This window comes from Virgibacillus proomii, from assembly GCF_900162615.1.
GTDB classification, from domain to species: domain Bacteria; phylum Bacillota; class Bacilli; order Bacillales; family Amphibacillaceae; genus Virgibacillus; species Virgibacillus proomii.
Window position 1 is genome coordinate 230687 of the sequence record NZ_FUFN01000008.1, and the last position, 57671, is coordinate 288357.

Below are 57671 nucleotides of genomic sequence, written 5' to 3' on the forward strand. Positions count from 1 at the left end.
AATATCGTTTTGCAGAATTTCTTGTAACTTGGTTATTTCTTTTTTCACTGCTCTTGAAGCACTATCTGCAGAAATATATCCTTTTAAATTCCGTTGACTATCAACAACAAAAATACTTGACAATCCTTCTTCACGCATTCGTTCTAAAGCAACCCTTGGCCCATGCTTTTCTATGTTGACCGTCTCTGGACGTTTCATAATATGTTGTGCAGTTAATACTTTAGAACGATCTACATCCTCAACAAACTTTTGAACATAGTCATTCTCTGGATTGACTAAAATTTCTTCAGGTGTACCAATTTGTACAATATTTCCATCCTTCATCAGTGCAATCCGATCACCAATTCGTAGAGCTTCATCAAGATCATGGGTAATAAAAATAATTGTTTTCTGCATTTTTCCTTGTAAATCCAACAACTCATCTTGCATTTCTTTACGAATTAATGGATCCAATGCAGAAAAAGCCTCATCCATTAAAAGAATCTCTGGATCATTTGCTAATGCACGAGCAAGCCCTACTCGTTGCTGCATTCCCCCAGACAACTGATTTGGCTTTTGATGTAAATAATCGCCTAATCCAACTAACTTTAGTGCTTTTTCAGCTTTTTTCCGTCGTTCCTCTTTATCTACTTTTTGAATTTCTAATCCATACTCTGCATTTTGCAGAATAGTTCTATGTGGAAACAGACCAAAATTTTGAAACACCATACTCATTTTTTTTCTACGCACATTACGCAATGCACGTTTATCCATTTTCATTATGTCTTCTCCGTCAATTAATACGGTGCCTTCTGTTGGCTCAATTAAACGATTAAGCAGTCGCACAAGGGTAGATTTACCACTTCCTGATAATCCCATAATAACAAAAACCTCTCCTTGTTCGACAGAAAAAGAAGCACGATTAACTCCAACAGTGTTTCCTGTTTCTTTTAGTATTTCTTCTTTTGTCAAACCCTTATCCAGTAACTTTGTAACTTGCTTTGGATTTTTACCAAATATTTTTGATAAATTTTTTGCTTCTATGATCGGCACATCTTTCACCTCATTTTTCAGTTTCATCTACGAGTACTTCGACCTAATACTTTTTAATCATAGCTAATCCATACAAAGCCTTTAAAAAATTTGAATCATGGATTCATAGATTTTCAAAAGCTCCGAACAAAATCATTTACTTTATTACTATAACGATTTTATTTATTCAACACAAACTTTAAATACTTTAAGTTTTGTACATATTTTTTATACAGTTAATACTGAACAAAAAATATGTACTATATACTCTGTATAACTCCCAAATACTCCAGTATGCTGCTAGATAAGTAAGTTTTATTGATTGTAAATTTAGTGTAACCTTGATATATCAAGGCTTTAGGGGGATTTCATGATTAAACCTCAAATCGAATATATTAACAATAAAATTTTATTAGAGCTTACCAAAACAGTGGAAATGTTCGGTTTAACATCAACGGAATCAAGACTTTTTGCATATTTATATTTAGCGGAGCATCCTATGACACTTGATGAGATGGCTGAGGCTTTAGGAAAGAGTAAAACATCTATGAGTACAAGCATTCGTTCCCTGGCTGATCAGAATTTAGTAACACGAGTGTGGAAAAAAGGTGTAAGAAAAAGCTTATATAGAGCTCAAACACAACTGTTCAAATCGCTTATGATCTCTCATCTAAATAAATGGATTGATGATGCTAATCAACAAAAACAATCTTTTGAAGAGCTAGAAAAATTATTAAAAGAAATAGCCAACGAACATAATGAAAAGCACCTATCAGAAATAAAGCGGATGCAAGAGCATGTTCAATATCTGATACATTTTCATCAAGAAATAGAAAACATTTTTAGCAAAATAAAACAGGATTAGCAAGGCATTTATACTGACAATGACATCCTTGCTAATCCTTTATATGGTCAATAATTTTTAGAAATTCATCCATTAAAGAAGGATAGTATCCTTCTTTTTTTAATGCAATAATTGTCTTATTTGGCTCTAATTTTTCCGTTAACATTCCAACAAAATGAAGCAATAAGGAAGTAAAATCGAGCAACCCCTCTTCTGATTGCTTTAGATATTGACAGTTAAGATAACTAATTCTGTTCATCAACTTATTATATTCCTGTTCTGTTAAACCTTTGTCAATGATTAATTTCGTAAATGGATACTTATCAGTATTAATCACTTTAGAAAGTAACTGTAAATGAAAAGCAGCCGTTTCAGCCTTATTACTCATGTTAATCTTCTCGCTCTCCTTCCTCCCTAGGTCTTATCATTATAACATGCATACAGACAATATATTCCATTTAAATTTGATAGCGACATTTCTCTCTACAGAAGAAGTAGAACAAAAGCTAGAAGCATTCGAGTAGTGGCGTATAAACAGCAGATCTTCTGACGAGATAAAGTGAAACTTCATTCCGTGAAACGCTTTCTACACGAAATGTTAGTTGAACGAATCGGGCATTTAGATGCCTTTTTCTACCACTTTGGCTTCTTCGTATTGCCTACACTCTTGAAGTGGGAGATTACGGCACCTTACATGCGGGATATAGGGAAACTTCATTCGTGGAACGTTCCTTACACGAATGTTAGTACCGCAAGGGTATGACCTAAAGGCCCCTTGAACGAATCGGGCATTTAGGTGCCTTTTTCTACCACTTTGGCTTCTTCGTATTGCCTACACTCTTGAAGTGGGAGATTACGGTACCTTACATGCGGGATAAAGGGAAACTTCATTCGTGGAACGTTCCTTACACGAATGTTAGTACCGCAAAGGTATGACCTAAAGGCCCCTTGAACGAATCGGGCATTTAGGTGCCTTTTTCTCTCTCTTCTACTTCTCCCTGCTCCTTTAATTCTTAGAAGGGAGAGACTTACGATACCTTACATCTGGGATATAGGGAAATGCATTCAAGGACTGCTTCTTTCCTTGAAGACAGTAGTTGAAAACTTAAGTTCTCAACTACCTGGAATAACAAAACCATCATCTCTTATTGTCGACCATCCACTAATTGAAAATTTACAGGCATTGTTAACATCACATAAAGCTTTACGTTTCATTAACTTTTAAGGGATAGCAGTCAACATTTTCATACGAATAAATAATACAACTTCTGGTTATTTTTAAATATTTGTTAACATGGAAAAAAACTTCTCAAAACCTATTGCTTTTTCCAGTTAATTTTACTATGATTCTTGAAGGAAAACAAAAGCTGGAAACGCCTTGATTAGCCCCCACAAACGCTGGAACTCTGACGAGGGTGCTGCCCGGGAGTGAAGCGACCTCCATGGGCTAGGTCTAAAGCTGGATAATGAACAAAATTAGTTTCCTAGACGATAAAAATCGTCTAATGATTAAGCCTTAAAAGCAAGTATGCTTTAGCTACACTTAAAACGTTAAATTTTTTGCGTCATCGAGTAATTTCTATACTGAAATTATGCTTTACTAGAGTATAATTACGTATTTCAATAAAGGAAAAAAGCCTAGGTCAGTTAAGATCGGAAATGTTCTTGAAAATAACGAAGTATCGTTACCTACCTGTTCTGGTGCAGTCCGATACTAGCAACGTCGTACTGTGCATCGAAATTCGAAACGACATAGATTCACACTATATGCCAAAGTGAATCTTTAATCAGTGGAGATTTTCTTTTATCCCCACTGATGGTTGATGAACAGAATCGGACATCTGACTTGCAGTTGAGTCCTCCACTTATCCTGGGTTCACCTTGTAGCAAGGAAGTAGAGATCTTACTGCTAGTTACATGCGGGATAAAAAATGAGACACTAGAAAGAAATTTGCTGCATCTCTTTTACCGGGCTTCTGAACATCCTATAAATAAACTTTAAAAAGGTCTGGAGGAATCAACATGAATTGCTGGAAATCCATTAACCTCACAAAGGAATTCGGCCGTAATCGGTTATTTATTGTGTCGAGCCTAATCGCTTTATCTGCTTTTATCTTTTTATATGTACTAATCTCCATGCTGCAAGGAGCATCAACAAAAGTTAGTGAGGCAGGTATGGTTCCCTTTCTTCTTCTACTTGTGCTTTTGCCAACTATTCATTCGTGCATGCACATTTTACCTTTAATTATGATGAACAAACGAATAAAAATTATTTTCAAACTTAAAAATAAGTGTTTTCCCGTTTTCTACTATTATACGAAATATCATTTAACAAAAAAAGCATATACCTTAGTTGCTATAGCTCCAACCATCTTGTTAATTATCCCTGGAGTCGTAGCAAGTTATTATTTTAACCATTACACAGTCTATATTTTATTACTGACTTCCATTCATATTGGCCTTGCCTTTATGGATCTTTTAAATATCTGTTATTTATGGAGGGCGCCAAAACAATCCTTAATTGAAAATAAAGGCGAGGAAAACGGCTTCGATATTCTTATTCGTGATCATTAAGGATAACATAATTATCCCCGAAGTTCGCTAGTTTTTCTAGTTAGAGCTAGAAAAACTACTATTAAAACGATATCCAGCATGTATAGGCGGACATTCGTTACCTCCCCAGCAAAACAGGTCTGATGTTTCTATCAGACCTGTTTTCGTATCTAAAAAAATCCATCTTAAATCATAAAATAGTGAACTACTAGTTTTCAATCTTTCTTGTTTGTTTTTGTTGCAACTTAATCAGAGTTTGAGTAATATACAAATATTCTCTGTTCAGATGATTAAACTTTTGCTACAGTATAGAGTATGATATTTTTATAAGGTAAGGAGATAAAGTGAATCTCCAATCAGTCGGGGTTTTCTTTTATCCCCCGATTGCTAGTACCGCAAGGGTATGACCTATAGGTCTCTGAATAGAATCGGACATTTGGCAGTTGGATCTCCTAAGGTTTACCTCGTAGCATAGAAGTAAAGCTAATGCCAGTTACATGCGGGATAAAGAAAACCCTTGTCATTGGTCATTTTTAAATAAATTAGGGGGGAGTTTAATGAATATCATTTTCCTTATTTATGGATTTATTGTATTCCTTATTTTTAATTCATTAACCCATCAATTTTGTGTCAAAATGGAAATGGAAGCACTAAAGCAAGGGAAAATGTTTCGTGTTATTAATGTAATGATTACTATTTTACTCGTCTGTTCTTATTTAAGAGTAACAAATCTGATGGTGTAATAATCTAAGCTAGCTGTTACTTAAACATAAAGATAAATGGACAACCATCAAATCTTACCTTTTTAGTTAAGGAGATGTTAGTTGCACTTATGCTGAATATTTGTCGAGTCATCCACAACGTAAGACCAGTATACTTTATGTAGAAAATTGATTCCACAATCTTAGCATACATAGAATATGTTACATGTTTTCAAATAAAAGCAATTTTACTTTACTTTTTAAAGCTAGATGAAATAAAGGGACTTATTATCCATGCTGAAAAGATAATCAATTGAAACCCTGATCAGCTAACAGCTAAGACAATATCCTTTAAAAGTCACATTGCTTTAGCTGGAGCTTTCCTTACCCTTGGAAAAGGCCATTACTGTCAAAGCTTTTCTTGTCTTATTACATCGCCGATACTAGCACAACCTATGGATCAAAATTTGGGACAGCGAAATGGATATGTTTAGATCAAAGCTAAAAACAAAACAACTTAAGAAAGGAACCATTTTCTGCAACTACCAATTACAAAATGAAAATTTTTGTATTTTAATTTATAATGAACTATATTTTTTACTTCATAATATGTTATATTTAATGCTAGGGGAGAATTATTGTACAAGCAGATTAGGAGTGTTTATGTATGAAGAAAACAGCAATTGCTGTCACATTAGCTGCAAGTGTACTTGCATTAGGAGCTTGTAGTTCGGATGATGAAGCTGTAGTTAAAACAGATTCAGGAGATGTGACGAAGGAAGAATTTTACGAGGCCTTAAAGGATCGCCATGGAGAAAGTGTCCTACAAGAATTGGTGACCATGGAAGTACTCGGAGATAAGTATGACGTTTCGGATGATGATGTAGATAAAGAAATTAAAAAGATGAAGGATCAGCTTGGTGACCAATACGATGCTGTTATTCAACAACAGTTTGGCAGTGAAGATGCCATGCGAAATATCATCAAAATAAGTCTTCTTCAAGAAGAAGCTATATCTGAAGACGTTAAAATTAAGGAAGATGAAATTAAAGAATTATACGACCGTAAAAATACAGAAATAAAAGCACAGCATATCTTAGTAGAAGATGAAAAAAAAGCCAAAGAAGTTAAGAAAAAGCTGGATGACGGTGGAGACTTTAACAAATTAGCTAAAGAATATTCTACGGATGGTTCTGCAGAAAAAGGCGGGGATCTTGGTTTCTTCTCAGCTGGACAAATGGTTCCAGAATTTGAAGATGCTGCTTATAGTATGAAAAAAGGCGAAGTAAGTGATCCAGTAAAATCCCAACACGGGTACCATATTATTAAAGTAAATGACAAGCGAGAGAAAAAAGAAAAACTTGGAAAATATGAAGATGTAAAAGAAGATTTACGTCGTGAATTATTGACACAAAAAATGGATCCGGTAAAAGCACAGGAAAAAATCGATAAAATTCTTCAAGATGCAAATATCGATGTAAAAATTAAAAAATATAAAGATATGTTTAAACAAACAGATGGAAAAGATCAAAAAGATGAGGAAGCTAAAGGTTAAACGTGAAACATAATAATAAAGGCTAGCCACGAAATGTGGACTAGTCTTTATTATTAAGGATATTTAGTTTAGTACGGCACCTCATTCACAACGACGTAAAATTTTCACCGTGCATCAGGTGTTGTATCTCTTAGAGCTAATAATGTCTTTTTATGTTACATCACTTGTTTGTTCTTGCTTTTCAATTCCCTTTCTTTGCGTAAGCGTTCCATATATATTTCTCCTTCTTGCTCAATGAAATGCTCCTCCATTTTCCTTTCGGCACGCATTCCACGAAATGCCATATAGCCGCTAAAAAAGATGAGAATGATCATCATAAATACCCACCATGGCACTCCTAGTATCATTATTTCCGCCTCCTTGTCCTTCCCTTATAAACTATATGAAGACAAGCGAAAAAAAATAACCGTTAAGATAAATCTAGTTGGAGTTGTTTACTTTTACCCGGAATAAAATGGAATTTACTGAAACTAAAGACAACGTTCTTTCGGTTATCTTCTTGTTTTTAAGCAAAGCTATTCTGTGTTCTGTTGGCACTATTTTTCAAATAACGGCTTATAAAAAGCACGATTATCCATTGCAAATAACCGTTCTGTGAAATCGCCAGGCTTTACTTTTTCAAGGGAACGATTTAGCATATTCAATTTGGCATCGAGCATATCAATCAGATGTAAAATCTCTGCTTCACGAACAAGTGGCGGCTTCGGACTACCCCATTCCGCTTTTCCATGGTGACTTAACACTAAATGCTGTAATACAATAACCTCTTCTTCCTCTTCCAGTTGCATTTCATTTGCCATTATCCCGATTTCTTCTACCATCATTGGAATATGACCAAGTAATTTACCTTTTGTCGTATAAGATGTAGAGACAACACCAGATAGTTCCTTTATTTTTCCAATATCATGAAGAATAATACCAGCGTATAACAGGTCCTTATTTAGTTCAGGATAAAGCTTATGAATTTCCCTTGCAATGGCAAGCATGCTAACGATGTGATGTGCTAATCCCGAGACGTATTCATGATGATTTTTAGTTGCAGCCGGATATGTTAATAATGATTCTTGATATTTTTTTACAAATGCACGTACAATTCTTTGCAATGTTGGGTTTTTCATTTCAAAAATAGCTTCTGTTAACCGTTCTATTAATCTTTCTCTTTCTACGGGAGCCTTTTCCACAAAATCCGAGACTTTAACCTGATCCGTTGGCTGAGCTGGACAAATGGAGAATATTTTTAATTGTGCTTTACCTCGAAACTGATTTACTTCACCTGCAACCCAAACAATTTGTTCAGCGATAAATAAAGTTTCATCCTCTTTACTAGCATCCCATAGCTTTGCCTCAATTTCTCCAGTTGCATCACGAAGCATTAACGTAAGAAATGGTTTTCCATTACTTGTTAAACCTTTCGTTGCTTCTCTAATTAATAAAAAGCCTTCATATGAATCACCTATCGAAACATGACCTATCCCTTTTTTAACATCTTGCTTCATCTTCAGTCCATCCCTTCTACTAACTATGTTCCAGCTGTTTCCAAAAAGCAAACCATCTCTCATGTTATGTATTTTATTACGATATACTAGTTTTTTAAATAGCAATTCGTTTCTAAACGAATTAACTTACCGAACGTGCAAAAAGAGACTGACATATCTTAGCGAAATATCAGTCCGTCTCTGTTGTTATTTATTTTTAGGAATATAGTCAAAAATCTTGCCTGACTCAACTACTTGGATAAATTTCATTAACCATTCATAATAATTTTTAGCATAACGCAAACGTTCAATATCTCTTGTGATTTTCTCTTTTAACTCTTCATCATTTGTACCTTCATATAATTTTTGTAATTCTTCGATTGCTTCTTCCGACTCTTCAATATTTGTTTCGGTATGATGGCGCCACCGATTTCCAAATAAGGATGTAAATGATTTGTACCAATCTTCTTCCGATTGATATAAGTCTTTTCGGATTCCTTTTTTAAAGGTGGATTCTACCATCTTCATTTCCGATAATGCTCGAACACCTGTTGACATACTTGTTTTACTCATTTCCAAAGCGTCACGCATATCATCTAGAGTCATCGGTTTATCTGAAAAAAACAGCACTCCATATAGTCTCCCTACGGAAGGAGTGAGTCCATATAAATTCATATTTTTAGCAATGGCCTGTATAAATTTTTCAATTGTTTCATCATACTTTTCCCAGTCTTTTGATTCATTTTTTTCTGGCAATGGAAGTCCCTCCACGTGCATTATAATCATAATCTGAACATAGTTTATCATTATTTTTCAATGAATGCGAATAGAATTTAATATTTGTACATAATTTCTATTTTTCACTGCTTCGATAACGTCTTTTTTACAAGTAAAAACAATGATTTGATGGTCCTTAGCAATTTCATAAAGAAGACTTGTTATACGTTCTGTACGAACCGAATCAAAATGAACAAATGCATCATCGATAATAAATGGTAAAGCATGCTTTTCACTTATACACACACTTACTGCAAGACGTAAAGCTACATATAATTGATCTATCGTTCCTTGAGAAAGCTCTTTTACATGATAGTGTGTACCATCAGCTGCTTCTACAATAAATGGTCTATCTTCTAACGGTGAAAACACTTTTCTATAAGCCCCGATTGTTATTTTTTGAAAGAAATCGGATGTGCATTCTATTACTTTCGTTAAATACTTTTGTTGGTATGTACGTTTAGCCTGTTGAAGTATCTCCTTAGCAGTTTTAATAGTTGCCCAACGCTTTGCCAATCGATTGAAGACTTCCTTCTGCATTTCCATTTGATGTGCTGTCTCTGAAAGATCTTCTCTTTCTTCCATTGTAGCAAGCTCAGCTTGAACTGCTGCTAACGCTTGCCGCTTCTTTTCCAAACAATCCTCTAATTTAACTATCTCTGCTCGTAAATCCTCAAGTTTCTGATTTAATATAAAGGGTGTCGGTACTTGCTCCATATTCATTAACAAACTTCCATCAGGGAATAAAGAAGCAAGCTGCTCCGTTAATGTGTGAGCTTTTTCTTTTAGAAATAGCTGATGTTGCTTTTTCTTACCTTGTTCATAAAAAGCTTCTTCTCCATCAACTTTAGCAATTTGTAATAGCTGCTTCATTTCTTCTTCCAGTGGCTGCATTTTGAGCTTAGCTTGCTGTAATACCCGGTTATTTTCGTCTATATTTGCTTGATAATGGACAAGTTTATTCTTAGCTGCTTCATGTTTTTTAATCATGTCTTGAAGCCAGCTAATTTGTTCCGAAACGGATGTACTTGTCATTTCCCTATCTACTTTATGAAAAAACATCACTACATTAGCATGCATTTTTTCTAGTGTTTTCCTTATTTTATCATATATGAATTCATCTTCCAGAATTTTTTTATTCATATGCTGAAACGTTTTTAACCGATGAAACAAATCCGGCCAATATGCTGGTGCTACATGTGTTAAAAAAGGATAGCGCTCTTGTTCACTCATTATGCGTTCATCCATCTGCCTCATCTTTTCTAACAGATGAACCTGTTTTTCTTCCCATTTCAATGCATCAATATCAAGGGTTTTTAACCGCTCTTTCAAGGCCGCTATTTGCGTTCGATATTGCTCCTGTTGTTGTATATTATGGTCAATTCGAACGCGGTCTGCTTCTGACAGTTGCAGACCCGACCGTGTTTCTACTGCTTGACGAAAATATAAATCCATATCAGTAATGGTCTGCTTTTGCCATCTCCATTGTGCTATTCCCAAGAATGTGATCAACAGTGCAACGACTAAAAACAATTTTTCATTGGCAGCTAAACCGATCCCAACCATTAAGATCCCTATTAGGAAGGTCACCAAAGCGAATAAAAAAGCATTTTTTTGCTTTTTACGTTTGTTCATTTGCCACTCTGTTTCTCGTTTATCATACTTATGTTTAGCATCTCGTAAAAGAAATGTATGGTTCGCCTCATGCAATTGGTTACGCCATTCAGTCAATTGCTCATCAGTAACGAGCTTATCTTGCATTGCTTTACTTTCTTCAATTATCTTATTCCGTTCTCTACGATGCTGATTTTTTTCAATTTGTACTTGTTCCTGTTCAAAATCAAGGCTATCCATGTCCTCCTTCATTTGCTTCCAGGTTTTTTCTGTAAAAAGAGAAAGATTCATGGTAGTTAGCTCTTGCTGACTAATCGGCAGCTGTAACTCATGCAAGGACTTTTTTAGTTCGTCTCTCTGTTTTTCGATAGAAGTAGACAGCTTTGATGCTTCATCAGTATGTCGATCATATTCATCACTTTTACCAACTAATTCCTTTCCCTCCTGATAAATCGTATCTGCAACTAAGTCTTTTTCTATCTCTTTAAGCTCTCCCTGGTAACGCTCGTTATTATTTTGTAGAACTGCTATTTCACTTTTTAAAGGAAGCAGTTTTTCTTTCAATTTCTCCCAGCGATAAATACCATCTTCCGGAAAAAGTATACTATTCGGAAGCAAGTTTAGCTGTTTTGTTACTCCTTGATATTCCTGTAGGAGCGGCAATGCATGTTGTTGTTTTTCTAGCATCATTCGCTCATTACTGGCTGCTTTTAGTTCGTCTCGCGTTCGGTTCATTTCTTCTTCCAGCTTCTTTACCTGTACTTGCTTTTCTTCATAAGACCTTTCCAAGCGCTTCCATTTCTCCAAACGATCATTTATCTCAAGTAACTGATTTAACTGTTGATTAATCAACGGTTTCTTTCCAGTAGGTTTATATAATTCGGCTAATTTTTGATCCAACTGTTTTTCTACAGCATAAAGATTCGTCGCACCAGTTAATCCTATACCCAAAATCACCTCACCTAAATCATCTTCCTTCATTTCAGTAATGAGCTCTAAATCCTTTGCTGAAAATGAAAAAACAGATTGATATGTAGAAAGGGTCATTCCTTTTAGCCGTTCCTTTAACCAACTTTCCCCTTTTTGCCTTCCATCTGATATATAGCATAAAGCTTGACCATTACGCACCTCATGCAGTCGCTCAACAATAAATGTCTCTCCATCTATCGAAACTGTCAATCTTCCCCCCATTTTACCACTTGTTTTTGGACGGTAAAATTCACGCTGTTTCGGTGGAAGTCCAAATAACATAAACATGATAAATGTATACAAGGTTGACTTTCCAGATTCATTTTCTCCATATATATACATCGGATGTTTTGTGGAAAAATCAATCGTATAATCTACCCACTTACCAAAGCCAAAAATAGTAGCACGTTTAATAATCACGTTCTTCCCTCATTCCTTTAACAGCTCATGAACGATTAATTCCTTCGCAGCTTCCTTGATTTCATCTTCATTTTCGATTCGTTCTAAAAATTTTCTAGCCCGCTTATGTTGATATAGATCTGTGATGAATGGCTGAATTGATTGCTGTTCAGCTTCTCGAAGCAACTCACCAATAAAATGCTCACCTTCGTATAAAGTTGGATCAAATGTTGCTGCTTTCAATTGAATCGTATGCCGAAATAGATACTGCCAATTACTTGATTGGATTAAGGTCTCATTTACAATATCAACTACTTCTTCTATCCGCCCTTCGCTATCCCAATCGAGTAAACGCTTATCTGCACTCACCAAAAGTACTTCGATTAGTTGCGGGATGGAACCATTAATCTGTTGTAATTGCTGAAGTAAATGACCTTCGATATCGAAAACCGATTGACAAAGAGAAACATCAACAACAATTGAAGTGATTTGTATTGCTTGCAAAGGAAGAAATGTTAATCGGGATTTATCCTTGGTTAAGCGAACCAAATAACACCCCTTTTCTCCCACCTCTTTTCGATTACGCCCTTGCGTGTTTCCCGAATATACAATTGGTGGATATTCTTTTAAAATTTGTCGCTGATGAATGTGACCTAGTGCCCAATAGTCAAAATCTTTATTAGCCAGTTCAGTTATTTTGAATGGTGCATATGTATCATGATCTGTATTGCTTTGGACACTCCCATGCAGCATTGCAATATGGTATGGTACAGACGGATCGGTGATTTGATATTCAGCCGTTTTATTTTTAATGACAGCTCGGTTTTCATAGCTGAATCCGTAGATTCTTGCAAGCACTTCACCATTTTTTTCATATGTAACAGAGGATACCGTTTCGTTTTGAAAGATCACAACATTATTAGGATATGTCACAGGATGCGGATTAGCTTTGATATAGTCATGATTTCCATACGATAAAAAAACAGTTATATGATGCTGTTGAAGGCGTTCAAATGCACGCTTCAAGCGAATCTGCGCTTTTAAACTTTGTTGTTCATTATCAAATAAATCACCGACTAAAAGTACGAAATCAACCTGTTTATCAATCGCCATCCGTACTAGCTCATCAAGTGCTGTAAACGTACTTTCCCGAATCTCACGAAATATACTCTCAGGAGCGGTCGCTAATCCTTTAAAAGGGCTGTCCAAATGTAAATCTGCAGCATGAATAAACGTGATTTCCTTTGTCATGTTTACACCTCCAACTCTACATCATTTTAGCAAATCTGGTATTAGAATGCACGTTCGTATTACTGGATATGAAAAACAAAACATGAACGATTCCTTGCTTTTGGCAAGGTGACCGCCTGGCCTAGTTGCACTTATACCTCATACCTAATAATTTTCATTACGGAGATACATCTTCTACGATAAAATTTTTTTATCTGCTTTAACGTGAGAAATAATTTAGCTCTCGTCAACTCGCTGACAAAGATAAATCTCCCTGATAGTAAGAAAAAAGTTCGTTCACTATAGATAGCGGAAATTTTATTGAGTACAAGGCTTATAAATATAGGAATAGTTGGAAAATCATTTTGTTACTTTTCACGAATGCAACTACAGATCGTATTCACAAACGATTTACAACCCATTGAATCAATCTTTGCTTTTTAATATATCTTAAAAAGCCCTGCAAGTTAGCAGAGCTTTGAAAGGTAAATGAAACTCGTGAACTTCATTTATTTTTCTTTTTTCGATAAGGTAAGTGCTTTTTTGAAGTCTTTTAGAGAACTGGAACGTCCATACATTAAAACCCCGCCTCGATATACCTTTGATCCCAGAATAGCTAAGATGACAATCGTACCAATTAATAGACCAAGGGATAACGCAATCTCCCACATAGGAATATCCAACATGCCTACACGTAGAAACATAATGATCGGCGCAAAAAAAGGGATAAAGGATGTAATTTTAATAAAATCGGCTTCCGGTGTACTAAGTCCAAAAATAGCGATAAAAAACGCAATCATGAGCAAAAATGTCATTGGCATGATTAATTGTTGTGCATCTTCAATTCGACTTACTAAGGAACCTAACATCGCTGCAAGGGTTGCATACAGTAAATAGCCTAAGATAAAAAATACAATAGCGTATATATACACGGAAACAGAAGTTGTTCCAATACCAAATTCAGCGAATAATTCTTTCGTTTTGTCGTCCTTAGCAGAAATAAGTGCATAGCCGCCCCCTAAAAACAGCGCTATTTGAGTTATTCCTACAAGAGCAACACCAGTAATTTTGGCAAACATATGCGTTACAGGAGAAACGCTAGAAATAAGAATTTCCATGACACGAGATGATTTTTCCGTTGCTACATCGGTTGCAATCATATTACCATAAATAAGTACAGTCATATATAACAGAATCATCATAATGTTTACAATCCCACGCGCCTGATTTAGTTCCTCTTCTGTTTTAGCTGATTTATCTAATACTATCGTATCAAAAGCTACCGGAGCATTAATTTCCGCTAAAACACCAGCGTCAATATTTGCTTGCTTTGTTGCATAGACAACCTTTAATTGCTGTAGTTGTTGCTTCAGTGTCGTTTGCAATTCTGATTGAGTAATACTATTCGCATAATATGTAGCTTCAGGCAACTGCTTTTCATTCATCGATAAGACAATAAGAGCTTTGTATTCTTCTTCCTCGACTGCTTGTTTCGCTTCTTCTTCCGTTCCATCAAAACGAATGAGCTTGGTATCATCACTGGTTTGTTCCGCATTTTTCGATAATGGGGTATACAGTTCATTGGACTGGTCAATAACAGCAACTTGATCTACCTCACCATCAGAAAAAACATCAATAATTGTTTTTATATTTGTTAAAGCAAATATGAATGCTAGTGTGATAAGTGTAGTTATAATAAATGATTTTGACTTGATTCTTGTCATATATGTGTGACCTAAGATGATCCAAAACTTATTCATAGGAAGCACCTACTTTCGCTATAAAAATATCATTTAGAGACGGTTCTTCCAGTGCAAATTGTCGTACAAACCCTTTACCTTGGATTGCTGTAAAGATATCTTGTGAGACTGCTTCATTTTCGATTTGCAGATGGCAGCCTTCCATCACTGACTTATAAGCGGTAACGCCAGGAAAATCACGGAGAAAGTCAACTGGAAAATCTGCATAAACGACTAGGTTTTTCTTACCAAACGAACGCTTTATCTCCCGTAATGAACCTTGGACGACTTGCTTTCCTTTATGTAAAATACACAAATGTTCACATAATTCTTCTACATGTTCCATTCGATGGGAGGAAAATACAATCGATGTTCCTTTTTCCTTTAAGTCAATAACTGCTTCTTTCAACATTTCCACATTAACCGGATCCAGTCCGGAAAATGGTTCATCTAAGATTAATAGTTTTGGCTTATGAATGACTGCAGAAATAAATTGAATCTTTTGCTGATTTCCTTTGGATAACTCTTCTACCTTCTTATTCAAATACTCTGGAACTTGAAAGCGATCAAGCCATGCTTTTAATTCACTTACAGCCTCGCTTTTTCCCATCCCCCGCAATCTTCCTAAATAAGTAAGCTGTTCCTTTACTGTCAGTTTTGGATAAAGCCCCCTCTCTTCCGGAAGATAACCAATTAAATGACTTTTCTCATAATCAATCGCTTCACCTTCCCAAGTAATCTCACCAGATGTCTTATCTAATAAACCTAAAATCATGCGAAACGTCGTCGTCTTTCCCGCACCATTTCCACCAAGAAAGCCGAACATTTCCTTTTCTGGAATTTCTAAAGAAAGCCCGTTTACAGCTGTATGCGTACCAAACTGTTTTGTAACATCTTTCAGTCTTAGCATCTTTTCTCTCCTCTCTTAAATATTATTACGTAAAACAATCGAAGAAGTTTCATCATTCTTCTCTCATATGGGAAATAAAAATTGGTGATCGTGTATGCCAAATTATAACAAAACAAAAAGAGTTCTTAATAAAAAGAGACTGAAAGAGATACCGTCAAACAAGCTGACTACAAACCATGCTAATTTATACATAACCAGCATAGCATCCGAACCCTTGCTTTTGCTTGATTGTTTATCATATGATAACACTCATCGAATAAACGTTTTTTCATTCCAGTATAATGATTATTTAAAACCTATAATGTGAACAATGATTGCTGCGATTAATTCCATATTCCAGAAGAGTTTTCCAGAAAATCCTCACTTAACATTCTCATCTCCCTCAAAAATAAAAATATCTTCAATCTTGCAGTGAAAGGTTTGGGCTAATTTATGTGCGAGTACAAGTGACGGTTTATACCTCCCTTTTTCCAAGGAAATAATTGTCTGTCTCGATACGTTCACTTTTTGTGATAATTCTTCCTGTGTCATGCCAAATTCGATTCGTTTCTTACGGATAAGTGTTCTCATAGTCTCCCTGCTTTATAAAGTAAACTTTACGTAAAGTTTACTTTACTTCTAACGTATCTGTCAACAAGTAATTTAATTCAGCAAAGCACAGAGAAGGAATCTGAAAATAATTGTCGAATATATTAAGGTAAGTAAAGGAGGGACCAATGTGAGAAATTATACATTGACTGTATTTGATCGTTCAGGTGAAAAACTACTCGATGAAACATTTACCGCTGCTAATGACGAGGAAGCGAAGGAACTGGGGACTGCTAAGCTAGAAAAAGAAGGATATCTTGAGTATACTCATCGTTGTACAACACCAGATGCTAAGCTAATCTTATTTCATCGCTAATTATGAAATAATTGTTAATTACAACCCGCAACAGTGAAAATTTTTTCTTTTTTTCCTTGACTTATCAAAGCAGGTAGTGTGTTTTCTTAAAAAAAGAGCGATTTCCTCTCTTATAAGGTGGGGGAAACGCTAAGCTTATAAAGTAAACCCTTCATTCAGCGCTGATAAAAAGTAGAACAAAGGCTATCATCTCGACCGTCCTTGAAAAACCGTGATGAGTTGCTGTCGAAGCTTCCCTTGTCTTTGAAAAGGAACAGCATTTTTTCTGCATGCGATACTTATTTAAATCCTATCGATCCGAACAAATCGGAAATTTAGGAGCTGTTATTTCAACTTAGATTCCTGTATATTATCATCTATAATTCCTAAAGTGAGAGTCTTATTATATCCTTAGATACAGGATAAATTATATAGTTACGTTACCTATAATTCGCTTGATACAGCGCTTATACTCTGAGCATAAATTTCACTATCTATCTTAGCAATTTTATGGTTTTTACGTAAAACCGACTTTTCATTTGAAAAAGTCGGTTACTTTTTTTATTTCCCTTGAAACGCCGGCTGTCTTTTCTCTAAAAATGCTTGAACACCCTCTTTATGATCTTCTGTGTTTCGCAGCTTCCATTGTGCTTGTTTCTCTGCTTCCAAGTAATATTTTAATTCTCTTTCCTGATTCTTGTGGTACATGATTTTAGTTTCCAGCATCGATACAAGCGGTGCCGTCAACAGCTTATTTGCTAATTTAACGGCCTGTGGGACCACCCGTTCCTCCGTAAGCTGATCAACTAACCCGATTTTCTTTGCCCTTACTGCATCGACTTGCTCTAGACTCCAAATAAATTGTTTCGCCTGGTGAGTTCCTAGCCGCTCCTTTAATAGAAAATGCCCGCCGCCATCCGGAGCAAGACCGATACTGATAAATAACATTCCTAGCTTTGCATTTTCCTGAGCAACAACATAATCAGCCGTTAAAGCATAACTTAATCCCAATCCTGCCACAGATCCATGGATAGCAGAAATAACGATTTTGGGCATCATATAAAGTTTGCATGTAATCGCCCCAATTAAGTCCATAATGTCAGCAAAAAAATCATAATCTGATAAATCGGACATTATCGAGATATCTCCACCAGCGCAAAAAGCATTCCCTTCTCCGGAAATAATAACAACTTGATCTTCATTTTTTTCTATTTTTTCAACCGTATCCAACAAGTCCTTTAGCATTTCTATATGAAGTGCATTATAACGTTCAGGTCGATTAAAATGAATATAAGAAATGCCATCCTTACGTTGATAAATTACAGTCTCTCCCATAGTTGCCCCCCTCATTTTGTATTTTCTTGAAAATAAAATTTACAGTTTTACAACAGTCACTATATATAATTAATTCGATATTCATCCATAATATCCTGCTAAAGAAGTGTTCAAAAAGTCCGTAGAAAATGGCGGGACACCTTTTACGTTAGAATGGATAAAGAGTAATTTTATGTACAACGTATAAGTAAAACTAGAAAGACGCCTCGCCTCCTTAGGGTTTATCGCTGGCTAAATTTTCGTTTTTTATGTTAACTGATGCTTCAAATTATAAGCCTTCGTCACCAAAACCATGCGCTTTCGAACTTCTCTCCCCTTTCACACACTATCATAAAACCATTTTGTTCATTTGAAGCAGATAACCGTCTTAATACATATGTGAAACTCTAAACGACGTGCTTAACGCAAAAGAAAAACTGCAGTTAATAATTTACTGCAGTTGAATGAAAGCTATTAATTAATTCTGAGCTCCATAAAGCTCTTCCAAAGGCTTCGTTATAATACGGCTTATATCATTAATAACCATGTTTAATCGTTGTTCTTCTTCCATTAATTTAGCAATTCCTTGGTGTTGTTGGACTAATTCAACGACTTTTTTAGCTCTTTCTACCTCTTCTTCTGTAATCTCCTGTCCTTGCATTTGCTTTTCTTGTAAGGACATTTGAGTGTCTCGGAAATTATCAAACATCTGTTTCGCAGATGGCTCATTCATTACTGCATCATATGCATTTTTTAGACTTTTAAATTCTTCGCTTTCACGAATCGCTTTTTCTAAATCGTACGCACTATCATAAATATTAGGCACAACATATCCTCCTTCAAATTCTGACTCTTATTTACTATAACAAACGAAATCTTTTGTGTATACCGTTTCCTCCCTTAAAAAAGCAACTGATATTTTATTTTTTAAACTGATTTTTACTGGTATAATAAAGAAAACTACTTCGTTAAAAAGGAGTTTCCACCATGATTAATCAGCTTAAAAAAATTTTCCCCTCACTCGTAGTCGGAACAACAGAAATGATCCAATCCTCTTCTTTTTGCTGGTATATAATGGATAACGGTGAAAAAATCGGTATTCAAAAAGATGAATTAACTTCTAAGGATAAGAAACTTTTACAAACATTTTTAACCCCATATAAAGTACAATTACCACTTCCTTCAGAACAAGAGAGAAATTGGCAGCGTATTATTAATCAAACAGCTACAAATATAGATATTATAACTAAAACACCTTATCGTTTTGTCTATTTTACGATGAATGATGAGCAAATTGAACCAACTGTGTTTAAAGAATCAATCCAAGCGATGTTCGATTACCCGATACCAATGTTGTGGGAAAATGAACGGGAAGGAATGATCATTGAGGAACAACCGACAATCGTTGAAGAAAGCTTACCCTACCATCAAATGATTGATGTAATCATGAGTGATTTATACGTAAATGTCCATTTTTTTGTTGGTCCTTACTTAAACAACTATTACGATGCAAAAGATCAATACAATCGTATACTCACATATGCTAAAATTGCTCTATCCTACTCGAATAAACCAGTAATTAATTACCAGGATGCAATGCCATTTGTATTATTGGAACAAACGGATAATTCATTTCGTCATCACTTGATTCAAGTTACCCTTCAAGAGTTCGCAACCAAACAGGACTTTTTAAAGACGATACATACATTTTTAACATGCAACTTAAATATATCGGAAACTGCAAAAAAATTATTTATGCATCGAAACAGTTTACAATACCGAATTGATAAATTTATTGAAAAGACTGGTATTGACATCCGACAATTTCATCAAGCTGTTACTGTTTATTTTGCCCTTTTAGCCAACATGCACAAAGAATAACGCATTCTTTGTGCATGTTGGCTGTTTCCAATTTGCTAAGCTTTTCTTATACTAAAAGTAATCAAAACGCTTACAAATTGGAGGGTTTACTAATGGCTGAATTACGTTTAGAACATATCCAGAAAGTATATGATAAAAAGAATATTGCTGTAGATGATTTTAATCTACATATTAAAGATAAGGAATTTATTGTTTTTGTTGGTCCATCAGGTTGTGGTAAATCGACTACTTTACGTATGATCGCTGGTTTAGAAGAAATTACAAGTGGGGAATTATATATTAATGACAAAAAAATGAATGATGTTGCACCTAAAGATCGTGATATTGCCATGGTATTCCAGAACTATGCACTATATCCACATATGAATGTTTACGATAATATGGCATTTGGTCTTAAATTACGTAAATTTAAAAAGGATGAAATCGATAAACGGGTTAAAAATGCTGCCAAGATATTAGGGTTAGAAGCTTATTTAGATCGTAAACCAAAAGCGCTTTCAGGTGGTCAGCGTCAACGTGTTGCTCTAGGTCGTGCCATCGTCCGAGATGCTAAAGTGTTCTTAATGGATGAACCGCTATCCAATTTAGATGCCAAGCTACGTGTTCAAATGCGAGCTGAAATTCAAAAGCTGCACCAACGCTTACAAACTACTACTATCTATGTAACCCATGACCAAACCGAAGCAATGACAATGGCAACCCGCCTTGTCGTTATGAAGGATGGCATTATCCAACAAATTGGTGCTCCAAAAGAGGTATATGATAATCCTGATAATGTTTTTGTCGGCGGATTTATCGGATCACCATCCATGAACTTCTTTACTGGTACATTAAAAGAAAATTATTTTGAGATAGGAAATGTGAAAATTGCTGTACCAGAAGGCAAATTAAAACCATTGCGTGAACAAGGATATATGAACAAACAAGTTATCTTGGGTATTCGCCCTGAGGATATTCATGATGAACCTGTATTTATCGAATCCACCCCAGATACAAAAATTTCAATTACGATTGATGTTGCAGATTTAATGGGCGCCGAAACATTTCTTTATGGAAAAATCGCAGAACAGGATTTCATCGCACGGATTGACTCACGTACGGATAGTAATGTCGGACAAACTATTGATTTAGCCTTTGATATGAACAAAGCTCACTTTTTTAATTACGAAACAGAGGTACGTATTCATTAACAAAGCAAAAAAATAACTACAAATATAAGGTAAAGAATAACCACACAATAAATGAAATCGAAAACGAACGACTTTCATATGTGGTAAATCTTCTTACAAAAGAAAAGTAATAGGGAAAAGCGCAGGTGACTGTGCTTTTCCCGTATATCCAACTTTATTAAGCTTTTGGTCCAAGCTGCTGTTGAGCAGTTTGTACAAGACGCTTTGTAATCTCTCCTCCTACAGATCCGTTTGCACGAGAAGTAGATTCTGGTCCTAAGTTAACGCCAAATTCTTGAGCAATTTCATACTTCATTTGGTCAAGTGCTTGTTGTACTCCAGGAACTAGTAATTGATTTGAGTTATTGTTTCTTGCCATCTTTATCACCTCCTGTGCTTATAGTTTGAGCAGATTTAGCAAACTTATAATGAATTTTCATTGGTAAATAATAGAGATGGAAGGATATTCAACCTTAATATACATATAAAACTTTACGCTGAAAATTAGCAGGAAAGCGATCTTTGCTTTCCGAGGAAGCTAAGGAGACCTGCGGAAAGCGAAATATGTTAACGTAGCGAGGATAGGAATTTTTTTACACTATAAGAAAGTATTTTTATGGTTTATCCCGCATGTAAGGTGCCGTAAGACTCCCACTTCAAAATCTTGGAGTTGATTCAAAAGGGTCTAAGTGGGAGAAGACGGCATCTAAATGCCCGATTCGTTCAACTAACATTCAGTAGGAGATGGAAGAAAACTCCTACTGAATGAAGTTTCACTTTATCGTATAAGAAAAACTATGACTTTCGCTAAAGACTTGGCGACAAGCCAAGTTTTTCTTAGTACATACAAACAAACCGAACAATTCATTGTTCGGTTTGTTTGTGCTATTAGTATTTGCTTTTGTCCCAGCCTCTTTGATAAATTTAATTATTTGGGATACGTCATTTCCTTAGGATTCACATATTTATCAAATTGTTCTTCAGTTAGTAAGTCCAATTTAACTGCCGTTTCTTTTAAGGTTGTGTTTTCTTCATATGCTGTTTTCGCTATTTTAGCTGCATTTTCATAACCAATATGAGGGTTCAGTGCTGTTACTAACATAAGAGAGTCTTTTAAATTCTTCTCAATTTGCTCGAGATTTGGTTCAATTCCTTGTGCACAGCGCTCATCAAACGAAACAATACTATCTGCAAGAAGATCACAAGACTGTAAAAAGTTATATGCAATAACCGGTTTAAACACGTTTAGTTCAAAATTACCTTGACTAGCTGCAAAGCCAATCGTTGCATCATTTCCCATTACTTGAGCAGCAACCATTGTTACCGCTTCGCTTTGCGTTGGGTTTACTTTTCCAGGCATAATGGAACTTCCAGGTTCATTTGCTGGGATTGTTATCTCCCCAATACCACAACGAGGACCGCTTGCAAGCCAACGTACATCATTGGCAATTTTCATTATATCTGCTGCCAACGCTTTCAATGCCCCATGAGCATAAACAGATTCATCATGACTAGTTAATGCGTGGAATTTATTTGGTGCTGAAATGAATTCTTTATCTGTAGCTTGTCGTATCTTCGCACAAACTTTCTCAGCAAATTCAGGATGCGCATTTAAGCCTGTTCCAACGGCTGTTCCGCCAATAGCTAGTTCTTTTAAGTATTGGACACTTTGTTCAATCATGGATTCTGACTTTTCCAACATGCGATGCCAACCGCTTATCTCTTGGCCGAGCGTTAATGGAGTCGCATCTTGCAAATGGGTACGACCGATTTTTACAATATCATTAAATTTATCCATTTTAGCTTTTAATGTAGCTTTTAACGTGCTTACAGATGGTAAAACTTTATCTTCTAATTTTAGTACAAAGGCAATATGCATTGCAGTAGGATACGTATCATTTGAACTTTGTGATTTATTAACATCATCATTAGGGTGTAGAATTAAATCACTGCCTTGTTGCTTTAACCAGTTATTCCCAACATGTGCAATAACTTCATTAATATTCATATTCGATTGCGTGCCACTTCCAGTTTGCCAAACAACTAAAGGAAAATGCTCTGTTAGATCGCCGTTTACAATCTGATCCGCAGCAACTCCGATAGCCGCCGCTTTCTTTTCTTCCAACAGTCCAAGCTCCTTATTAGCAAGAGCAGCACTTTTTTTCAATATCGCAAACGCTTTAATTATTTCCAAAGGCATTTTTTCATTACCTATAGGAAAATTTTGTTTACTTCTCTGTGTTTGCGCCCCCCAATACTTATCCGTTGGTACATGAATTTCTCCTATCGTATCTTTTTCTACACGATAATCCATTATACTTTCCTCCCTATGTCGATTACTCGCTATCTATTGTACCAGAAATTCCTTATTAGAAAAACTTTGCTTGTCGCGAAGTCTTTAGCGAAAGTTTGTAGTTTTTCTTATACGATAAAGTGAAACTTCATTCAGTAGGAGTTTTCTTCCATTTCCTACTGAATGTTAGTACCGCAAGGGCATGACCTAAAGACCTCTGAACGAATCGGGCATTTAGGTGCCGTTTTTTTATATTTAACTTCTTTAAATATCTAAGGCATGAATTAACTTTTAAAATTTGATACATTCTAGTCTATGACAAAATTCAAAGTAATATATTTTAAAGCTTTTTCAAACATCTTCCATTAATGACACAAAATTGTACGGGATTTTTTAACACTTTTATGCCTATCTTCTTTTATAATATGAACAGGATGACTTTCCCCATAAAAAATACAACACCATTTTTAAGCAGTTCATCTTCTTTGTTGATAATTATGTTGACTGAGACTAGAAAAGAAGGAGGTTTCTGCTCTTTTTTATTGAAAACTAATTGTATTCAAGTTAATTTATTATTACAATGCTTTTTAATTATGTAAGATAGGCTTTATCCACATGTGGGGGCAATGTACGGGTTTGGTACAATAATGGATTAAAAACATGGAAAAAGTTTATCATTCACGGTAAGCGCTTATTTCTCGGGAGGGAGGATTTCGCCATGCCCAATATATGGACACATATCTTATTTTGTGAAGAAATAGCTGATGCAGTAACTCAGACTCATTTATTCTCCAGTCATGAATCTTTAATGAAATTGGGTGCCCAAGGACCGGACCCTTTCTTTTATTATAATTTTTGGCCATGGAAAAAAAATGATACAGTTGAGGAAATCGGCTTAGCGTTACATGAAAAACACTGCGGTGTATTTTTATTAGATTTGATCAAAGCTGCAAAAACAATGGATGACCAAGTAAGAGCATTTATATTTGGCTTCGTTACTCATCATATATTGGATCGAAATACTCATCCTTATATTAATTATCGAGCAGGGTACGAAGGAAATAAACATCAGCAGTTAGAAATAATTATCGATACATTAATCATGGAAAAATTTAATAACCTAAAAACCTGGAAAACCCCTGTTTACAAAGAAATCGATGTTGGAAGATTATTAAATAGCCAAGTTATCCACTTATTGCACAAGATGATTAACAAGCACTTTCCTGAATTAAACATAAAGAAGTCAGGATATATTCAAAAGTCATACCGTGATATGAAATTAGCTTTAAAAATACTCTATGATCCATATGGGTGGAAAAATGCACTTCTTGGCTCACTCGTTTCGTCTTATTCTCATCGACCAGTTCGAGCAAATATTGATTATTTGAATGAAAACCGTATTACATGGTATCATCCTGCAACAAATGAGCCGAGCAAAAAAAGTTTTATTGATCTTTACTTGCAAGCTAAAACAGAGGGAATAAGTATTTTAACTACAGTAAAAGACTACTGGCAACAACAGGATGAAATATTGTTCAATAAGCTAAAAGAACAACTGGGGGATATTTCCTATGATACAGGAAAACCGCTGGAATTGAATATGAAAAATATATATAGTAATCCAATCGTTTAGCCATGGACAGAGGGACTTCCCTCCTTCCGCGGTTATTTATTTTAATGAAACACCAACTTCCGATTGGATCGTTTGTTTTTTAGCCTCCTTCATGCCTTTTTCAACATTAACAAATTTTAATAAAATAATACCTCCAATAAAGAATATCAATAAAGAAACAATACCATTGCGGCTGGAGCCAGTGAGCTGACCAACAACGGCAAATAGAAATGGACCAAAAATCGCTGCAAACTTTGAAGAAATACCATAGAATCCAAAAAACTCAGCATGCTTGTTTTCCGGAACCATACGACCGTAAATGGAACGGCTTAAAGACTGAGCACCACCTTGAACAATTCCAACACAGATTGCTAATAAGTAAAAATGTATAGCTGAAGTCATGAAATAACCTAATAGCACAATTCCTGTATAAACATATAATGACAACGTTAGAGCCTTCTTTGCACTAATTTTGTTTGCCAACCAGCCAAAGAAAAAAGTACAAGGTATTCCAACAAATTGTGTAATTAACAAAGCTACAATTAAACTATTCCCACCAATGCCAATGTCACGTCCATAAATAGTGGCCATTTTTATAATCGTGGAAACCCCATCATTATATAACCAAAAAGCTAATAAAAAAATTAATAATTGCTTATACTGCTTTAAATCTCTAAAGGTTGAGACAACCCTTGAAAAACCGATTGAAATATAGGTTCTATCTCTTTTGATAGCCTGTTTTTTGTCCTCCTGAATATTGCGAAAAAGCGGAATTGAAAATACGAACCACCAAATTCCAACGCTAACAAAGGAAACTTGACTCGCTATAGTTGCATTCGGTATACCAAACCAATCGTACTTTAAAATCATCAAGATATTAATAGCAAGCAATATACCTCCGCCAATATATCCCCAAGCAAAACCCGCAGAGGAGACTTTATCTATATCCTGTTCATTGGCAATTTCCGGTAAAAACGCATCATAAAAAATATTCCCCCCGGAAAATCCCACTGTACCGATAATTAATAATAAAGAAGCAAATATGTAATCTCCTTCTCCGACGAACCCAAGCAAAACACTAGCAATCATACCCATATAAGCAAAAAAACGCAGAAACTTCTTTTTAGCCGCTGTATAATCACTAATCGCTCCTAATATCGGTGCAAGAACTGCTACAATGAGCACGGCGATTGATTGAGAATACCCCCAGTAACTTGCTGCAAGATTTTCTTTAACACTAACGGCAGCAACATCATAGTAAAAAACAGGCAAGACAGCGGCCATAACCGTGGTAGCAAAAGTAGAATTCCCAAAATCATAAAGCACCCAGCTAAGTGTCACTTTCTTTTTCATTGTCCTCCATCCTCCTTTTAATTAGAATAACAAACCCTTCCTCCCTTCGTACGTTTTTTACAGAAATTTAATATACATATATTTTTAGAATAACAAAGAATATAAGTGAAAGACTATGAAGTAGTGTTTTTAAAGCACATGTTTAAAACGAGGAGAAATAAACTAGATGAGGAAAGATCAATAACGTCCTTGAAAAATCGCAATGTATCGTTGTTGAACAAACTAATTTAGCATTTAAATGCGATTTAAGAGCCGCTAACGTGATATTACAGTACTTTATACGATTTAAAATTCTACTGGACCTTCTTAGCTTTAGTGCTAAATTTTATTCATGTTAACGTATGTAGAAATCAGAAGTGTTAGCTTTCTAGCCCGAACCTCCTCTTAAAACCAAAAAAGCGCCTTACCGAACTGGCAAGGCAGCTGTGCTTCATGTATTATTCCCAAATAAATTGCCTATAAGCGTTACTCCACTTTAAAAATTTATCTCTATCTCCTGTATCAATAGCTTTGTTAATACGATCTTGTATAAACGCTTTATTATAATTAAAGCAAACTTCATCTAAAAGCAGACGGCTATAAAACCTTAACTCAAATGCTATTTCCCGTTTTGCATTTATCTTTTTTCCATTATACCGGTAATAACGATAAATAATTTTCTGCTTTTTCATGGAACATCCTCCTTGTTCCTTTTTATTATTATCCTAAATTTTTAGAAATATTTCAATAGGTAAACGCGAAAATTTTTCTTTTTCCTATTTTTCCCTTAAGAAACTTACTTCAAATAGGTCAATACATATTACTTCATGCTTTTATGTTGCTCTAGACTCACCACATAATGCTTTGGTAGACTTTTATAGTATAGCAATATTACTGAACGTTCTAAATGGAGGTCCGTACATATGAATTATTCGGATAACTTAAAAAAGGGAGAGAAAGGCGCTTGGATTAGTATCCTTGCCTATATTTTCCTAGCAATTAGTAAATTAATTGTAGCTGCTATCGGGAATTCAGATGCTTTACGAGCAGATGGACTCAATAATACTACCGATGTTATTGCATCCATTGCGGTATTAGTAGGATTAAAAATCTCTCGCAAGCCACCTGATGAGGACCACCATTATGGACATTTCCGCGCAGAAACCATTGCTTCACTCTTTGCCGCATTTGTAATGATGTTGGTTGGTATCCAGGTTATTACAGATACGGTTAAAACGGTGGTTGAAAAAAATTATACGCAGCCTAGTATGATAACGGCTTGGACTTCTTTAGCAGCAGCAGCAATCATGTTTTTCATTTATTTATATAACTTGCAACTATCGCGGAAAATTTCCAGTTCTTCTTTATATGCTGCTGCGCAAGATAATCGGTCTGATGCGCTGGTAAGTATTGGAGCTTTTATCGGCATTACTGGAGCACAATTCGGTTTGTTTTGGTTAGATCCTGTAGCTGGATTAGTTGTCGGTCTTATTATTTGTAAAACTGCTTGGGATATATTTAGCGACGCTTCCCATACATTAACAGATGGCTTCGATGAAAAACAAATTAAAAAAATTCGTGCAAGTGTAGAAAATGATCCAGATGTAAAGGAAGTACACGATATAAAAGGCCGTATTCACGGAAACCAGGCATTTATAGATATTACCATTCTGGTTGACCCCATTTTAAATGTAGAAGAAAGCCATGCTATTACGGAGCGAATTGAACGCTATTTATACAAAAAACATAATATTTCACATGTTCATATTCATATTGAGCCATACCAATCATAAAGCTTACGATGGTAACAGGAATATGCCAGATGACTGATATGAAAAATTACGAAGAAAATTCTTTTGGATAAGACTTTTTTGCAACGTAAACGTTTAGTTTCTCTTACTAAAAACAAAACACTGTTTCTCTATTGAAGTGAATATTAATTTTTACATGCACGTTATTAAATGAGACTGGGACATAACGAAAACAGCTGATTAAAAAACAAACCATAAATCGTTCTTATACTATAGGAAAGTATAAAATTTTAGGGTTTATCCCGCATGTAAGGTGCCCGATTCGTTTAAGGGCCTTTAGGTCATACCCCCTGAGGTACTAACATTCAGTAGGAGATGGAAGAAAACTCCTACTGAATGAAGTTTCACTTTATCGTATAAGAAAAACGACGGCTTTCGCTAAGGACTTGGCGATAAGCCAAGCTTTTCTAAACACAAACAAACCAAACAATTATAAATGAATTGTTCGGTTTGTGCTATTTCGTATTTGCTTATGTCCCAGCACCTTTATGCTAAGTTAAAATATATACAGTAGCAATTGCAGCAATTACAACAAGAATAACATTTATTCCCAGATAAGCTAACACGATGGCTACAATTCCACCAAGTAAACCTATATGAGGTTCATCAGACTTAACAGTTAAAATGCCTGGAAAAATTAACGCACCTAATGCTGCATAAGGTATTGCATTTAGCCAGTTATTTACCCAATCACGAAATTGTAATTTATCAACGATAAAAGCAGGAATCATTCTCGGGAGCATTGTAACAATGGCCATACCAACAATAATAAATAGAATCATGTTCTACTCCTCCTTTAAAAGAAATATTCCACTCATTCCTCCAATAATTGTCCCAAGCACAATTGCCCAGCCAGTACTCATACCAAGCTGAACACATATCGTATTAATGAGCATAGCTAAGATTGCGATAAGCGCTATTTTCTTATTTTGCTTGACAGTTGGTAGCAGCAATCCAATAAACATAGCATATAATGCAATTCCCATACTTTGACTTAATCTTTCGGGAATAACCTCACCAACAACCCCGCCAATAAACGAACCAAAGATCCATGATAAATAAGCGGTAATAATAATAGTTGCGTAAAACCATGTTCCTTTATCTAACTTTGCTTCTTTTGGATTCAAAGCGGTGACAGCAAAGGTTTCATCCGTTAACCCCATAGACAACGGTAGTCTCCATTTCAAAGATACGCCCCGTAACCGATTCATAAAGGAGAGACTCATAACAAAATGTCGAAAATTTAAGACAAATGTAGCAATGATAATTTCAGCAGCTCCTGCATTTACTGCTATCATATTAGCACCCATAAACTGACTTGCACCTGCAAACACGAACATACTCATTAACGTTAGCTCTGTTATTGACATTCCTGCTTGCCTGGCTAATACACCGTAAGCTATAGCGATAGGAAGATAGCCAACCATAATTGGCAATCCTTTAGAAATTCCTTTTTGTATCATTGCCAATGGGGTAGAAGCATTCTCAGCTTTATTTTGAACTGCTCTTATATTCAACTATTCTCCTCCTCCATTGTCATAATTCCTGTTATTATAACGTATATTTACAAAATTAAAAAGATTTATGTGCAAGAAATTTTATATTGACAAAATGAAAATTGCCCGTTATATTCAATATTAATCAAAAAAATATGGCTGACCTTGAATGCATAGTAAACATTTCTCCAAGCAGCAAAAAGAGACAGAGTGAGCGCTGAAAACTCTGGCAGGAAAATGTTGAAATACACATTCATGAATAAAGGTTGTACACAAATGAGCGGTTGGTTATTTCCAGCAAGCAGGGTGGTAACGCGGAGTAAAGCTTCGTCCCTTCATCGGGATGAAGCTTTTTTATTGTCTAGAAACAATATCCGTTTTTGCATGGATATCTTTTTTGAAGGTAGCTTCGTCAGTTTACGCACTAGAAAGACTAGTAAACTTCGCTCTTCCTTCTATGATAAGTTCACTGAGTCGAAGAAAAGAAACATTTCGACAGCTACACATCGCGGTTTTTCAAGGACGCACAAGTTTTAGCTTTTGTTCCACTTTAAGGAGAAAAGCACTCCTTGAATGTATCCCGAATGTAAGGCGTAGGTCTCCTCCTTTCAAGATGGTAGAGAATAGGGAGAAGTCAAAGCATGAGAAAACGGCACCTAAATACCCGATTCGTTTATCTAACATTTCTTGGGAAAAGCATTCCAAGAAATGAAGTTTCACTTATCTTGTCAGAGGTTCTTATTTGTCCGTTGCTAATCAAGCGCTTCTAGCTTTTGTTCTTCATTTTAGAAAGGAATATTTTTACGTAGAAATGCATCAGCAGGAGTAAATTACACCTAAAAGGTCGTAGCACGTAGCTAAGATTTTCTTAGCGTATTTTTAGACAAATCCATGGCATCGAAAATTTTAAATCACTAAAAATAAATCTGGCAGCCTTTCTTTACTTGCCATGATACAAAAACAAATAACATCTCTTGTTAGACTTTTCAAAGGAGGAATAATTATGTTTCCAATTCAGCCAAAACATCATCCATCTTTACTTGGAGCGATTAGCTTTTTTATTGTAATCATTAGTCTAATCAGTTTTTTTATTATTAAAGTAGGAACCACCCCGCATATTCCGATTATCCTTGGCATTTTTTTATTAATCGGTTATGGACTGTTCAAAAATATTTCTTTTTATGATTTGCAGAATGGTTTAGTTGAAGGCGCAAGAACAGGAATGGGGGCAGTGTTTTTATTCTTTTTAATTGGTATTCTTATTAGCAGCTGGATGATGAGCGGAACAATTCCTGCACTTATTAACCTTGGATTTACATTTATTGGAGCTAATTGGTTTTATGCAGTTGTCTTTTCAATTACCGCAATTATTGGTGTTTCTATGGGAAGTTCATTAACAACGACGGCTACGATTGGGGTTGCATTTATCGGCATGAGTGATGCACTTGATGCTTCTTTGGCGATCACAGCTGGTGCCATTGTCTCTGGCGCTTTCTTTGGAGATAAAATGTCGCCTCTTTCTGATACAACAAATCTTGCTTCTACTGTTGTAGGCGTTGATTTATTTGATCATATTAAACATATTAGTTTTACTACTATACCAGCCTTTATTATTTCATTTATTCTGTTTGCAGTATTATCACCAAGTACATCCTCGACCATTGGAAGTGGAGATGCATATCAAGAAGCGCTAGCGGCAACTAATTTAATCAGTTGGACATCATGGATACCGCTTTTATTATTAATAATTTGTACTTTTTTCCGTGTTCCAGCATTTATCTCTATTTCCATCAGCAGCTTAGCTGCAACGATTATGGCTGTTTTTACGAGTGGATTACCTTGGAATGATATTTGGGAAATTTGGTTTAATGGCTATACAGCATCTACTAATTTTGAACCGGTTAATGAATTGCTTACTAAAGGCGGTATTAATAGCATGTTATTTACAATTTCGCTAGTTATATTGGCTCTAGGTTTTGGTGGATTATTGTTTGTAACGGGAATTATTCCAACCATTCTTACCGCATTACAAAAACGGTTAAAAAGAATTCGCTCTATTGTTATCTCAACAGCTGCAACAGCTATTGGTGTCAATATTTTAATTGGAGAACAGTATCTTTCCATCATGCTAACAGGTGAAACATTTAAGGGAATTTATACAAATGTGAAGTTGCCAAAAAAAGTTCTAGCACGCACTTTAGAAGATGCAGGGACAGTGATCAACCCTCTCGTACCATGGAGTGTTTGTGGTGTATTTATCGCTGATGTGCTTGGCGTACCTGTGCTGACTTATTTGCCATTTGCTTTTTTCTGTTTGCTTAGTCCAATAATTACAATGATTTTCAGTGGAAAAACTTTTGAAACTAAGCTGAAAAAAACTAAATAAATTTCTTCAACAAAAAGCCAAAGGGTTCGATTAACGACGTATAAACGGCAGAGCTTCTGATGGCTAAAGTGAAACTTATTTCTTGGAATGCTTTTCCCAAGAAATGTTAGATAAACGAATCGGGATTTAGGACCCGTTTTTCTCATCATGTTCGCAACATCATTAGCACATTATTGGAATGAGAAAAATACGGATCCTTATATCCGGGATAAAGTGAAACTTCATTCCGTAAAACGCTTTTTACACGGAATATTAGTTGAACCAATCGGGCATTTAGGTGCCGTTTCCCTTACTTCTACTTCTCCTGTATTCACTTCCATCTTGAAAGGAGAGACTTACGTATCATTTTCTAGATAGGAAAAAAAGCTATAGATTAGCTGGAACTCCGACGAGAAGGCTGTTGCTACCACGAGAAATGTGAAGTGACTCAAAAGGTTAGCCGCTGAAGTGGATCTAGTGGATAAATTTAATACAAAAATTATCCGTGATGCTAACTTCACGGATAATTTTCGCTTATAAACTATTCATTTATCTATCTTGATCTGTGAGTATTAGCGGTTCATCTTTCGTAATAACAATTGTATGTTCATATTGAGCAGAACGACCTTGATCAATTGTTCTCGCTGTCCAATTATTGCTATCCATTTGACTATGCCAGCTACCTTCATTAATCATTGGCTCAATCGTAATAACCATTCCTTCTTTTAACCGCAATCCCTTATTTGGCAAGCCAAAATGCGGAATATGTGGATCTTCATGTATCGTTGGGCCAATTCCATGTCCAGTAAAATCCCGCACGACAGAAAATCCTTCACCTTCTGCATATTTCTGAATAGCATGACCAATGTCACCAATTCGATTTCCTGCTCGTGCTTGTTCTACTCCTTTATCTAATGCTGTTTTCGTAACTTCCATTAATTTACGACCCTTTTCATCCACATTACCAACGCCATATGTCCAAGCCGAGTCTGCAAGACCGCCATCTAAATTAACCACCATATCAATCGTTACAATATCACCATCTTTTAACTTTTCATGACGTGGAAAACCGTGACAAATTTCATCGTTTATCGAGGCACAGATTGCATAAGGATACCCATTATATCCTTTTTGTTCTGGAGTAGCACCATGTTTTTTTAGAAAGTCTTCAGTGAATTCGTCAATTTCCATCGTCGTAATTCCCGGTTTTATTATTTTAGCGATTTCTTTATGACAGCTAACCAAAATATCAGCTGCTGCCTGCATTTTAGCGATTTCTCGTTTACTTTTTCTTGTTATCATTCAAATCTTCCTCTCTTTCTGTTTCCTTCTTCACATTAATATGTTTCTTGAAGATCAGCTAACAAAATCTTATTAATTAGCCGTAGCAAAAAATCAAGCAGCATTTATATATATTTTAAGAACCACTAAACCTGTATCCAATCATCCAAAATAAAGTGTACCATAGTTTTCATTAAATCCAAAAACAATTAGATAAAGCGGTTAAGTACTCCATCTGTTGTCCCAAACGAATTATGCATCTAGTTGCTGTTATTCTCCATTTAAACTTCTTCTTATTCTCTGTAATTCATGAAGAAAAGTCTTACGGTACCTTAGATACAAGATAAAGGAAACATGCCCAGGACAGAGGGATGCCGAGTGGGAACCCGCTTTTAGTCGGTCTTCTATAGAATAGAGCCGATGTTGACTTATCCTAGGAAGAAGATCGAAGGTTACTACTCGCTCTACGAAAAAGCTAGTTGAAGCTACTTTCAAAAATTCACCATGAAAAAACGGATATTATTTCCTAGACCAGCTGCCATTACTATTAGTTTCAACTTAAGTTTGAAAACGTCGTAACAATCTTCCACTAAAACTTCATTTCTATTCAATTGAAAATGCAGAGGAGATCCTCTGCATCACATTTAATAGCAACATCTATGGCCGTCAGTATAAGCAGTACCAATAATAATTAACAAAATAAACAATACTACCAATAGCGCAAATCCGCCGCCATAGGAATAGCCGCCTCCGCCTCCGCTCATTCTTGTTCCCCCCTCTTTCTCTGACTAATTTATTCTATGCCAAACATCTAATAATGGGAGGGTTAACTAGTAATATGGGCAGCATTTTTTTTCATCTATTTTTCAATGACTATTTATTCAACTTTCCTGCGGTAATAAATAATCTTTTGCTTCGTATATTTTTCCGTTTACAATGTTTTTAGAAAGCAAAATCTGTACTACTAATTTCCCAATTTTTTCTGTATCTCGCAGCTGATTATTTTCCTTATAAGCCCTGAATTTGCCAACCGAAGTAAAAGAAGTCTTGGAGCTAGAGCGAATTTCCTCTTGCATCGCTGTATCCATCACACCAGGGCTAAAAGCGATAACTTTATGATTTGTTCCTAAATGTTCCTGTTCAAGTGCAATTGTTTTCGTATACATATTAATACTCGCTTTTGAGCTACAATATGCACTCCATCCATAAGTTGGCTTTTCTGCAGCACCTGAGGTAACCGTCAGGCTGACTACAGGAATGTCTATATTATTTGCTTGTTTCAAGAATAAATTTGTTAAAACCATTGGTGCTACTGCATTTACTTGGAAGTGATAAGCTAAAGCCTGAGGTGAAATATTCATTCCTTGTTCTATCGGCTCAATTACTGCAGCATTATTAATTAGATATAATTCACTAGCTTCTTTCCTTATTATTTGCTTAAAAGCTAATTGTACAAGTGTCTCCAGTTCTTCTATTTTGCCTAAATCACAGTTTATTTCTTGAAAAGTTACATTGTTCTCACTGGCGATCTGTTTTAATATCGGTGACTGTTTTCGGGAAATACCAACTACATGCACATGATTAGTCATCAAAAGTTTCGCTACAGCTTCACCAAGACCTCTTGATGTGCCGGTAATAATTGCGTATTTCATAACTAACACCTCATTTAATTCTCATTATTTTATATCGTTACTTCGCATTGCACCAAAGAAATATGAAGCATCTGTTAGCTCATTATTCAATCGAAAACTCTGTTATTTATTCCATCTCTTTCCAATAATATACTAACGTCTCCATTCCTTTATCAAAGCTGTCCAGCGGAAAGCTTTCGTTTGGAGAATGTAAGCGATCTTCTGGTGTACCAAATCCTAATAACACAATGGGGATATGATAAATAGACTGAATCCACTCCACTACCGGAATAGACCCACCCATCCGTACATAAACTGTTTCCTTGCCAAATGCTTTTGTATAAGCTTTCGCTGCTTTTTTAATCAATGGATGATCGGGTTCTACTTTATATGCTTTAGCAGATAATTTTTCCATTTTTACAGTTACCGTAACTCCTGATGGCGTCACCTTGTTAATGTGATTTTCTATTAATTGTTGAATTTTTTCAGGGTCTTGGCCGGGAACTAACCGACAAGTAATTTTAGCTGTAGCAGTAGAAGGGATAATGGTTTTCGTACCTTCCCCTTGATATCCGCCATAAATACCATTTATTTCAAAAGTCGGGCGACCCATTGTATGCTCTACAGCAGTATAACCTTTTTCTGAAGCTGTTGTTTTCACCCCACATACCTTAGCAAAATCCTCGCTTGGCACTTTTGCCATCATCTTTCGTTCCTCTTCAGTTAGTGGCTCGACATCATCATAAAACCCTTCAACAGTAACCACCTCATCATCATTTTTCATGGAAGCTAAAATATGGGTTAATGCCATGATCGGGTTACGAATTGCGCCACCATACATTCCAGAATGCAAATCGTGATCCGGACCAGTTACTGTGATCTCTAAACCGGTAAAACCTTTTAGGCCATATAAAATGGTTGGCTGATTTTTTGCTACCATTCCTGAATCTGAAATCACACAAAAGTCAGCAGAAAATTGTTCTTTCTTTGCATGAAGTATTTCATACAAATTCTCACTGCCAATTTCCTCTTCTCCTTCAATACAAACCTTCACATTTAGAGGTAATTTACCTTCTGTTCTCATAAATGCTTCAAATACAGCAAGATGCATAAATACTTGACCTTTATCATCACTCGCACCTCGAGCATATATTCTCCCTTCCCTAATTTCCGGCTTAAAAGGATCACTTTTCCATTGTTCAATCGGATCTGTCGGCTGAACATCATAATGCCCATAGAACAGTACTGTTGGAGCTTCCGGACCCGCCCCATTATATTCTGCATAAACGAGAGAATGATTATTTGTTGCTTGTTTTTCAGCTAAATCAAAACCAATCTCGTTTAAATATGTAACAATAAAATCTGCTGCCCGCTCCATATCTTTTTTATAGTCACTATCTGTACTTACGCTAGGAATAGCTAAAAAGCTTGAAAGTCTATCCAGCAAGTCATCTCGATTTGCTTGTAAATAATCCAATACACGGTCACTCATCACTTAACCTCCTTGATTCTTTGTATATTTATTTTAGCATATAAAGTGAAACTTCCATAAGTGGGGAGTTCTTTCATCCTCCACCCACGGTTAATTGACCAATCGGACATTTGACTTGCAGTTATCCCCCACCTAGACTTCTTCGATCCCTCTTACTCCCGGTGAGGGCTTACTGCCAGTTAGATGTGGGATAAAAATAGGTTACCTAAAGCTTCCTACATTATACGTTGGATGTGTGCATAAGACGAAACTTCCATGTTATTGTTTACCACGCAGATTTTACCGCTGCTTATGAAATAAACCTTTGACGAAGCCAAGAAAGTACGAAAATGAGTTAGGAGTATTAAAAATGAATCAAACCAGAACAAAAGCTACTATCTGGAGAACTTCTGACGGGATAAAGTAAACCTTCATTTCGTGGAACCCAAGGAATATTAGTACCACAATGGTGTCCTAAAGGCCTTTAAACCAATCAGAAATTTAGGGGCCGTTTTTTTCACTATGTTTGTTTGCAAAACATAAGCTTTTAGAATTGAGAAAAGTACGTCTCCTTACATGCAGGATAAAGAAAACATGCCTCTAAAACAGGGGATACCGACGCCTTAGTGGCAAGCCCGCTGTTTTAGAGGCCTTCCTTTAGATTCGAACTGATGTTGACTTACCGTTGGAAAAAGCGAATTTTGCTAAGACCGAGTACTTAAGCGAGACGACAATACATTTAAAAAAGATTGAAACGTTTGCAGCTCCTAAAACCCAAAAAACAGGTGGAAAAAGTACCCATTCTCCACCTGTATATGGTCTTTCTTTAATTGTTATTAATTACTGCAACCCATTTGCTAAATCCTCTAGCAAATCCTCTTTATCTTCAATTCCAACTGAAATACGAACTAACCCATCAGTAATACCTAGTTCCTGGCGTCGTACTCGTGGAATGGAGGCATGAGTCATTTTTGCAGGGACGGAGATTAAACTTTCCACTGCTCCTAAGCTTTCTGCAAGCGTAAAATATTTTACCCGTTCTAGTAAAGAAGCAGCAGCCGAAGCAGTTCCTAAATCAAACGATATCATTCCGCCAAAGCCTGCTGTTTGCTGTTTAGCAATTTCATAACCAGGATGTGTAGGTAAACCAGGATAGAACACCTTTTTTACGTGAGGATGGTCTTTTAAAAATGAAACGAGATAGGCTGCATTCATTTCAATTGCTTCCATGCGCAAAGCCAATGTCTTTATCCCACGAAGTAATAACCAAGAATCCTGAGGTCCTAATATGGCTCCAACCGAATTTTGAATAAAATGGAGCCGTTCAGCGAGTTCATTCGAATTTACCACAACTAAACCAGCCACTACATCACTATGTCCGCCGAGATATTTAGTAGCGCTATGAACAACGATATCTGCTCCAAGAGCTAACGGCAATTGATAGTATGGGGTAGCAAACGTATTATCCACAATGAACAATATATGATGCTGTTCGGCTATTTCCTTCATTTTTGCTATATCCGTAATCTTTAATAAAGGGTTTGTTGGAGTTTCAATAAAAAGTGCCTTCGTATTTTCCTTAATAGCACCTTCCACCAACTCAGGATCACTCGTATCAACAAAGGAATACGCTAGACCAAATTGCTTTAATACCTTTGTCATTAACCGATAGGACCCTCCGTATACGTCATCAGTAAATACTACATGATCTCCTGCCTTTAACAGCATCATAACGGAAGAAATAGCTGCCATTCCTGAACCAAATGCAAATCCTGCAATGCCTTCTTCTAACTCCGCTATTACTTTTTCTAATGCATTACGGGTCGGGTTTCCTGTTCGAGAATACTCAAAGCCGCTATGTTTTCCTGCCTCTGCTTGCTCATACGTACTCACTTGATAAATCGGTACAGAAACCGCTCCAGTCTCTTTATCACCTGTAATTCCCCCATGAATCATTTTGGTTTTTCTTCGCATCACTGTTCTCCCTTTCTGAGCTAAGATATGCCTTCTCAGCATCTACTTGTTGAATAAATCCCCTTACTTAAATAGCGATCACTGCCATCAGGAAAAATAGTAACAATATTTGTACCTGAAGTTGCTTTCTGTGCTACTTCTAAAGCCGCGTACATTGCTGCACCTGATGAGCTGCCTACGAGAAGTCCTTCTTTTTCTGCCAATGCCTTCACCATTTCAAATGCATTATCGTCGGGTACTGTAAATACTTGGTCAATCAGTGATCGATCCATAAACGGTGGAAAAAACTCCATTCCTATTCCTTCTGTTCGATGCGCTCCCGGGTCTCCTCCACCAATAATTGATCCTGCTGGTTCAACAATAACCCCATATACATGAGGATTCTTTTCTTTAAAATAATTCATAACCCCCATATACGTTCCTGCTGAACCTGCCCCAGCTACGAATACATCTACCTTTCCATCCAAATCTGTCCAGATTTCAGGAGCTAATGTATCGTAGTAAGTTGTTGGGTTAGCTCGATTATTAAACTGTTGTGGAGAAAAACTATTTGGTATTTCTTGCAATAATTGTTCTGTTCTACGTACTGCACCTTGTATTCCTTCTTCTTTAGGAGTAGAGACAATCGTTGCACCTAACGCTTTCATAAGAAATTGTTTTTCCTCACTAAAATGCTCCGGTACACATAACACAAGTGTTATATCATTATTTAATGCAGCAAGGGCCAATCCAATTCCTGTATTTCCCGCTGTTGGTTCAATGATAGTTGCTCCAGGTTGTAATTTTCCTTTTTTTATTGCATCCTCTATCAAACTTATACCTAACCTATCTTTCACACTTCCACCAGGGTTTAAAAATTCTAACTTTGCGTATAGACGAACATCTTTGGGCAAGGAGAATTGTGTTATTTGCAGAAGCGGCGTATTACCAATTATCTCTTTAATTGATGTGTAGACGGTCATCAATCTATCCTGCCTTTAAAAAACATGCTGCCACTCATTTCTATATTTTAACATTTCATGAGCAATTTTTTTTGCACCTTCTAGACTGTGATTAGCAGCCCAACCGCATTGAACTTCATTACACGCCGGTACTTCATCAGCAGCAATAACATCATTCAACGTTTTCTCAAGGGCATGCAGTACTTCTTCATAATTGTCGTGATTGATAATAGATAGATAAAAACCGGTTTGGCATCCCATCGGACTAATATCGAGTACATTATCCAAGTGATTACGAATATTCTCTGCCATTAAGTGTTCAATGGAATGAAGTGCATCCATTGGCATATGGTCTTGATTCGGCTGTTTAAAACGAATATCATATTTATAAACTTTATCACCGTTTTCCCCTTCACTAACACCTGTTAAACGAACATATGGTGCTTTTACTTTTGTATGATCAAGATTAAAGCTTTCTACATTCATCTTCTTCTCCATCAGAATCGCTCCTTTTGCTTGATAATCGATAAGAATGAATGATACATCTTTGTAACAAAAAAATTATTCTGATTTTTTTTCAGCTACAAGTAACCAGACAAAATCATTCATTTGATGCATCTCTATTGTAAAATTATTCCTTTTAAACAGCTGTTTTAAAAATGTTATTGTTGGATAATATTCTCGTTCCAAATCTTCTGCCAGTGTTGTATACCCTTGCTTTTTTGCCCTTGCTACTTCATTTAACCTCTCCTTTTCTGAACGAAACATCGTATCTGCAAAAACAATTGTGCCATTGTCCGATAATGTCTTTGAAAATTTCTTCACAGCTGTTTCTTTCTCCTCGTTTGTTAGATGGTGAAATGCATAGGTGCTAACTATTGTTTGAATAGGTATGGAAAATACTGGATACCTTAAAAAATCCCCATCATAAAGCGATACCTTTGGCAACTTTTTTCTAAATTTTTCCCTCATCGCTTTTGAAGGTTCAATTCCAATATATTCATAACCTGCTGCAATTATTTTTTTTGCTAAATTACCTGTACCAGGACCAAATTCCAATACAGGACCTTTTGTATGGTGAACAACCGCTTCTAAAATCTCTTCATACTTAGCAAACACCCTAGAGTATTCTGGATCTAATCCAGATACCGTATCATCATAATTTTCTGCCCAATCATCAAATATCGTTAAAAACTCTCTCCCCATAGTTTCAGCCCACCCTTTAAAATATAATCCAAAGTAAATCACTAAGGATAATAAGGATTATATGCATAAGTATACAATATGTTCTGACTTTTTAAAAGGAAAAAAACGAGTAAATCTTTATTAAAAAAGATTTACTCGTTCAAGAATTAGCGATTTTGTGGAAACAATCTTTCAATCATATTTCCAAATTGATCAAAAAATCCCTCAACTGGTTCGCCTTTTTCCACATCTTCTGCATAGTTTTGCGTTAAATTAAGAAAGTCTGGGTTCGTTGAGACATATACATTATCGATATCGTTGTCAACCGATTGAACAACCTCTTTAATTCTAGATTTCACTTCATCCGTCAATTCATCGCCCTTATCGACATTGTTGGTATTATTCGCTGTATTGTTTCCGGTATTTTTATTTTCTACGTTTGCATCATTGGTATCCAACTGTGCAGCAACATAGGCATTATCATCTAAAGTAAGAACATAGGCCTGATCAATTTCATCAACTTCTCTTGTAATTCTCTCTGCAGCTTCTTCCGATACATCATAACGATTATTATCATTATCATTTTCCTGATCTCGTTCAGCATCTCTTCTCATCTCATAATCACGGTTGCCATTCATAGCCCCGCCTGTATTGTTATACCTTGTTTGCTCTACGTTATCGTTTTTAGCATCCTGATTATTATTATCATTATTATTATCATCTGCATTCATACAACCTGTTAATACCAAGCTAAGAACAGCTATGAAAGAAAATAATTTGACCTTCATGTATGTTATACCTCCTTTGTTTTGACCTTAGTATGAAGCAAACAAAAGAGATTATACGTAGTTATAACACCTTTTTATGGTAAATACACCATTTTTCTTTCAGACAATATATATATTATACGGGGACACTATAACTAACCCTTACAGTTTAAGGAGGGGTAAACATGGATATTCCTGATTATGATAAAGCACTTTACTATACACTTTGGGGACATTGGGACGATTTACTTGTTCTAATGGTACGAACAAACGATGATATTCTTTCCAAAAGAATTCAGCAGTTTCTTCACGCATTCCACTATTCTCTGGATGAACGGAAAATTTTAGAGTCACACGACAATCTGCTTTATTATTTGGATCATGCAATGAAATATGATCCTCCAGTTACCATGAAAATATAAGAAGATGTTGTCAAAGTTGACAACATCTTCTTTATTTTATTGAGTATATAAAACACTTTTAACTCTCTAAATAAATGTAATATTGTTGACAAGGCTTTCAGAAAATATATTAATATTAAGAATACGAATACGTCACCATTTTAGAAAAACTTGGCTTGTCGCCAAGTCTTTAGCGAAAGCTGTAGTTTTTCTTATACTATAAAGCCTAAAGTTTTTATACTTTCCTATAGTATTAAAAATGAATACTGACTTCTCCTCGAAAATCATGGAATGAATGATTTTTATAAACTATAAAAAGATTGAATAATTGCTTTATCCTTTTCATCCAACTTTGATTCTTCAGCAGGTATCGTCGTTTCCTCCAACAATGTCGTTGCCATTAATTCATTCATCGACATCTCAGATGCTTCCGCTTTTTCTCTTATTTCTTTTGGAACATAAAACATCGCTATCTCCCATTCGGATTGTTGAACCGGTAAATCTTTCATCATATTATCAACTATCCTATTATCAGCATTTTCCAGTAAACTAACCCCTACAAGCATTTGTCTTTTGTTATTAATCAATCCTGTCTCCTCTGTTTTATCTATAAACATCTGGACAACTTCTTTTAACTGCTTATTTTTATATTCACTAAGCTCTGCAACAACCAGCTCAGCTTCATCATTAATCGTTCGAATAGATTGAACAGAAAAATCCTCATTTACTCCAAATTCAATGCTGGGATTGATATCGATGCCCACATAAGCGAAAGTCTTATGTTTTTCCACTGCAAAATAAAAGGGGAAGACAAACAATAAAATAATACTAATAAATATAAAAAAACGCAAAAAAATACGATCGCTCCCCCAAAATGCTAACATGGAACGCTTATAGATGGGAAATGGCTTAAAGGCAACTTCCGATCCAACTTTTCCCCCTTCTATCGGAATTGCTTTGTAAAAGGCGCCATCTCTTGTGAGCACTATCATATAATTGCGATGCTGTTCCATGATAATCCCTCTTTTCACTACTTCACCACCTTTAAATAGTCTTTTAAATATAAGTAATCTCCGGAGAGCACAATAAAAACAGCTAAAATATATTTTCTATTTCGCTCTAATGTTTTTTTACTAACATCGACCTTTTTAACCAGTTCCTTTATTGGCAGCTTCCGTTTTTTTAACACATATGCCCTTAATTTTTCATCATCAAAAAGGATTTTTGCAGTGCGAATAGCTGATTCACGGGCATCTCGATGTTTAGGCGACACTTCAGGCAATTCAGCTAAGCTTAATTTATATTTTTTCAGTTTCTCCTTATAATCTAGAATTTCTTCTCTTCGATACCATGCATCTTGTTCTAATTGATATTGCCGCTTTACTGCAACTATTTCCGTCGGGTTCTCCATCAGTTCTGCATCATACGTTTCATCAAGAGATATAGCAGCAGGACGCTTTTGCATATATCGAATATAATCGATAATTTTACGCTTAATTACTAATTTGGCAAACGCTAAAAACGAACTCCCCCTTTCTCGATTATACGACAAAACAGCCTCATTAAAAGCGGAAAGCGCTATGCTAAACTCATCATCTTTTTTAGGATCAATATATCGTTTACATACCTCTGATGCACATTTAGCAATAAAAGGCTGATACGTTTTCAATAAATAGTTTTGTACGGTTTGATCACCTTCCTGAACTAATTGAACCAGCTCTTCTAGGGGTAAATCATTTACGGATTTATGTACCATCAATGTAGGGCCCCCCTAGTTATTATATTTTTCGTTTCATTATTTATATTTTTGGGCGTATAGACATGATCTTTTATTAGCTTTTTACTTCTTTTCATTAATTTTATATACATCACGATGTGTTCACCATCTTTTTATTTTTATTATCTTTTACAGTGCTGTAATGGCAGTTAAATAAGGTCCACTCAAAAAGGTGGAATTCTTTAAGGAATGAAAATTAAATTTTTTCATTTTACTTCGTATCATAACTAGAAATGTCATTTCGACATTTTATTCCTGTTTATTAAACAGTTCTACTTAATATGACAAGTTATTATATCTTAACGTATGAAACGATTTGTGGCTATCACAAAACAGTTACATTTTGTTTAAATAAACGTAACTACCTGCTATCTATTATGTAACAAAAGCGACTGGATGTCTTTAGATAAAATTTACCTATGACCTTTTACTTATTACATATTTATTTATAGTAAAGTCTAAACAAATTCCGTATCTACAATTTTTAAAAATTTATCATAATAACGTTTCAAATCGATTCATTATTAACCAATACGACTATAGAACTTTAACCATTAGCTCCATTCATAATACATAAACCGTAAAAGTTTCTGATTTATAAAATGAAACTTCAGTCAGTGGGATTTTTCCTTCATCCCCCACTGATAAGAAGAGGAACAAAAGCTAAATTTCAGGCATCCTTGAAAATAAAAAACATAACATTCAATCGCTTGTTGAAGCTTCTCTGTCCCTATCGATTCGATCCGAACAAATCAGGCATTTAAGCTTCGTTATTTTCCACGTAATCTTCTACGTATTATCACATGAGATTCTTGCAGAACTCTAGATACGAGATTAGAAAAACTTGGCTTGTACGAAAGCTATCGTTTTTCTTATAGATAAAGCCCCAAAGTTTTATACTTTTCTATAGTGTAAAAAAGAGGCTTTTAGATTATACCAAGTCTACATATGATATATTTAATAAAAGAAAACAAATTTTCCTTTTTTTAATCAAACATCTTAAAATAGGGCAACGCTCATTGGGGTTTTCCATTAATTTATCACTAATGATTAAGTTGGACCATTCAGGCCTTTAATGGAAGTTGAACTTATTTACTCCCTTCCAAATTAAGACTGTTCAGATGATAAGGAGAGAGTGTAATGAAAGAAATTACTCAACACAGAAAGAAAATTACGGAACGAAAAATTCGTTATGATGGGAGCATTGAGGAACATTGTTGTATTCAACTGAAAAGGAAGGATAACACGATCGTCGTTTTTCATGAAATACGTCAATCGTTTACTATCACTGGAAATCAGAATCAAATAACGATCCCTAAAGGAAGTTATACAACCGCCTATTACTGGAGAAATAAGCCATTCAACTTGTATTTTTGGAGAGACGTGAAAGGAAATTTTTTAGGGGCATATTTTAATATCGTCCGAAACACGATGATTAAAAATAACCTCGTTTCATTTGAAGATTTAATTATTGATGTCTTCGTTCTTCCAAGTGGGGAGTATGTTGTATTAGATGAAGACGAGTTGCCTTCAGAGCTGCCACAATTTGAGAATGGATTTGTTCAACGTTCCCTAAATAATTTAGTAGTTTCAAAAAACCTTTTGCTAGAGCAGGTCATTGCTGAAACAGATACGATATTCAGCCATAATGCTCATTATTACAGATGGCAAAGTAGCTTATCTACATTCCTTACAGAATAGTTGAGGCATGTATTGCGATACGTTATAAGGAACAAGCTGAACTGTTATCGATAAAAGCCCTTACTTCCTGCGCTTTCGATTATCTAGTAGCATATGTTCTTTGATACAAGAGCTGCCATGAAGTGATTAAAAAAGACTTCTGGCAGCTTTTTAGTAGTAATTATATGTTTACCTCATTCAAGTTAGTTGATGCTTATTTTTTATACTTATAATAGTAGTCAATTGGATAAAATAGACCTACTTTTCCATACTCCTCATGATCCAATGTCGCAAAGATAATCCCAATCACTTCACCTGCTTCATTAAACACCGGACTGCCACTGTTGCCTCGATATACTGGGGCTTGGATCATCACGACAGCTTCTTTCCATGATTCTAATGTTGTATAATCGATTATTTTTCCTTGATTAGCTATCCCATTAAATTGCAAAGGGTTTCCAATAAAGCGAATAGGCTCATTTTTCTCAATTACTGCCCTTTCTGCTAAATCCAGAAATGGTACCTTTTCTGCATCATCAATTTCTATTATTGCTAAGTCTACAGAAGGATAGGTTTCTGTTACCTTAGCCTGGAACAAACCGTCTTCTGGGAATGCTATGATTACTGTCTGTTCCCCCTCTACCACGTGATGATTCGTCAGGATTTTCCCATCTGCTGTTATGGAGAAGCCCGTTCCTTTCGAATCATCCGTTTCAATCGTAACAACAGCTTCTTTATAGGCTTGAATATCTTCTTGCAGCGAAAGTTTAGCCGAAGTAACTAAAAAGTCAATGGCAGGGAGTGAAAAGGTTCTAGGAATAATCGCAATTACATTTAAAAAAAGAGCGACGGCTATTAGCCAAAACGCCCATTTTGGAAAAGGGCGTTTTGGCTTGTGATGTTGCTTTGCTTCTCTTTCTCTAGCGAATGCTTTTTCCCGTTCTTTCTGTACTAATTCATAAAGTTCTTCATCATCGATTTCCTCATATAAATCCTCATCAATAATATCGTGCTGATTCTCCTTTTTGTCCATAAGCCACCTCAGATTCATACCAAATTAAACAGCAGACTTGCTGTGACTATTTTGCTGCATTTGATACATTTGATAATAATAGCCTTTTTCCTGCATCAGTTCTACATGAGTTCCTCTTTCTTTTATCGTACCATGATCAAGCACAAAAATGATATCAGCTTGCTGTATTGTGGATAACCGGTGCGCGATTACTAACGTGGTCCTTCCTTTTTTAAGTACCTCCAATGCATGTTGAATAATTGTTTCTGTTTCTGTATCGATATTGGCAGTAGCTTCATCTAATATAAGAATTGCAGGATCGAAAGCTAGTGCCCGAGCAAAGGAAATCAGCTGTCTTTCTCCTAAGGAAAATCTCGTTCCCCCTTCACCCACTTTTTCTTCATACTTATCTGGAAGCCTTTCAATAAAATAATCTGCACCTACAGCCTTTAAGGCCTGTTTTGCCACTTCTGGCGAAATCCTCGGGTCATTCATCGTTACATTTGATAATAGGCTTCCTGAAAACAGAAATGGATCTTGCAGCACAATTCCCATATGACTCCTCACCTGTTGACGTGACCACTCTCGTATAGGATAACCATCAATGATAATCTCGCCTTTTTGTGGATCATAAAAGCGAAATAACAGATTCATAATCGAGCTTTTTCCAGAACCTGTATGTCCTACAAAAGCCGCTGTTTCCCCGGGCTTTACTTCAAAGGACAGATTTTTCAGCACATACTCCCTTTCATTATATGCAAAAGAAACACGGTCAAATTGGATGTGACCTTGATAACGTTTGATCGGTTGAGTTACAAGATCTTCCCCATCCCGATCTAATAGTGCAAATACACGATTTCCAGCGACACGTGCCTGTTCTATTAATGGCAGCTGATTCACAATATCTGTAACAGGCTCAAATAATCTTGTTAGATAATCAACAAACGCATAAAGTAAACCAATCGATATGGCACTGGAAGGTTCCAATGAAAATGAGCCAAAATACCAAATAAATCCTACAAATGCAATGTTTCGAAATACGGTAACTAAATTATAGGAGGTTAAGGCACTTAACTTTACTAATTTACGTTGATAAATGAAATGTCTTTCATTTAGAACTTCAAAACCTTCTTTTGTCTTCCGTTCACGCCGGAATGCCTGAATGATTGGCATTCCTTGAATCGCTTCGTTGATATTGCCATTAATTTCGCTGATGGTTGAACGAATTACTGTATTATACTTTGTGCCGTAATGCTTATAGAGCTTCATCCACCCATAAATTAAAGGAATAAGCAATAAGCACCATGCTGCTAACTTAGCATCTAAAATAAACAGCGCTACGAAAATGCCTCCCATGTAAATAACACTTGTTACAATAATCGATAATACGCGCTCGTATAAATCACGAATAGCCTCCGTATCATTGGTAATTCTCGAAACAATTTTTCCTGCTGGTTGATCGATAAAATAAGTAATTGGCACTCGATGAATATGATCAAATAAATCATTACGCATTTTTTTAACAATCCTATTCGACGCCTTTTGTAATAAAAAGGTTTGATAAAATTGGAAAAATCCAGCAATAATAAGTAAGCACATATAAAGTCCCAACAAGTATAAAATCGGTCGTTGCTCTGGTTTAAAAAATGGGTAAATCTCCGCTAATGATAACTTTTCACCTTTGACTTGAAGCTGATCTTGACCAGCAGAAATAATAATCATATCCTTTTCAACGGATCTTTTTCCTTCGAGTGGCATTTCTTCATTGATAAAATAATAGTCTGTATCAATTGCTAAAATAGTTGCAACCTCACCGGTAGTTTGGTCTGTTTCCTCAACTCGATTTGCCCGTTTATAGTTCTTTCCTTGATAAACTACTGTATATGAATCATCCTTTTCTTCAACTTGTTGCCATGCTCCTTCAATCCCAAGGATATGATCATCAATTACTTTTTTTGCAATTAGTGGTCCCGCCAATTCAAGTGTCACAGCAATAAGTAAGCAAATTAAGCCAATGATAATACCTTTTTTAAATTGTAATGCATACAAAAACAATCGCTTTTCTGTTGACATTACTGAGACACCTCCTCATTTTCAAGTTGTTGCTGTACGTATTGGGTATAATACCACCCTTGATTAGCAATCAATTGTTCATGGGTACCCGTTTCTACAATTTTTCCATCTTCTAAGACAATGATTTGATCGGCATGTGTAATAGCTGACAAACGATGTGCTGCAATGAGTGTCGTCTTATTTTTTCTCTCTTTACGCAAATGCTCCATAATTTTTGCTTCCGTCTTACCATCAACTGCTGATAAAGAATCATCAAGTATTAGAATCTCCGGATCCTTAATAAAAGCTCGAGCTAATGCCACTCGTTGCTTTTGTCCGCCGGACAACGTAACTCCGCTTTCACCGACTTGAGTATCTAAACCGTTAGGGAGTTGTTTTATATCATCTAAGAAATGTGCCTGTTCTAATACACGGAAGATTTCTTCATCTGTTGCATCTTCTCTACCAAATTGAATATTTTCACGTATCGTTTTAGAAAATAGTATTTGATCTTGAGGAACATAGCCGATCCATGAGCGGATTGTTTCTAATGAGAGAGCACCGATATTCGTTCCTGATATGGTTATTTCTCCTTTAATACCAGGATATTGTCGTAATAACAATTTAAACAATGTTGTTTTTCCGGCTCCTGTTTTCCCCACTATTCCGAGTGTCTGCCCTTTGTTTACGATAAATGAAATAGACGAGAGCTGATCGGTTTTTGTATAGGGATACGAAAATGAGACATCAGAAAATTTAATGTTATCTACTAATTCTGCTTGCAATGGGTTAGGAGGATCTACTACATCCGCCTTATAATTTAACATGTGGTTTACCCTATCTAACGAAGCATTTCCTCGTTGGAGAATATTTATTAATTCCCCAACTGCAAACATAGGCCAGATCAGCATTCCTAAATAAACATTAAAGGTAACCAAATCTCCGAGTGTAATGATATTTTCAAACACTAAAAACGAACCGTAGCCAAGCCCGATGGTGTATGATAATCCAACTAAAACCTGCATCGTGGGTTCAAATAATGCATCGATTTTAGCTACCTCAATATTTTTCTTATACACATCTGTAGTCATTTCTTGAAATTGTTTTGTATTTTGGTTTTCTTGAACAAACGCTCGAATTACTCGAACTCCTCGAACCGATTCCAATACTTCATTATTCATTTCACCAAAAGCATGTTGCGCTTTGGAAAATCGTTCATGTATCACTGCACCATATTTATTCATGGCGACTGCCATAATCGGTAGTGGAATTAAAGCAGCAGCCGTTAACTGCCAACTAATTGTAAAACCCATCATTGCAATAATCATTAGCATAAAAATGCTTGAATCAACAAGCGTTAGAACACCGAAACCAGCCGTTAAACTAATTGCCTTCAAATCATTTGTACTGCGTGCCATTAAATCTCCCGTCCGAAATTTACTAAAAAAGGTAGGAGTCATGGTCAGAAAATGCTGCATCAATTTACTTCGCATCCACTTTTCTAAAATGACAGCACCACTAAACAATGTGTAGTCCCATAAAAAGGAAATACCATAATGGATAATTATTATTAGCATATATCCAACAATAATTGCAGTTAGCAATTTCATCGTTAATGTTTCAAATTGAATATGATCAATCGTATATCCGGCTAGTTTAGGAGGGATTAAACCGATCGCACTAGCTGTAATTAAAGCTATGATTGCTAGGGTATACCGTTTCCAATAATGTTGAAAGAACCATTTTAATTTAACAAATACTTGAAACAAACTAACACCTTCTTCTCTTTTATTCTCGTTCACTAAACCAGTTTCATGATAATCATAAAAAATCGGCTAACATTCTCTATAAAGTGAAACTTCATTCAGTAGGAGTTTTCTTCCATCTCCTACTGAATGTTAGCTTGAACGAATCGGGCATTTAGGTGCCGTTTTCTTCCACTTAGACCCTTTTGTATCAACTCAAGGCTCTTGAATTGGGGGTCTTACGGCACCTTACATGCGGGATAAATTACAAAAAAACACGTATTCGCCCATGACGAATACGTGTTTAGGGAAAAAGACAAAAAAATACACTTGAAAAGTCACAGACAGATGTGACCCTAGTGTACGAACATGATAAGTCTACGTTTAAAAAGATCCAGCTGAGGTCACACGAATAGATATATAATTAAAAGTTATTTGAGCAATGTTCATTTTAATCATGATAATGACCTCCTATTTTATTCTAACTTATTATAGATGGAAGAATTTGATAAGTCAATAGATTTTTTGCACATTTCTAAATTTATTTTCACTATTTATAACTGCAGAAAAATGTTGTTTGGCTTCTGTATGAAGAAATACATGCCCTTTCATCGCTTCAACATAAAGGCAAACTTTACATCAATTAGATAGCGGATAAATTAGAAACATTCCTCACATACTAAATGATAAATAAATTTCTCAACCTAGTTCTTTAATGTATTCACTACCAAAGTTAACTGAGTTCCCTCATGGAAAAATATCAGTTTCATTACATTTTATTAAATAATCATGCTTTTTAACGTATATTGGAAATTTTTCTAAGAAGCCATTCCTCTATACGATGCCCATAACAATTTTTATCAAAATAAAATATTGAATGAAAGGTGTGAAATTAAGGAGGGAATTATGAGAAGAATAACAACAAAAAAACGTAAAACAACTATTTTCCCAACAAAACTCACACAATTGGAAACGCGATTAAAAAAAAGATTTACAAATAACCATGATTTAAGTTATACCATATACCAACTTGAAAACAAACGAATTGCAGTATTTTATATAACTTATTTAATTGATACAAACAAATTAGAAGCATCTTTATTACAACCTCTTTTAGAAAAAAAGGAAACATTAAGTCTAACCTCTGCTTCTTTACTCAATCATATACCTTTAAGCTCAGGGAAAATAGAAAATCAAATAGATCATATATTTAGAGGTATGTTATTAGGAGACGTATTTATCTATATTGAAGATGAAGCAGAAGCTATCTCTTACCCGTTAAAAAAAGACGAAAAAAGAGACCTGTCCAAGCCAGAAACAGAATCGGTTGTTCTTGGACCACAAATTGCATTTACAGAATCCTTAGCAACCAATATGAATTTAACTCGAAAAGCAATCTTATCAAATGATCTTGTCTTAGAGAAAATTATGATTGGAAAAAGATTCCCAAAAGAAGTGAGGATAGCATATATAAGTTCAATTGCAAATCAAGAAGATATTAATACGTTGCGACAGCGCTTAAAGGATTTAGAAGTGGATTCCGTGGAGGATAGTTCTGTATTAATTCAATTGATTGAAGATCACTCACTAAGCATATTCCCACAATTTTACGAAACTGAATTACCAGACCGCTTTACCTATTCAATCTGCAAAGGACGTATCGGTGTACTCGTCGATAATAGTCCTACGGGCATAGTTGCTCCTACTTCGTTATTCAGTTTCTTTGAGTCAACAGAAGATTTATATATGCGCTGGAATATTGGCTCTTTTTTTCGGATGTTGCGATTTTTAGCGATGCTAATATCTGTTTTCTTAACACCCTTCTATGTTGCAGTTGTAACCTATCACTATGAAATCATTCCTACACCATTGCTTATTTCTCTCGGCCAATCAAGGGCAAATGTTCCATTTCCTCCAATTTTTGAAGCGATTCTTTTAGAATTGTTGATCGAATTATTACGAGAGGCAGGAGCACGTTTACCTACAAAGGTCGGGCAAACAATGGGGATTGTTGGTGGTGTAGTTGTAGGTACAGCAGCAGTACAAGCAGGTTTAACGAGTAATATTTTAATTATCTTTGTTACCTTAAGCGCCCTAGCGTCGTTTACTGTACCTAGTTATTTAATGGGAACTACCATTCGTATTCTCCGCTTTCCAATGATTTTATTAGCTGGATTATTGGGAATAATTGGAATCATGCTTGGTGCCTGCTTTATCATCATTCACTTGCTGAAATTAACGTCATTAGGAAGACCTTATCTGACTCCAATTTATCCATTTAATTGGCAAGATCTAAATAAAACGTTCTTTCGCCTTCCACACCATATGGATTCCAAACGGTTTATCTCCTCCCGTTTAAAAGATCTTTATCGATTTAATAAAGAGAAAGTTAAAAAGAAAAAAGATATTGACGAGTAGGTGTGTTATGAACGTTAATCTAAATATTAAACCGAACGAGCAAATTAGATCTTTCTATTTGTTTTTTATCATTGCATCGATTCAAATTGGTGTAGGAATTATGGGAGTTCCGAGACTTATATATAAAGAAGCAGGAAGAGATGCTTGGCTATCTGTATTAATCGCTTTTTGTTATATAAGTCTCCTACTTGCCGTTATGCTCTTTATGTTAAAGCAATATAAAAATGCGGATATATTCAGCATACAAACAGATATATTTGGTACATTTATTGGAAAAGTATTAGGTACATTTTACATCGTATATTTTATGTTTAATCTATTTACCGTCCTAATCACGTATGTCGAAGTACTAACCATTTTTATCTTCCCGGAATTAAACAAAACCGTCATGTCCTTATTATTAATGAGCTTGGTCATTTATAGTGTGCTTGGCGGCATAAGAGTTATTGTTGGTATTTGCTTTCTTTTTTTCATTTTCTCCCATTGGCTCGCCGTCCTGTTAATTGAACCAATTATGGATATGGATTGGACGCATTTTCAGCCCATGTTCCAGGCATCCTTCACTGAATTATTAAAAGGTGCTAAGCAAACTTCATATACTCTTACGGGAATAGAACTGTTATTTTTGCTTTACCCCTTTATTCAGTATAAGAAAACTGCAAAATTCCCCGTATTTCTTGGTGTCGTATTCTCCTGCTTTACAATTTTAATTGCTACCGTACTTGTGACCGGTTATTTTACGCCAGAGGGAATCGACTCTCGTGAATGGTCTGTACTCGGACTCTTTAAAAGTCAATCCTTTTCTTTTTTAGAACGCTTTGACTATATTGTTGTAGCAGAGTGGATGATGGTTTCATTGCCAAATATGGTGCTCTTTTCCTGGGCTGTGACCTATGGGTTAAAGCGGTTATACCACATTCCGCAAAAAAAATCACTTTATATTTTGGGCGCAGCTACGGTAATTACCAGTATATTTACAAATGAACATTATATTATCCAAACGGTAATAAATATAACTGCTCAAATGGGAATATGGATTGTCTATGTCTATCCATTTATTTTATTGCCTTTTGTATTATTCAAAAGAAAACTGAAAAAGCGTAGAAAGGTTGACGGATAAGAATGAAAGGTAAGTATCTCTTTAGCTTCATAACATTATTATTTTTACTATCTGGTTGCGTTGAACCAAAACAGATTGAGCAGCTAGCTATTATCAATGCTCGTGGAGTTGATCAATTAAAACAAACAAGTGATAAATTAATCGAAACGACACTGGTTATTTTTCAATTTGATACGCAAACAAATGATATTACCAAAATTGCTACAGGAACCGGAAAAACCATTAAAGAAGCTAGACATCACGCTGACTCAAAGACAAGTTTTACACTTTCACCGGGACAAATTCGCCTGGAGTTATATGGAATGGATACAGCAAAATCGGGCATTAGTCCATATTTAAATACCTTATATCGTGATGCTCGAACAACCGATCGGGTTATGCTGGCAATTACAGATAAAACTGCTAAAGAGGTTCTTACTACTGGACAGGAAGTAACAAAAATTAACGTTGGATTATTCATCAATGGTTTGATAAAGCAAAAAATCACAAATGATATGATACCAAAAGCAGAACTAAATGATTTCACCCATGCTTTTTATGAAAAGGGAAGAGATCCTGTTTTGCCTCTTATTACTACGGATGATGGGGTTCCTGCTTTAACAGGAGCAGCCCTATTTAAGGGAGATACTTTTGTAGGTAAATTATCATTAAGACAAGCATTATATATTAATCTAATCTTAAAAAAAATTAAAGCACCTTCATTTAATATAGGTGTGCCGGAAGAACCATTGAAAAATTATGTCCAAGAAGAGCTATCCGAAAATGAAAATGAAGATATTTATCTCAATGGCCAAATCCTTTCCGGCAAAGATAGGACTAAATTAATGGATAAAGATAAACTAACTTTTCAAACCGATATTACCATTGAAATGAATATTCTTGAATTATCCAAAGAGTTAGAGTTAGAAAATGAGAAAGTCGTTGAAAAACTAGAAAAAGAAATCGGAAACCAAGTGGAAAGAGAATATGAAAAATTATTAGAAGCAACTCAAGAAATGGGTGCTGATCCTTTTGGTTATGGCGAAATATATCGAATTCATAAGAAAAATGGCAAGCTAAAAAAAGGAGAATGGCATAAGCTTTATCCAGATATAAAAGTAAACTTTAATGCCAATATAAAAATTGTTGAATATGGAGCTATTCGCTAAATAGCTTCTCCACCAATCCTTTAACTAACATGATGGTTTAACACTTGTAGTGATTGAAAAAAGAAATAAAGTGAACCTTCATTCAGTAGGAATTTGCTTCCCTCTCCTACTGAATATTAGTACCACAAGGGTATGACCTAAAGACCCTTGAACCAATCGGGCATTTAGGTGCCGTTTCTTCCACTTTTGACTCCTTGTATCAACTCAAGCTCTTGAAGCAGGAGTCTTACGGCACCTTACATGCGGGATAAAGTGAAACTTCATTCCGTGGAATGCTTTTTACACGGAATGTTAGTTGAACCAATCGGGCATTTAGGTGCCGTTTCTTCCACTTTTGACCCCTTGTATCAACTCAAGCTCTTGAAGCAGGAGTCTTTCGGCACCTTACATGCGGGATAAAGTGAAACTTCATTCCGTGGAATGCTTTTTACACGGAATGTTAGTTGAACCAATCGGGCATTTAGGTGCCGTTTCTTCCACTTTTGACCCCTTGTATCAACTCAAGCTCTTGAAGCAGGAGTCTTACGGCACCTTACATGCGGGATAAAGTGAAACTTCATTCCGTGGAATGCTTTTTACACGGAATGTTAGTTGAACCAATCGGGCATTTAGGTGCCGTTTCTTCCACTTTTGACCCCTTGTATCAACTCAAGCTCTTGAAGCAGGAGTCTTTCGGCACCTTACATGCGGGATAAAGTGAAACTTCATTCCGTGGAATGCTTTTTACACGGAATGTTAGTTGAACCAATCGGGCATTTAGGTGCCGTTTCTTCCACTTTTGACCCCTTGTATCAACTCAAGCTCTTGAAGCAGGAGTCTTACGGCACCTTACATGCGGGATAAAAAGACACGAAAAGATGGAAGCAGCGAACTATCAAACTGTAGTATGACATGAACCTTCAGAAACAAGTTGACGAAGACAATACGATGTCTTTATTTCTCTTCATGTAAATTGAATTTTTTTAAAAAGATACTCTAGCTTACTTGCATCCCTAATCATAAATTGTTACGATAAAATAGTTCTATACATGAACTATTTACGAAGTGAACTATTACACCTTGGGGGGAGGAACATGGATCTTAAACAAATTATGGATCGTTATCAAACTGCTTATAACACAATTAATCGCAGCTTTAATGCACTGCTCAAAGAACAAAGCCATTCTGATATTACCAGCGATCAATATATCACTTTAGATCATATTTTAAGGCATCAGCCCTGCACCAGTACTGAAATAGCGGCTACATTCGGAATTGGTAAAAGTGCTGTATCTGCACAAATTCATCGTTTATTCATGAAAGGATTAATTGCAAAAGCACCAGATAAAAATGATCGTCGAATTGTATATTTATATGTAACGGAACAGGGTAAACAATTGGTCGAATATACGGAAGTAGAGATACAAAAAGAGCTGGCAAACTACTTATCTCATTTTAACGATGATGAAATCTACTCATTTATTCAATTATTAGAGAAATTAGCTTCGTTAATGGAGAAAAAATAGGTATGATGCTTTTCTAATGAGCATCATCAAAGAAAGGATGTTCTACATGAAACACATCATTAAGCTCCGTTGGTATATAGCAGCTCTATGGCTTATCGCAGCAACGGCACTTTTTTTTCTAGCACCTAATTTACAGGAGCTTGTTCGAGAAAAAGGGCAAATTACGGTTCCTGAAGGTGCTCCTTCAGAAAAAGCTCAAGAATTACTTGATGCTATGTCACCAGAGGCCGAAAATGCTACCAGTGGTGTCCTTGTCTTTCATGAGGAAGATGGATTGACAAAAGATGATCGTAAAGCCATTGAAAAAGGGATCTCTACCTTAAAAGAAAACAAAGAAGAACTTGGTGTATCAGATATACTTGACTTTAGAGAAGACCCAGCAATTAAAGACCAGACAGTATCCGAAGATGGTACAACAATCCTTGTACCTTTTCAAGTATCATTAGAGGATCAAAAAATTTTAGAATCAAGAACAAAAATATTAGAAGCTGTTGACGACATTCAAGTAGATCACCACTTAACAGGGGAACAATATATTGAACAAGATATCATTAAAAACTCTGAAGAAGGGTTAAAAAAGACAGAAATTATAACCGTTGCGTTAATTTTAATTATTTTATTTGTCGTATTTAAATCTTTAGTTGCACCATTTATCCCGCTCTTAACAATAGGGATCAGCTATTTAGCAGCACAAGGAATTGTAGCCATTCTTGCCGATACAGTTGGCTTTCCTCTCTCTACCTTTACACAAATATTTATGGTTGCTGTCATGTTTGGTATTGGTACAGATTACTGTATTTTATTAATTAGTAGATTTAAAGAAGAAATTCAGCATCAAGATTCGATTAAAGAAGCTGTTATAAAAACATATAAATCTGGTGGGAAAACCATATTATTTGCTGGCTTAGCCGTATTAATTGGTTTCTCTACAATTGGTTTATCTACTTTTTCTCTCTATCAATCTGCTGTAGCAGTCGCAATTGGGGTAGCAGTTGTATTATTAGCATTAGCAACCTTAGTACCCTTCTTCTTAGTCGTTTTAGGAAAAAAATTATTTTGGCCATTTGATAAAAATGTAGAACATAAAGAAAGTAAACTGTGGAAAATGGCAGGACATTTTTCCTGGACCAGACCGTTCCTATCCCTACTCATTGTAGCACTTATAACCGCTCCGTTCCTCATTACCTATAATGGTGATAAATCTTATGATTCGTTAGATGAGATGGGGGACGATTACGGTTCAAAAATTGCCTTTAACTGGATAGCTGATAGCTTCGGTCCAAGTCAAACAATGCCGTTAACGGTTGTCTATCAGCTTGATGATGAAAAGATTGATACAACGGAGGACTTTCAAACGATAGCTATGCTCACAGAGGAACTAGCAAAGCAAGATAAGGTTGATCAAGTTCGAAGCGCGACAAGGCCAGCTGGAAATGTCATTCCAGAGTTTCTCGTCGATGAGCAAACAAGTCAGCTTGCAAATGGCATTGGCAAAAGTACAGATGGTATCCAAGAAATTGAAAAAGGTTTACGTGACGCTGCATCAGAAATAAAGAATGCATCCCCTCAGCTTGAGGAAGCCCAATCTGGTGTTGACCAGTTATTAGAAGGAACCTCAGCTGCTGAAAAT

At 35.7% G+C, this 57671-nt stretch carries 50 protein-coding genes (2 of these 50 running past the window's edge); 18 read left to right on the forward strand and 32 right to left on the reverse strand.

Annotation, left to right across the window (positions count from 1 at the left end):
* On the reverse strand, positions 1-1032 hold the 5' portion of the coding sequence (locus BN1066_RS02035) for a quaternary amine ABC transporter ATP-binding protein (protein WP_077317858.1). 168 nt of this gene lie to the left of the window's left edge; only the first 1032 of its 1200 coding nucleotides appear in the window; it begins with the start codon at positions 1030-1032; the stop codon falls past the left edge of the window.
* 349 nt (positions 1033-1381) lie between these two features.
* Here BN1066_RS02035 and BN1066_RS02040 point away from each other — a divergent pair, with 349 nt between their 5' ends.
* Positions 1382-1876 carry a GbsR/MarR family transcriptional regulator gene (locus BN1066_RS02040; RefSeq protein WP_077317859.1) on the forward strand — a complete coding sequence of 165 codons (495 nt, stop codon included), beginning with the start codon at positions 1382-1384 and terminating at the stop codon, positions 1874-1876.
* A 31-nt stretch (positions 1877-1907) separates the two neighbouring features.
* On the opposite strand, the gene BN1066_RS02045 is transcribed toward BN1066_RS02040, so the two are convergent.
* Positions 1908-2243, reverse strand: coding sequence for a DUF1878 family protein (locus BN1066_RS02045; protein ID WP_077317860.1), 336 nt, complete (start codon positions 2241-2243; stop codon positions 1908-1910).
* Between the two features lie 1634 nt (positions 2244-3877).
* Here BN1066_RS02045 and BN1066_RS02050 point away from each other — a divergent pair.
* From BN1066_RS02050 to BN1066_RS02060, 3 genes are all read left to right on the forward strand, one after another.
* Positions 3878-4429: a DUF3267 domain-containing protein gene (locus BN1066_RS02050; protein ID WP_077317861.1), complete on the forward strand. Its 552-nt coding sequence runs from the start codon at positions 3878-3880 to the stop codon at positions 4427-4429.
* A 536-nt stretch (positions 4430-4965) separates the two neighbouring features.
* Positions 4966-5151: a hypothetical protein gene (locus tag BN1066_RS02055; RefSeq protein WP_077317862.1), complete on the forward strand. Its 186-nt coding sequence runs from the start codon at positions 4966-4968 to the stop codon at positions 5149-5151.
* A 625-nt stretch (positions 5152-5776) separates the two neighbouring features.
* Positions 5777-6664 carry a peptidylprolyl isomerase gene (locus BN1066_RS02060; RefSeq protein ID WP_077317863.1) on the forward strand — a complete coding sequence of 296 codons (888 nt, stop codon included), beginning with the start codon at positions 5777-5779 and terminating at the stop codon, positions 6662-6664.
* A 155-nt stretch (positions 6665-6819) separates the two neighbouring features.
* On the opposite strand, the gene BN1066_RS02065 is transcribed toward BN1066_RS02060, so the two are convergent.
* From BN1066_RS02065 to BN1066_RS02100, 8 genes are all read right to left on the reverse strand, one after another.
* Positions 6820-7011, reverse strand: coding sequence for a sporulation YhaL family protein (locus tag BN1066_RS02065; RefSeq protein ID WP_425445263.1), 192 nt, complete (start codon positions 7009-7011; stop codon positions 6820-6822).
* 189 nt (positions 7012-7200) lie between these two features.
* Positions 7201-8160, reverse strand: coding sequence for a 3'-5' exoribonuclease YhaM (yhaM, locus tag BN1066_RS02070; protein ID WP_077317864.1), 960 nt, complete (start codon positions 8158-8160; stop codon positions 7201-7203).
* Positions 8161-8346: 186 nt separating this feature from the next.
* On the reverse strand, positions 8347-8895 hold the full coding sequence (locus tag BN1066_RS02075; protein WP_245799669.1) for a GbsR/MarR family transcriptional regulator: 549 nt from the start codon (positions 8893-8895) through the stop codon (positions 8347-8349).
* 57 nt (positions 8896-8952) lie between these two features.
* Entirely contained in the window at positions 8953-11919 is a 2967-nt protein-coding gene (locus tag BN1066_RS02080; protein ID WP_077317866.1) for an ATP-binding protein, read from the reverse strand.
* Between the two features lie 9 nt (positions 11920-11928).
* Complete coding sequence (locus BN1066_RS02085; protein WP_077317867.1) at positions 11929-13149, reverse strand: DNA repair exonuclease; 1221 nt, start codon at positions 13147-13149, stop codon at positions 11929-11931.
* A gap of 488 nt (positions 13150-13637) precedes the next feature.
* Complete coding sequence (locus tag BN1066_RS02090; RefSeq protein WP_077317868.1) at positions 13638-14888, reverse strand: ABC transporter permease; 1251 nt, start codon at positions 14886-14888, stop codon at positions 13638-13640.
* Complete coding sequence (locus BN1066_RS02095; RefSeq protein ID WP_077317869.1) at positions 14881-15777, reverse strand: ABC transporter ATP-binding protein; 897 nt, start codon at positions 15775-15777, stop codon at positions 14881-14883. The genes BN1066_RS02090 and BN1066_RS02095 overlap by 8 nt, the downstream gene beginning before the upstream one ends.
* A 360-nt stretch (positions 15778-16137) precedes the next feature.
* Positions 16138-16347: a helix-turn-helix transcriptional regulator gene (locus BN1066_RS02100; RefSeq protein ID WP_077317870.1), complete on the reverse strand. Its 210-nt coding sequence runs from the start codon at positions 16345-16347 to the stop codon at positions 16138-16140.
* Positions 16348-16495: 148 nt separating this feature from the next.
* On the opposite strand from BN1066_RS02100, the gene BN1066_RS02105 reads away from it, so the two are divergent.
* Positions 16496-16681, forward strand: coding sequence for a YhzD family protein (locus BN1066_RS02105; protein ID WP_077317871.1), 186 nt, complete (start codon positions 16496-16498; stop codon positions 16679-16681).
* Between the two features lie 540 nt (positions 16682-17221).
* On the opposite strand, the gene BN1066_RS02110 is transcribed toward BN1066_RS02105, so the two are convergent.
* Together BN1066_RS02110 and BN1066_RS02115 are read right to left on the reverse strand one after the other, a co-directional pair.
* Entirely contained in the window at positions 17222-17995 is a 774-nt protein-coding gene (locus tag BN1066_RS02110) for an enoyl-CoA hydratase (protein WP_077317872.1), read from the reverse strand.
* 457 nt (positions 17996-18452) lie between these two features.
* A complete protein-coding gene (locus tag BN1066_RS02115) occupies positions 18453-18800 on the reverse strand; it encodes a YlbF/YmcA family competence regulator (RefSeq protein WP_077317873.1) in 348 nt (115 codons plus the stop codon).
* Between the two features lie 161 nt (positions 18801-18961).
* Between BN1066_RS02115 and BN1066_RS02120 the strand changes: the two genes are divergently transcribed.
* Both BN1066_RS02120 and BN1066_RS02125 read left to right on the forward strand, forming a co-directional pair.
* Positions 18962-19855, forward strand: coding sequence for a PucR family transcriptional regulator (locus BN1066_RS02120; protein WP_077317874.1), 894 nt, complete (start codon positions 18962-18964; stop codon positions 19853-19855).
* Positions 19856-19947: 92 nt separating this feature from the next.
* Entirely contained in the window at positions 19948-21045 is a 1098-nt protein-coding gene (locus BN1066_RS02125; protein ID WP_077317875.1) for an ABC transporter ATP-binding protein, read from the forward strand.
* A gap of 157 nt (positions 21046-21202) precedes the next feature.
* Here the strand turns inward: BN1066_RS02125 and BN1066_RS02130 are convergent, their stop codons facing one another.
* Both BN1066_RS02130 and fumC read right to left on the reverse strand, forming a co-directional pair.
* The gene (locus BN1066_RS02130) at positions 21203-21403 is read right to left on the reverse strand and encodes an alpha/beta-type small acid-soluble spore protein (protein WP_077317876.1); all 201 of its coding nucleotides are present in this window, start codon (positions 21401-21403) and stop codon (positions 21203-21205) included.
* A 549-nt stretch (positions 21404-21952) separates the two neighbouring features.
* A complete protein-coding gene (gene fumC / locus BN1066_RS02135) occupies positions 21953-23338 on the reverse strand; it encodes a class II fumarate hydratase (RefSeq protein WP_077317877.1) in 1386 nt (461 codons plus the stop codon).
* Between the two features lie 697 nt (positions 23339-24035).
* Between fumC and BN1066_RS02140 the strand changes: the two genes are divergently transcribed.
* Positions 24036-24950 (forward strand): zinc dependent phospholipase C family protein, encoded by a 915-nt coding sequence (locus BN1066_RS02140; RefSeq protein WP_077317878.1) that lies wholly within the window; start codon positions 24036-24038, stop codon positions 24948-24950.
* 36 nt (positions 24951-24986) lie between these two features.
* Here BN1066_RS02140 and BN1066_RS02145 read toward each other — a convergent pair whose 3' ends face one another.
* Both BN1066_RS02145 and BN1066_RS02150 read right to left on the reverse strand, forming a co-directional pair.
* Complete coding sequence (locus BN1066_RS02145) at positions 24987-26282, reverse strand: MFS transporter (protein ID WP_077317879.1); 1296 nt, start codon at positions 26280-26282, stop codon at positions 24987-24989.
* A gap of 437 nt (positions 26283-26719) precedes the next feature.
* Entirely contained in the window at positions 26720-26953 is a 234-nt protein-coding gene (locus tag BN1066_RS02150; protein ID WP_077317880.1) for an IDEAL domain-containing protein, read from the reverse strand.
* A gap of 231 nt (positions 26954-27184) precedes the next feature.
* On the opposite strand from BN1066_RS02150, the gene BN1066_RS02155 reads away from it, so the two are divergent.
* Complete coding sequence (locus BN1066_RS02155) at positions 27185-28054, forward strand: cation diffusion facilitator family transporter (protein WP_077317881.1); 870 nt, start codon at positions 27185-27187, stop codon at positions 28052-28054.
* Between the two features lie 509 nt (positions 28055-28563).
* On the opposite strand, the gene BN1066_RS02160 is transcribed toward BN1066_RS02155, so the two are convergent.
* Positions 28564-28854, reverse strand: coding sequence for an AzlD domain-containing protein (locus tag BN1066_RS02160; protein ID WP_077317882.1), 291 nt, complete (start codon positions 28852-28854; stop codon positions 28564-28566).
* Between the two features lie 3 nt (positions 28855-28857).
* Entirely contained in the window at positions 28858-29535 is a 678-nt protein-coding gene (locus BN1066_RS02165; protein ID WP_077317974.1) for an AzlC family ABC transporter permease, read from the reverse strand.
* Between the two features lie 1036 nt (positions 29536-30571).
* Here BN1066_RS02165 and nhaC point away from each other — a divergent pair.
* Entirely contained in the window at positions 30572-31954 is a 1383-nt protein-coding gene (nhaC, locus tag BN1066_RS02170; RefSeq protein WP_077317883.1) for a Na+/H+ antiporter NhaC, read from the forward strand.
* Between the two features lie 147 nt (positions 31955-32101).
* Entirely contained in the window at positions 32102-32311 is a 210-nt protein-coding gene (locus BN1066_RS19715; protein WP_143695716.1) for a hypothetical protein, read from the forward strand.
* 171 nt (positions 32312-32482) lie between these two features.
* On the opposite strand, the gene map is transcribed toward BN1066_RS19715, so the two are convergent.
* The 9 genes from map to BN1066_RS02215 form a co-directional block, all read right to left on the reverse strand.
* Positions 32483-33235, reverse strand: a complete 753-nt coding sequence (gene map, locus BN1066_RS02175; protein WP_077317884.1) for a type I methionyl aminopeptidase — start codon at positions 33233-33235, stop codon at positions 32483-32485.
* A 623-nt stretch (positions 33236-33858) separates the two neighbouring features.
* A complete protein-coding gene (locus BN1066_RS02180) occupies positions 33859-33978 on the reverse strand; it encodes a YjcZ family sporulation protein (protein ID WP_077317885.1) in 120 nt (39 codons plus the stop codon).
* 117 nt (positions 33979-34095) lie between these two features.
* Positions 34096-34866 carry a (S)-benzoin forming benzil reductase gene (locus BN1066_RS02185; protein WP_077317886.1) on the reverse strand — a complete coding sequence of 257 codons (771 nt, stop codon included), beginning with the start codon at positions 34864-34866 and terminating at the stop codon, positions 34096-34098.
* A gap of 106 nt (positions 34867-34972) precedes the next feature.
* Complete coding sequence (locus tag BN1066_RS02190) at positions 34973-36337, reverse strand: dipeptidase (protein ID WP_077317887.1); 1365 nt, start codon at positions 36335-36337, stop codon at positions 34973-34975.
* 819 nt (positions 36338-37156) lie between these two features.
* Positions 37157-38290 carry a bifunctional cystathionine gamma-lyase/homocysteine desulfhydrase gene (locus BN1066_RS02195; RefSeq protein ID WP_077317888.1) on the reverse strand — a complete coding sequence of 378 codons (1134 nt, stop codon included), beginning with the start codon at positions 38288-38290 and terminating at the stop codon, positions 37157-37159.
* 35 nt (positions 38291-38325) lie between these two features.
* Entirely contained in the window at positions 38326-39252 is a 927-nt protein-coding gene (locus tag BN1066_RS02200; RefSeq protein WP_077317889.1) for a PLP-dependent cysteine synthase family protein, read from the reverse strand.
* A gap of 15 nt (positions 39253-39267) precedes the next feature.
* Positions 39268-39729, reverse strand: coding sequence for an S-ribosylhomocysteine lyase (locus tag BN1066_RS02205; RefSeq protein WP_077317890.1), 462 nt, complete (start codon positions 39727-39729; stop codon positions 39268-39270).
* Positions 39730-39792: 63 nt separating this feature from the next.
* A complete protein-coding gene (locus BN1066_RS02210; RefSeq protein ID WP_077317891.1) occupies positions 39793-40437 on the reverse strand; it encodes a class I SAM-dependent DNA methyltransferase in 645 nt (214 codons plus the stop codon).
* 146 nt (positions 40438-40583) lie between these two features.
* Entirely contained in the window at positions 40584-41204 is a 621-nt protein-coding gene (locus tag BN1066_RS02215) for a YhcN/YlaJ family sporulation lipoprotein (RefSeq protein WP_077317892.1), read from the reverse strand.
* 164 nt (positions 41205-41368) lie between these two features.
* Here BN1066_RS02215 and BN1066_RS02220 point away from each other — a divergent pair, with 164 nt between their 5' ends.
* Positions 41369-41605, forward strand: a complete 237-nt coding sequence (locus BN1066_RS02220) for a YhdB family protein (RefSeq protein WP_077317893.1) — start codon at positions 41369-41371, stop codon at positions 41603-41605.
* 281 nt (positions 41606-41886) lie between these two features.
* On the opposite strand, the gene BN1066_RS02225 is transcribed toward BN1066_RS02220, so the two are convergent.
* A complete protein-coding gene (locus BN1066_RS02225) occupies positions 41887-42615 on the reverse strand; it encodes an anti-sigma factor domain-containing protein (protein ID WP_077317894.1) in 729 nt (242 codons plus the stop codon).
* Positions 42615-43340 carry an RNA polymerase sigma-I factor gene (sigI, locus tag BN1066_RS02230; protein ID WP_077317895.1) on the reverse strand — a complete coding sequence of 242 codons (726 nt, stop codon included), beginning with the start codon at positions 43338-43340 and terminating at the stop codon, positions 42615-42617. Before sigI ends, BN1066_RS02225 begins: the two co-directional genes overlap by 1 nt.
* 1161 nt (positions 43341-44501) lie before the next feature.
* On the opposite strand from sigI, the gene BN1066_RS02235 reads away from it, so the two are divergent.
* A complete protein-coding gene (locus BN1066_RS02235) occupies positions 44502-45062 on the forward strand; it encodes a ribonuclease FAU-1 family protein (RefSeq protein ID WP_077317896.1) in 561 nt (186 codons plus the stop codon).
* A 193-nt stretch (positions 45063-45255) separates the two neighbouring features.
* On the opposite strand, the gene BN1066_RS02240 is transcribed toward BN1066_RS02235, so the two are convergent.
* The 3 genes from BN1066_RS02240 to BN1066_RS02250 are packed head-to-tail and all read right to left on the reverse strand — an operon-like array spanning position 45256 to position 49874.
* On the reverse strand, positions 45256-46074 hold the full coding sequence (locus BN1066_RS02240; RefSeq protein WP_077317897.1) for a S1 family peptidase: 819 nt from the start codon (positions 46072-46074) through the stop codon (positions 45256-45258).
* A gap of 24 nt (positions 46075-46098) precedes the next feature.
* The gene (locus tag BN1066_RS02245; protein WP_077317898.1) at positions 46099-48126 is read right to left on the reverse strand and encodes an ABC transporter ATP-binding protein; all 2028 of its coding nucleotides are present in this window, start codon (positions 48124-48126) and stop codon (positions 46099-46101) included.
* The gene (locus BN1066_RS02250) at positions 48126-49874 is read right to left on the reverse strand and encodes an ABC transporter ATP-binding protein (protein ID WP_077317899.1); all 1749 of its coding nucleotides are present in this window, start codon (positions 49872-49874) and stop codon (positions 48126-48128) included. The genes BN1066_RS02245 and BN1066_RS02250 overlap by 1 nt, the downstream gene beginning before the upstream one ends.
* An 882-nt stretch (positions 49875-50756) precedes the next feature.
* Here BN1066_RS02250 and BN1066_RS02255 point away from each other — a divergent pair.
* The 5 genes from BN1066_RS02255 to BN1066_RS02275 all read left to right on the forward strand — a co-directional run.
* On the forward strand, positions 50757-52268 hold the full coding sequence (locus tag BN1066_RS02255) for a spore germination protein (RefSeq protein WP_077317900.1): 1512 nt from the start codon (positions 50757-50759) through the stop codon (positions 52266-52268).
* Positions 52269-52275: 7 nt separating this feature from the next.
* Entirely contained in the window at positions 52276-53388 is a 1113-nt protein-coding gene (locus BN1066_RS02260) for a GerAB/ArcD/ProY family transporter (protein WP_077317901.1), read from the forward strand.
* A gap of 2 nt (positions 53389-53390) precedes the next feature.
* Positions 53391-54536: a Ger(x)C family spore germination protein gene (locus tag BN1066_RS02265; protein ID WP_077317902.1), complete on the forward strand. Its 1146-nt coding sequence runs from the start codon at positions 53391-53393 to the stop codon at positions 54534-54536.
* A gap of 1016 nt (positions 54537-55552) precedes the next feature.
* Positions 55553-56041 carry a MarR family winged helix-turn-helix transcriptional regulator gene (locus tag BN1066_RS02270; RefSeq protein WP_281250244.1) on the forward strand — a complete coding sequence of 163 codons (489 nt, stop codon included), beginning with the start codon at positions 55553-55555 and terminating at the stop codon, positions 56039-56041.
* Between the two features lie 46 nt (positions 56042-56087).
* A protein-coding gene (locus tag BN1066_RS02275) for an MMPL/RND family transporter (protein WP_077317904.1) crosses the window boundary here: on the forward strand, positions 56088-57671 show its 5' portion. 1572 nt of this gene lie beyond the right edge of the window; 1584 of the gene's 3156 nt are visible here — the first part of the coding sequence; its start codon is at positions 56088-56090; the stop codon falls past the right edge of the window.

What these genes read in the sequence shown, in the direction of transcription:
- BN1066_RS02040 (WP_077317859.1), top strand. Translation starts at nt 1,382, where the DNA reads ATGATTAAACCTCAAATCGAATATATTAACAATAAAATTTTATTAGAG.
- BN1066_RS02045 (WP_077317860.1), bottom strand. Translation starts at nt 2,243, where the DNA reads ATGAGTAATAAGGCTGAAACGGCTGCTTTTCATTTACAGTTACTTTCT.
- BN1066_RS02050 (WP_077317861.1), top strand. Translation starts at nt 3,878, where the DNA reads ATGAATTGCTGGAAATCCATTAACCTCACAAAGGAATTCGGCCGTAAT.
- BN1066_RS02055 (WP_077317862.1), top strand. Translation starts at nt 4,966, where the DNA reads ATGAATATCATTTTCCTTATTTATGGATTTATTGTATTCCTTATTTTT.
- BN1066_RS02060 (WP_077317863.1), top strand. Translation starts at nt 5,777, where the DNA reads ATGAAGAAAACAGCAATTGCTGTCACATTAGCTGCAAGTGTACTTGCA.
- BN1066_RS02065 (WP_425445263.1), bottom strand. Translation starts at nt 7,011, where the DNA reads ATGATACTAGGAGTGCCATGGTGGGTATTTATGATGATCATTCTCATC.
- yhaM (WP_077317864.1), bottom strand. Translation starts at nt 8,160, where the DNA reads ATGAAGCAAGATGTTAAAAAAGGGATAGGTCATGTTTCGATAGGTGAT.
- BN1066_RS02085 (WP_077317867.1), bottom strand. Translation starts at nt 13,149, where the DNA reads ATGACAAAGGAAATCACGTTTATTCATGCTGCAGATTTACATTTGGAC.
- BN1066_RS02090 (WP_077317868.1), bottom strand. Translation starts at nt 14,888, where the DNA reads ATGAATAAGTTTTGGATCATCTTAGGTCACACATATATGACAAGAATC.
- BN1066_RS02095 (WP_077317869.1), bottom strand. Translation starts at nt 15,777, where the DNA reads ATGCTAAGACTGAAAGATGTTACAAAACAGTTTGGTACGCATACAGCT.
- BN1066_RS02100 (WP_077317870.1), bottom strand. Translation starts at nt 16,347, where the DNA reads ATGAGAACACTTATCCGTAAGAAACGAATCGAATTTGGCATGACACAG.
- BN1066_RS02110 (WP_077317872.1), bottom strand. Translation starts at nt 17,995, where the DNA reads ATGGGAGAGACTGTAATTTATCAACGTAAGGATGGCATTTCTTATATT.
- BN1066_RS02120 (WP_077317874.1), top strand. Translation starts at nt 18,962, where the DNA reads ATGATTAATCAGCTTAAAAAAATTTTCCCCTCACTCGTAGTCGGAACA.
- BN1066_RS02125 (WP_077317875.1), top strand. Translation starts at nt 19,948, where the DNA reads ATGGCTGAATTACGTTTAGAACATATCCAGAAAGTATATGATAAAAAG.
- BN1066_RS02130 (WP_077317876.1), bottom strand. Translation starts at nt 21,403, where the DNA reads ATGGCAAGAAACAATAACTCAAATCAATTACTAGTTCCTGGAGTACAA.
- fumC (WP_077317877.1), bottom strand. Translation starts at nt 23,338, where the DNA reads ATGGATTATCGTGTAGAAAAAGATACGATAGGAGAAATTCATGTACCA.
- BN1066_RS02140 (WP_077317878.1), top strand. Translation starts at nt 24,036, where the DNA reads ATGCCCAATATATGGACACATATCTTATTTTGTGAAGAAATAGCTGAT.
- BN1066_RS02145 (WP_077317879.1), bottom strand. Translation starts at nt 26,282, where the DNA reads ATGAAAAAGAAAGTGACACTTAGCTGGGTGCTTTATGATTTTGGGAAT.
- BN1066_RS02150 (WP_077317880.1), bottom strand. Translation starts at nt 26,953, where the DNA reads ATGAAAAAGCAGAAAATTATTTATCGTTATTACCGGTATAATGGAAAA.
- BN1066_RS02155 (WP_077317881.1), top strand. Translation starts at nt 27,185, where the DNA reads ATGAATTATTCGGATAACTTAAAAAAGGGAGAGAAAGGCGCTTGGATT.
- BN1066_RS02160 (WP_077317882.1), bottom strand. Translation starts at nt 28,854, where the DNA reads ATGATTCTATTTATTATTGTTGGTATGGCCATTGTTACAATGCTCCCG.
- BN1066_RS02165 (WP_077317974.1), bottom strand. Translation starts at nt 29,535, where the DNA reads ATGATACAAAAAGGAATTTCTAAAGGATTGCCAATTATGGTTGGCTAT.
- nhaC (WP_077317883.1), top strand. Translation starts at nt 30,572, where the DNA reads ATGTTTCCAATTCAGCCAAAACATCATCCATCTTTACTTGGAGCGATT.
- BN1066_RS19715 (WP_143695716.1), top strand. Translation starts at nt 32,102, where the DNA reads ATGTTCGCAACATCATTAGCACATTATTGGAATGAGAAAAATACGGAT.
- map (WP_077317884.1), bottom strand. Translation starts at nt 33,235, where the DNA reads ATGATAACAAGAAAAAGTAAACGAGAAATCGCTAAAATGCAGGCAGCA.
- BN1066_RS02180 (WP_077317885.1), bottom strand. Translation starts at nt 33,978, where the DNA reads ATGAGCGGAGGCGGAGGCGGCTATTCCTATGGCGGCGGATTTGCGCTA.
- BN1066_RS02185 (WP_077317886.1), bottom strand. Translation starts at nt 34,866, where the DNA reads ATGAAATACGCAATTATTACCGGCACATCAAGAGGTCTTGGTGAAGCT.
- BN1066_RS02190 (WP_077317887.1), bottom strand. Translation starts at nt 36,337, where the DNA reads ATGAGTGACCGTGTATTGGATTATTTACAAGCAAATCGAGATGACTTG.
- BN1066_RS02195 (WP_077317888.1), bottom strand. Translation starts at nt 38,290, where the DNA reads ATGCGAAGAAAAACCAAAATGATTCATGGGGGAATTACAGGTGATAAA.
- BN1066_RS02200 (WP_077317889.1), bottom strand. Translation starts at nt 39,252, where the DNA reads ATGACCGTCTACACATCAATTAAAGAGATAATTGGTAATACGCCGCTT.
- BN1066_RS02205 (WP_077317890.1), bottom strand. Translation starts at nt 39,729, where the DNA reads ATGGAGAAGAAGATGAATGTAGAAAGCTTTAATCTTGATCATACAAAA.
- BN1066_RS02210 (WP_077317891.1), bottom strand. Translation starts at nt 40,437, where the DNA reads ATGGGGAGAGAGTTTTTAACGATATTTGATGATTGGGCAGAAAATTAT.
- BN1066_RS02215 (WP_077317892.1), bottom strand. Translation starts at nt 41,204, where the DNA reads ATGAAGGTCAAATTATTTTCTTTCATAGCTGTTCTTAGCTTGGTATTA.
- BN1066_RS02220 (WP_077317893.1), top strand. Translation starts at nt 41,369, where the DNA reads ATGGATATTCCTGATTATGATAAAGCACTTTACTATACACTTTGGGGA.
- sigI (WP_077317895.1), bottom strand. Translation starts at nt 43,340, where the DNA reads ATGGTACATAAATCCGTAAATGATTTACCCCTAGAAGAGCTGGTTCAA.
- BN1066_RS02235 (WP_077317896.1), top strand. Translation starts at nt 44,502, where the DNA reads ATGAAAGAAATTACTCAACACAGAAAGAAAATTACGGAACGAAAAATT.
- BN1066_RS02240 (WP_077317897.1), bottom strand. Translation starts at nt 46,074, where the DNA reads ATGGACAAAAAGGAGAATCAGCACGATATTATTGATGAGGATTTATAT.
- BN1066_RS02245 (WP_077317898.1), bottom strand. Translation starts at nt 48,126, where the DNA reads ATGTCAACAGAAAAGCGATTGTTTTTGTATGCATTACAATTTAAAAAA.
- BN1066_RS02255 (WP_077317900.1), top strand. Translation starts at nt 50,757, where the DNA reads ATGAGAAGAATAACAACAAAAAAACGTAAAACAACTATTTTCCCAACA.
- BN1066_RS02260 (WP_077317901.1), top strand. Translation starts at nt 52,276, where the DNA reads ATGAACGTTAATCTAAATATTAAACCGAACGAGCAAATTAGATCTTTC.
- BN1066_RS02265 (WP_077317902.1), top strand. Translation starts at nt 53,391, where the DNA reads ATGAAAGGTAAGTATCTCTTTAGCTTCATAACATTATTATTTTTACTA.